The sequence below is a fragment of the Alteribacillus bidgolensis genome (genome assembly GCF_002886255.1).
Taxonomy (GTDB): Bacteria; Bacillota; Bacilli; order Bacillales; family Marinococcaceae; genus Alteribacillus; species Alteribacillus bidgolensis.
In genome coordinates, this window is the sequence record NZ_KZ614149.1 from 3,460,615 (window position 1) to 3,518,285 (window position 57,671).

A 57,671-nucleotide genomic window follows, 5' to 3' on the forward strand; every position below is an offset into this window, starting at 1 on the left:
AGTAAACAATAAATGAACATGCCAAACTAGAGGCAATATTCATTATTACATTGTAATTATAATAAATTATGACTCAAATAAAAAGAAAAATGCTGCAAATTATTAAAATTTAAAATATTAATGAAGAAAGAAATATAAAAGTGCGCTAAGGCAATGAACAGTCTCCCTACAGATAAAATCGTCTGATCTGGAATATGGAATAAAAGCTGAGAGGAATCAGAACCTCCCGCACTGTCTTACAAACGTTTTTTAAAGAGCTGTATGGCGCCATGATCTAAAGAAATCTGAAACATTATCCCACTATGCGTGAAGATATCGTAAAACGTTATACAAACTAATTGACACTACCGAGAAAATTTTAAACGACTTTATTAATTGTAAGCATTTTAGTGTGAGTAAGTATACTCTAATCAACAAACAATGAAAATGAATAGTTAATAAAAAAGAGTTTTAATAACAGCTGCTCAATTTTTTTTGTACTTGGCACATTCAATTGGTAAAATTTCACTAAGGGATTTGTTGTTAGTACTTTTTGCAAACGATAAAGGTTATTGTCTTTCTTAAATAGCTCAAAGAAGGTAAGTTCACTAATTCTTAGATGAAGAATGTAATTTAAATAATGGAAGAATATAAAGTAATAAAATATGACAAAACAAACAAAGGAGATATGATGACACATAAAGAAATAGGATGGAACTTCGATAACAGTTATGCCCGTCTGCCGGAATCGTTTTTTAAAAGGATTGAACCAGCACCTGTACATTCGCCGGAGTTGGTCATTCTTAATAAGTCTTTTGCAAAATCATTGGGATTAAACGTTAAGAACCTGGAAAGCAAAGCAGGTATAGAAGTTTTGGCTGGCAACCAGGTTCCAGAAGGTGCTTTGCCTATTGCCCAGGCTTATGCAGGCCATCAGTTCGGACACTTTACCATGTTAGGGGACGGACGAGCTGTGCTGCTTGGCGAACAGATCACACCTACAGAAGAACGGATTGATATTCAACTCAAGGGTTCAGGCCGAACGCCATTCTCCCGCGGCGGCGATGGCCGAGCGACACTTGGACCGATGCTGCGTGAATATATCATCAGTGAGGCAATGCATGCACTTGGTATTCCTACCAACCGAAGCCTCTCTGTTGTGACAACTGGAGAGTCTGTGATTCGCGAAACCATGCTGCCCGGAGCCATTTTAACCCGTGCAGCTGCCAGTCATCTTCGCATCGGCACTTTCGAATACGCAGCGAAATGGGGCAGTGCAGAGGAAATTCGAATTCTTGCTGATTATGCAATTAAGCGTCACTTTCCAGACATGGAGGACAATGAAGATCGTTACCTTTCCCTGTTTCATGAAGTGGTCGATCGTCAGTCTGCACTGATTGCCAAATGGCAGCTCGTCGGTTTTATCCATGGCGTGATGAACACGGATAACATGACCATTAGCGGAGAAACCATAGATTATGGGCCATGTGCCTTTATGGATGAATACGACCCGGCAACAGTATTTAGTTCTATTGATATGCAAGGCCGCTATGCCTATCAAAATCAGCCGGCGATTGGCCAGTGGAATCTTGCGCGCTTTGCTGAAACCCTATTGCCGCTTCTTCATGAAAAGCAGGAGCATGCGGTCGAACTGGCCCAAGAAGCTCTTTCCACGTATGAGCATTTGTATCATAGCCATTGGCTTGCGGGAATGAGGGGAAAACTAGGAATACAGAACGAAGAGGAAGAGGACAAAACTTTAATTGAAGACCTCCTTCGTATAATGGAGAAGCATCATGCTGACTTCACCAATACGTTCCGCGCTTTAACATTAGACAAGCTGGAGGATACACCCATGAATGGAACGGTAGAATTCACTCATTGGTATGAGCAGTGGCAAAAAAGACTGTCCAGACAGGAGAAATCGAAAACTTCTGCCTGTCAATTGATGAAAAAATCAAACCCTGCAATTATTCCGCGTAACCACCGAGTAGAAGAGGCGCTTGAAGCTGCAGTGAAAAAAGGAGATTACAGCGTAATGGAGCAGCTTATCGACGTCCTTTCAAATCCTTATGCATATTCCCCTGAACAAGAGGAATATACCAAGCTGCCTGAGCCATCCAGCCGCCCCTACGTAACTTTTTGCGGTACCTGACTATAGACCGTAATGGGCTCCTAATACACTAAATACTATTAAATAAATGTTAGAAAAAGGACGCGCTTATTTGATTAAGGCGTCCTTTGGCTTCTAGCTAAAGTGATTGTTGTTCAAATTGCTGTAATTTAAGATAAAAAATAACGGATTTTATTTCTATTAATAGAAATGAGGAATTTCTTCAAAAGCAGTTGTTTATTTGATAGACAGTTCAGTTAATTAAAACATTAGGGGTACATCGGTATCGGTTTTTGCAGGGGGTTCTATAGTGATTTTCAATACGATTATGGATGAAGAATTTCCGTGTCTTCTGTCCTAGGAGAAAAACTAATTTTTCCCCTCATCAGTTGGACTAAATAATTTTTTAATACTTTAGGGATGTTTAATTTTGTAAAAGGATCAAAGTATAACGCTACGCCTTCCGTCATAAGGACTCGGCGGTAATCCGAGTTTTTCTAATCATTTATGTGCGGTATTTTTTCTAGAATGAATATCAGTTGTTTAAGGTTAACGACTTCTGTCAACTTTGAAAAATACCGCTATATACTGTTTTAATTTTATTAAAGAAAATGAGAAGGTTTTGCAGGAATTTATAACGCCTCCTTGAAATGGTCCTTTAGTTCCTGAGTGAATTTTCTCAAAAAAGGAGAGTGTGTTTCATGCCTGATGCGAAAGAAGAGATCATACGCCGCTTTTATGATGAAATACATAATGATGGCGATTTGAGCAAAAAAGATGAAATTCTGTCATCTAATTATTTAGTACACGAATACGATCAGGACTGAAATGAGCTGGTAGTAGAGACTGTCAACGCTTTCGTTGCAGTCTCTAGTTCTTTGGGTTTAAACGATTTTTTTGCACACTGCTATTCCTTGTGGATAACGTACTCCAGAACGTTTGATATTTTCCACAGAAACGCCTTGTTGATAGAAAAATTGAACGTCTTCAAAGCATTCCTCATTGTCTGTAAAAAGCGTAATAAATTCATGTTCAGTTAGCTGATGGTAATGATAAAGAGAATTACAAGGTTTTCCTCTTCCTTGTCCAAATGGGGTAGAGACGACAAGTGTTCCCCCTGGCTTAAGCAGCGAATAAAGTCTTTTAAGAAATTCTTTATCATTAGGTACATGTTCTAACGTTTCGAATGAAATCACTGTATCAAACGTACCGATTTTTTCTTTTAGGTTCGAATCAAGCACATCACCAATTCGAAACGTGAGCAATGGATGATAATAATTTTGATTTGCATAATGAATGGCATTCGGCTCAATATCTACTCCTATTATTTTTTTGATTTCCTTCTTTTTTGCTTTCGCTATCATTTGGGCTCCATACCCCGAGCCGCAGGCAATGTCCAATACTTCCCCTTTTGCGTAAGGTAAAGCGAAGTAATATCGTGCAAGGTGTTCTAGCAGCATTCCATTAGAAGGCTTCATCTCTTTAGGAAATATTCTTTCTTCGATATCTTTTAACACGTTAGGTCCCCGCTTTATTATTAGTAGTAAACTATAATAATCATAAACGAAACTATTGCTTCCTACAATTTATAGTATCTTCCTCTTTATGGAGTATTTATTAATCAAACGTTTGATTAATAATAAACTTCGTGCCCTCCTTCTGTAAATTACATTAAATTCGCCATAATTACTGGTTAATGGGAAATGATAAACAGATATAAGGAGGCAGATGAGGATGAATTCGCGAATACTTAAGATTATCTGTTCTGTTATGATTATGACTTTCCAGTTTATAATTAGTTTCTCTTTGACGTATGCAGAAAAACCTAAAGATTTTACAAAAAGAGTTGCTATAGTTATAGATGATTTTGGCAATAACATGGCGGGGCTGGATATAGACCGGCTTGTTTTGTATCAAATAATATAAAGTGATGGAATGTGTTAGTCATTGAATTGATGCTTTTCAAGTCCCCTTTATTTTCCAACTACAATTCTTCTATCACTTTGAAAAATGTATGCCAAGCTATGATGCCACTAATTAAAATATTTAATCCACTTGAACGTGTAGAGTACGTTCTTTCTCTATTATTTAACCTTCTCATTCTTTTATCGATATAAGCAGCTGTAAATGTATGATATTCTTCTTTACCCACGTCTGTTTCTTGATGAAGTCATCCATCACCAACACTTTAGTATAAAAACTTGCAAATTGATCAACTGGTGAAAAAATACAACCTATCAAAAAATACTATGCAAAAATGCATAGATTATTCGTAATTGCATATTTAGAACGCTATTTCTAAAAGTGTTGTTGAACTTCTTTTTTTATTAGATGACACAATGGAATGGAAGGGAATATTTCGAATAGAGCGAACCCTCCTTAATTGGCACGTAAGTTGCAACATTAAGAATTATTGAAAAATTAAAATTAAGGGAGGGAATCAATTTGAAAGAAAACACAAAACTTGCAAGGTCTCTATCATTACCTTCTGTTGTTGTATTTGGCTTAGCTTTTATGGCTATAACGACTGTTTTTAGTACATATGGTATAGCTTCGCAACTATCACATGGTATGGTTGCAGGGTCGTATATTCTTGCACTTATCGTCATGCTCTTTACAGCATATAGTTATGGACAAATGGCGAAAGAATATCCTGTTGCCGGATCAGCATATTCATACGCACAGAAAGCGATCAATCCTTTTGTTGGATTTTTAGTCGGATGGTCCATTTTAATGGACTATCTTTTCATACCAATGGTTAACTATTTATTATTTGGTATTTTCTTCTCTGCAGCAATACCAGAGGTTCCATCTCAGGTTTGGATCATTGGGTTATTAATCCTCGTAACCTTTGTAAACATAAAAGGAGTTAAACTCGCAGCAAGAGCGAATATAATTGTTATTGCAATCTCGATATTGTTTATACTAATCTTCTGTATTTTATCTATTAAATCAATTTTAGAGGGGACAGGAACAGGGATCATATTCAATTTCGAACCGTTTTTCAATTCTGATGAATCTTTTTCTTTGATAGTTGCTGGAGCTGCGTTACTTTGTTTTTCATTTTTAGGATTTGATTCAGTAACGGCTTTCTCCGAGGAAACAATAAACCCTAAAAAAAATATTCCACGTGGTCTTATTTTGGTAACACTGATAGGTGGATTTATTTTTGTTGTAGTTTCATATCTATCCCACAATGTATGGCCAGATTACCTGAGTTTCAGTAACCCTGACTCAGCCGCGTATGAAATAATTGGGCTGGTCGGAGGAAATGTACTAAGCACTACCTTTTTAGTAGTAACTGCTTTTGTGGCATTTGGTTCCGCAACAGCATCTTTAGCAAGCGCTTCCCGTGTATTGTTTGCAATGGGAAGAGATGGACAGCTCCCTGAGAAATTTTTTGGGAAACTTCATACGAAATATAAAACACCTGTCAATAACATTATTTTAATTTCTTGTTTATCCTTGTCGGCGTTATTTTTAAGTCTCACATTGGTGGCATCTTTTATTAACTTTGGGGCATTTTTCGCGTTTACTTTTGTAAATATTTCAGTAATTGTTTTGTTTTTCCGAAACAAAACAGATAGGTCACTTAAAGGGATTGCTTTATATGTAGTCATTCCTTTAATTGGTGCATTACTTGATTTGTGGCTGCTTGTTAATCTTGATAAATATTCTTTAATGCTAGGAATCATTTGGTTTGTATTAGGTTTTATATATCTGTTGTTTTTAACGAAAGGATTTAGAAACAGACTTCCAGTAATTCAATATAAAGAAAGTGGATAACCAGCCTTAAACAGCTACAATTTAAAACGTTTAGATTGATATTTATGAGGAGAGATAAGATGAATACTGCTGATATTATTCTTCGGGGTAATACGATATTCACAGGGTGGGAAGATGAGCCGATGTCTGGCTTTCTTGCGATAAAAGATGAAAAAATTATAGCGGTAGAAAAAGACGGTAATGGAGACCAATATATAGGGACATCGACAAAAGTTTATGATTTTGAAGATCAATTGATCATGCCTGGTTTTCACGATGCACATTTACATTTGATGCTTGGAAGTTTATTTACTGATTTTTCGATTGATTTATCGACTGCTGCTTCTTCAGAGGAAGTTGGACAAAAGGTAAAAGAATTTGCACGTAAGATAGAGAATGGCGAATGGATCATTGGAAATGGATGGGATGAAGGAAGTTGGGATAACGTGAGTGACCCTCCACATAGGAATATACTCGATAAGTATATTCCTGATACTCCCGTGCTGTTAATTCACGCTGAGGGACACTATGCCTGGGTAAACAGTAAGGCACTGGAAATGGCAAATCTTACCCCAGAAACTCCGAACCCTCCCTATGGAGATATTCAAAAAGATGAAAATGGAGAGCTAACAGGAGTACTGCTTGAAACAGCTGTATCATTAGTATCTGATAAAGCATTGGTGTTTCCAAGAGAACGGCAATATGAATTGATGGAAAGTTTTCTACAACACGCAGCAAAAAGTGGTGTAACATCTGTCAATGATTTATACGCAAGCAGAGCGCTTTCCAGTTTAGAAGATTATGAGTTTTATAAGGAATTTGAGAATAAAAAGAATTTGACTGTTCGAGTTCACCTATATCCGGCACTGGACGGGAATTTTGACCGTGTGAAAAATCTTAGAGAGAGTTACAATTCACCAAAATTGAAGTTTACAGGATTAAAGCAGTTTATAGATGGAGTGGTAACGGGCTATACTGCATTCATGTTGGATCCATATAAAGATCGTCCAGAAACAAAAGGGGAGACAGCTTTTCCACCAGCACAAATAAAAGAATGGGTCATTGAGGCTGATAAAGAAGAGTTTCAGATTCGTTTTCACTCAATCGGAGATGGGGCTGTTCGATTAGGTTTAGATGCTTTTGAAAAAGCTCAGAGTATTAATGGGCAAAGGGATTCTAGGCATGCGTTGGAACATATTGAAGTCATACATCCGGATGATATAAAACGATTTAAAACTTTGGGAGTAATTCCGTCCATCCAGCCGTCCCACTTAGCTCTTATGCCAAGTGAAAATCACACGCTAAGGGTTGGAGACGAAAAAGACAGATACGCTTATACCTGTAAATCATTATACGAAGGGGCAGGAAATCTTGCATTTGGAACTGATTTTCCAATATCTCCATTGGATCCAATGAAAGAAATATATTATGCAGTAAACAGGAAAGATTATACAGATACAAGAATTTGGAATGAGCAAGAACGAATTCCGATTGCTGCTGCTTTAAAAGCGTATACTTCAGGTTCAGCCCATAGTGTTTTTAGAGATCATGAGCTTGGGACATTAGAGCCTGGGAAGCTAGCCGATATTATTGTTTTAGATAAAGATTTATTTTCAATTCCTCCGGAAAAGATTAGGGAAACGAAGGTCTTGATGACAATTATGGATGGAGATATTGTCTTCGAAGAGAAATAAAGTATGTTGTCAAAAATTTTTGGAAATAACATTTGTAAAAGTGAACTTTTACAAACAGTTAGCTAAAAGAACAAAATCTTATATTTTAAAGGAGCATTATCTACAGTATAAAAAGAAGTAATATTTAGCGTTGTTAAAGTTAAATATTACTTCTTTTACTTCTACAGCACATTCAATATACCGAACGTACTAATGCCGCGGTTGCAACAGGAAGTACACATTTTCACTAGTACTTTAGGAATGTTTAACTTTGTTAAAGGATTAAAGTATAAGCAAAACTACGACTTCCGCTATTTGGACTCGGCAGCAAGCAGTATTCTAATAGTGTTCACGGGTATAAAGTCATAAAACTTCGAGTCATTTGGAGGGGATTTCTTGAAAAACCAAGAACAGGAGATTATTAAATATTTTCGAAAAATGGACCGAAGCTTTTATATGGATAAAGACAAAGATATGGCACATATGGATCAAGCAGTAGCTATTGGTCATGGTCAAACGATTTCCCAGCCTTCCCTCGTATTAGAAATGACGTTAACCTTAAATATTCAACCTGATTCAAAAGTGTTAGAAATTGGAACAGGATCTGGTTTTCAAACGGATTTACTAGCTTCCTTTTCAAAGTCTGTATTTACAGTAGAGCGTATTACACCTTTACACTTTCGGGCAAAAGAGAAATTAAGAGAAGCGGGTTTATCTAATATTTCTTTTAAACTCGGAGATGGTAGTCAAGGGTGGGAAGAGAATGCGCCATATGACAGGATTATGGTTACTGCGGCCGCAGCCGACGTCCCTTCCGAATTAGTATCTCAAATGGCAGCAGGCGGCAAAATGGTAATACCAGTTGGAACCGAATGGGAACAAAAGCTATTGCTAATAGAAAAAGATGAACAGGGAGAAACCTGCCCCACTTTTATAAAAAACGTAATGTTTGTGAGCTTGAAAAGGGATAGTAATTAGGTTGAAAGGTGAGTTTGGCCTGAAAATTTTTATGGAAGTCCCCCTTTTAAAGACATTGAACACAGAATGATAAAATGTATTGATCAAGCAAGTTAATTATAGAAAACTCGTATGACTTCGGCATAGTGCCGGAGTCATATTAGTTTTCTAATACATAAGGAAAGTTTGCTAACTTTATACATGTCTTCCTAAGCCATGGAAAATGTGAGAAGATGAAAGAATTCACGTGAAATATTTAAATAGTATTTGTTTGAAGAAAGGAAACAAAATGAAAGATTTTAGTACATATATTAAAGAGTCTCACTTGAATTGCAGGAATCTCTTTAACATGAACCCAGAAGAAACTCCATCTTTAAAGACTTTTTTAACGAAGGAAGAGCTCTTATCGAGGCAGCAACTGTATTCTAAAGTTCTTAAGGAAGCTAAGCATTTTATGAGAAAGCTTATCCAAAATGTAAATGGGGTTCCTATATTAGTGGTTACCACGGATGATGAAGGGTATTTATTGGATATTTATGGTGATCAAACGATAAAAGGAATGGTAGATAAATTAGGTATTACTGTCGGTGCAAGTTTTAATGAGAAAGATGCAGGTACAAATGCAGTATCACTGGCCTTAAAACATGGTGAACCGGTAGAAGTGATAGGAGATGATCATTTTCATTACTGCTTATCAGAAACAGCTTGCTATTCCGCTCCATTTTCTTATGCTGAGGATGGGATGCTTGCAGGTACCATTTCTATTATGTCGACAATCGAGCATGCAAGTCCATTTCACCTTGGAATGCTTATATCTGTCGTAGATACCATTGAAAGAGAAATTCAATTACAGCAAAAAAATCACAAGCTTGATTTATTAAATCAGTTTATCATTAGTTCTACTCCTTTAGGGGTAGTCATGACGGAGAAAGATGGCAGCTTTTTAGAATTTAATGCAGGAGCAGAAGAAATCACAGGAGTTCATAAAGATCAAATATTAGCAGGAGAGACAGAGCGGATTAAAGAAGTTTTTGAATATATCACCTACGTGCTTGAATCAGGCAGCAAAGTGGAAAATGTAGAGATCACTTTTCCTGTAAACCAATCAAACCGACAAAAGTTATGTCTTCTAGATGTTTTCCCACTTTATGACGAAGACCAAATGATAGGTACGTTTGCTCAGTTTCGAGATTTAACATCGTATCACGAATTGCAGCAGCAAGTGATTCAATCAGAAAAATTATCAGCTATAGGGAAATTAGGTACGGGATTAGCTCATGAAATAAGAAATCCGCTCACTTCTATTATCGGTCTTACACAGCTTCTTAAAGAAAATAACAATCAAAATAAATATCTCGAAGTTATCACAGCCGAATTAGAAAGAATGAAAAGCTTAGTGAACCAATTTGTTTCATTAGGAAAACCTGTCAAAGTAAATCGGGAAAATTGTGATGTGTGTGAACTGGTTCATAACACCGTTGAATTGATGACAAGCGATGCACGTCTTCATAACTGTAAAATTTATTTTGAATCTTGTGTTTCTTATTGCAACCTAAAAATAGATGAATCCCAAATGAAGCAAGTACTTATTAATTTTATTAAAAATGCCTTTGAAGCAATGCCGGATGGCGGGAGAATAGACATTAAACTGTATTCTAACCCTGAACAAAATAAATTTCATATCGATATCTCGGATGAAGGAGAAGGGATGACGCAAGAGGAAATTGAACACATAGGAACACCATTTTTTACTACAAAACAAAGTGGACTTGGTATGGGGCTGCCAGTCTGTTTTGATATTATCAAATCCCACCAAGGTAAAATTGAAATAGATTCTAAAAAAGGTTACGGAACCACTATTCAAGTGATTCTTCCCATTAACCATTTAAAAGAGATAGATGTATTGGAGAAAAGTTTCTAGTGTTTCAGGCAAGGAAAATATTTCAATATACTGGTAAGCACAATTAGGAAGAGTGGATTCGTTGCAGCAAGTAATTCGTTTTGCTTTGTTTGCGTATACTGCAACGATATCCTTCACTCCTCCTCTCTTAGTCAATATAAAACTAACTAACGTTGCGTTTTAGTGTTGTTATGAAGGAGGTTATGACGGATACGGGTTGTACATGTCCGGTAACACGACGCGGTTCATATACTTGTGAAAGCCCCATTCCCCGGATGCTATTATGACAGCAGAAATGAACGCTAATCCAAAAGGCACGCCGGCTCCAAATACAGGAATGGCTGCCAGCCAAACCATTAACAGAACAACTCCAAAATCGCTCAGTGTAGCAATGGTATTGTTGGTCATTTTTAAAATGAAAAGATCACCTGCTATATAAGACACTGCAATGACTAATAAAGATAGAATGATAGTGTTCCAAATAGAGTAAGTGCTGATTCCGCTGAATATGATTAGAAGAACAACGGCAACCATAGGAATTTTTATGCCTAGTGCTTACACGTGTATCATCTCATTCCACCTCCTAATGAAAAAATTTACCTTTTCTTATTCTTTTCAAACCTTTGATTTCTTCCGATAAAACAAGAGCGGCGTGAAAGGGGAAGATGAATGAGCGGCGTTTATTACAGTATTATATCTTTGTTGTTAGGCCTGTCACTAACCGTTATAGCAGGTGTATTCCTTTACGCCGTTCGTGTAGAAGTTCCAGAGGGAGAATGGAGGAAACTATACAACGCCATTAGCATATTTATTGTGTTATTAATATTATTCATAACCATGTTTTATCTTTTTTCTAGTTCCTAAATATCCCACAATGTGCTCTTTTCATTTAATCAAACGTTTGATTAACGACCGGATGTTAATGGCCTTGCCAGATATGGACACAGGCTGCAACTCTCTGCGCCGCCAAAAAAATGTTAGAATATATATAACGAACATTCTGATAATTAATCTAGGTCTCTTGTATAATAATAATTACAATGAGAAAAGTTAACATACCTGTTATATGACTGATTGTTTCTTTTTATACTTGTACTTGCGGCAAACCAAGTTTTTCTACAAGAACGGCAGCTTTTATCTTTGCTAGGCGAAGATCGAAAGAACCGGAGAAGTGACAGTAGTCTGTCTATGGCTATGCATTTCTTCGGTTTTTTTTTAATATCAAAAAATGTTGAGAAAGGGAGAGGGAAAAAGATGGACCGAATTCTTATCCAAAATGCCGAAATAATAACGATGAATGAAGAATGTGACATCGTATATGGAGATTTACTTATAGAAGGAAATAAAATTTCAAAAATAGGAAAGAACTTATCGGATCACTTTACTGCCGAAACAGAAATTATTCATGCAGATGGGAAAACCGTTTTGCCTGGATTTGTGCAAACCCACATTCATTTGTGTCAAACCTTATTTCGAGGTCAGGCCGATGACATGGAACTGCTGGATTGGTTAAAAAAGAAACTGTGGCCGCTAGAAGCTGCTCATGATAAAGAATCTCTCTATTATTCAGCTATGCTGGGACTTGGAGAATTAATTCAAGGTGGAACGACAACGATTATGGATATGGAAACGGTAAATCATACAGATTCTGCCTTTGAAGCGATGGCTCAATCGGGAATAAGGGCTTTATCAGGAAAAGTAATGATGGACCTCGGAGATGATCTTCCGCCTGCCCTATTAGAAAAAACAGAGGATTCGATCTCTCAAAGTGTCGACCTTTTGAAAAAATGGCATGGGCATGATAATGGCCGTATTCAATATGTGTTCTGTCCCCGTTTTGTCGTTTCATGTACAGAAGAATTGTTAAAGCAAGTCCGTGACTTATCACAGAAATATAATGTGTTCGTTCACACACATGCTTCAGAAAACCGTGAAGAGGTTAGGATTGTGGAAGAACGGCATGGAATGAGAAACGTCGAGTATTTGGACCATATCGGATTGGCTAATGAACGTTTGGTACTTGCACATTGTATTTGGCTGAATGAAAGAGAAAAACAAATAATAAATGACCGTAAAGTGAAGATGACCCATTGTCCTGGCTCTAACTTAAAGCTGGCCTCTGGAATTGCAGACGTCTATGAATTATCGCAAAACGGTTCATCTATTAGTCTGGGGGCAGACGGTGCGCCTTGCAACAATAACTTAAACATGTTTAATGAAATGCGCCTTGCTGCATTACTCCCTAAACCGTATCACGGCTCCACTTCTATGCCAGCTGGGGAAGTCTTAAAAATGGCTACAATCGGAGGGGCAAAAGCAGTAGGTTTAGAAGAAGAAATCGGCAGTATTGAAGAAGGGAAGAAAGCTGATCTATTTCTACTTAATTTAAGAGATTTTCATAGTTTTCCATCAGAAACGGTAGACCCGATTTCAAGAGTTGTATACTCTGCTTCTTCTCACGATGTGGAAACCACAATCATTGATGGCCGCGTGGTGATGAAAGATAGACAATTAAAAACGATTAATAAAGAAAACACGCTGCTGCAATCAAATGTATCCATTAAACGATTGGTTTCACAGCTTTCTAGAACTGTTTAAAAAAGGTCATCCTTGAGTTATTGGCGAGTAAAGTGTATTGTTGGCGAGTAAAAAGATGTTTTTGGATAGTATTTGGCTAAGAACGGCGAGTAAATCATCAAATTTGGATAGTATTGTAATTAATTGGAAATTACCCTGCGCCAGATGCACACGATAGTGAAGATCTTTTGCTGAAATCGCGATCGCTCTTTTCCGAGCGAAAAAGTCAGCTCTCTCCTGTACAAGCCGCGTTGTCACAGGACGTACTTCCACAGACGTAGTAACTTCTGCGTTGCGAACTCGTCGACAAAAACGGCACGCCCTGAGCGTCAACGTGTGCATATTTAGATTATATCAGGTCGCTTGCGCTTTTCTTTATGATAAAAAAATAACTCCATAAACGAGAGCAAGCAATATGACAATAGCTGGGTGTATTTTACTTTTCTCGAATAATAGAAAGCTTCCTCCGCCTAATATGACAGTGTGGAAGACTCCCGCTTCTGCCAATCCATTGTTGAAAAATTGGTAGGCGAGTACACCGAGCAGAACGGCTATTGCCGGGCGAATGAAAATTGTCATTTGTTTTACTCGAGGGGAATCTTTAAATTTAATTAATATCCCTAAAAGCAGGATCATTGCAATCAAGGAAGGGGCTACGGTGGCAAATATTGCAATCGCAGCTCCCGGCAGACCTGCTGTTTCATATCCGATATAACCAGCCATTTTTGTGGCAATAGGTCCTGGTAATGTGTTGCCTAAAGCAAGAATTTCTCCAAATTGCTCGACACTCACCATCTCATATCTATTTACTACCTCATGTTCAATTAACGGTATAGAAGCTGGCCCGCCGCCGTATCCGACGATACCAGGAATAAAAAATGCCATGAAAATTTCCCAATAAATCATCTTGAAGGTACCTCCAATTTCTTTATCCTTTAAGAAAGTTAAACTTTGTTAAAGGGTCAAACTACGGTGCTTCCACCATTTGGACTCGGCGGTAATCCAAGCCTCTAAGAAGTAGTGTTAGGTTTCTTCCGGTAAGAAAACCCAATAATCAAAAGAATAACAATGAAAAATGCAGGGTGAATATTTAACAATTCTAAAATGATAATACTGATTAAAGTGAGAATAATTACGAATAGCCAACTCGATCTCTGCTTTGTGCTTTTTAGGGTGTTATAGGTTAAAGTTAGTAACATAACACCTACCACAGGTGCTATAGCTTGAGTCATTCCTTCAATAAAGGGAGAGGAACGAAAGGTCATAAGAATGCCGACAAGGGTAATCATTAGTATGACTGTCGGAATTACTGAGGCAACGATCGCATTAAAGACACCCATCATACCTCCGATCCGATATCCAATATATCCGGCCATTTTAGTGAAAATAGGCCCTGGAAGTGTGTTGCCGATTGCTAAAATGTCATAAAACTCTTCGTCTGTAATCCATTCAAAATTTTCTACAACTTCTTTGTGAACAAGAGGAATGGAAGCAGGGCCCCCGCCATAACCGAGCATGCCTGCTCGAAAAAATGCTATGAAAATATGTTTGTGTAAGGACCAATTCATCATATATCTCCTCCCATAAAATTTAAACTGCGTATGAAGCTCCTAAGAGAGAGTATCTTCATTTTGTGAGCTTTTGTAAATGATTGTAAACAAACTTTTCCTTCATGAATCGTGTTTATAATGCGGCAAGGGAAGGTATGATTTTCATATAAGCTCTGTTTATGTTTAGCGAACATGATTCTTTTCCGTTTAAGACACTGCCTTTTTTATAAGTGACAAGCCAAGTTTTTCTAACGTTTAGATGAAACTGTTTTGACGCGGTTGTACATTTTGCTGCATTGGTAAGTGGTATTCCATTGGATAATGCTAACTCCATTATAGCTATTAATGTAAATTGTCCTCCATTTATGCCTACTCAGACACGAAACATATTACTAGTATACTTCAAATCGGGGGAGTATGGAGAAAGGTCAGACGAGATACTATAAAGGTGGCAAGCCGAATATAAGCAGGGGCGACAATGATCAACACCGCTGCTGTTCAGGGATTAGATGTACGGCTGCCATTTGGAGGAGTAAAACAGTCAGGCATAGGCCGTGAATATGGTACAGCAGGGATGCTTGCCTATGTTTGGACCCATGTTATTAATGTCCCTAAAAATAGCGATTTACCATATATTCCAGAATAACAAGATCAGCCTTTAACGTTAGATGAAGGAGGGATTCCATTGTTAATAATTCATCCTAGCCCAGATGCTTCAACAGTTGCTAGTCGAATTTGAGGGAAAAACCACGCAAGAAGACGCCAGGGCACTAGATAATCATGTGGAAACTCATTTTAAAGATAACGAACCATTCAATGTTATTGCTGTCATGCATGATATAGATGGTACAACCCTTAAGGGAGTCATAGAAGGTGTGAAATTTGATACAAAACGCTGGAATCAGCTTAATAAATTTGCTGTAGTGAGTGAAAAAAAGACAGTGGAAACATCAGCGGAATTAGGTGATTTATTGCCAGGCATTAAATCAAAGCACTTTAATAAAGATGAATTAGAAGAAGCTTGGAATTGGCTAAAAAAGTAATTATGCAACAAAAAGTGCTGGGCAGTCCAAAAGGTTATTTCTTCCCTTATGGACTGCCGTTCTTTATTGTTGGCTATTATCAGCATATACTGCCATTGCATCCCGCATAAATAAGGCCAGACCTTCCCCGAATTGATCAATATTTTTTGTGAATCGTTTGTCATCCACGTACAACTGGCCTAAGCCTTTGAAAGCTTCAAGCGAGTAATCTCCAATAGTATTCAACCATTCAAACCACTTATGAATAGCAGATTGAGCTTCTTGTGAAGAGGGAGACTGATGGCGCAGGTCTGCTAAATTTCTATAAATGAAACTCATTTCTTCTTCCAGATTTTTTTGTTCCTCTTTAGACATGTTTCTTATTTTGTTATTAGAATGATCAACTGCTCTATCTCCCCAGCGTTCCCGAGCTTCTTGCTCATACGGATTGTGACTGAAATTAAATCCTTCGAACTTTTCTTTATTAGACATTCTAATTTCTCCTTTTGAATGTTGGATCATTTTCTCTATCAATTCAAGCATTTTACTTATTCTGCAGCTTTTTTCTAATAGTGTTTTTCGGTGCAGTTCCAGCGCTTCTTGACGATCAAAATCAGGACTGTGTATAATTTCTTTTATTTTTTTCAAAGGAAAACCAAGTTCTTTATAAAACAAGATTTGCTGCAGTACTTCCAGATCATCCTCAAAATACAGGCGGTGGCCCGAAGCATTTGTTTTTTCTGGTTTAAACAATCCGATTTCATCGTAATGATGAAGGGTTCTTACGCTGATACCTACTAGGTCTGCAAGTTCTTTTATCTTCATGGCGGTTGTTTATCCCTCCTTCCCCTTTAACTATAAAGTGTCACGTAACGAGAGAGTCAATAATTAAGAAAATAAAATTTTGAGTATGAAGGGGGGCACAAATGGAGTATTCAAGTTTTAAAGCAACATTGATATTAAATATTTTCTAAATCTTGGTTCAATTTTTTGGCTATATTTTTAAAATAAAAATAAAAGCTCAACCAAATAATTGCATAGGTGGTTAGAAACATTCCAGAGAAGAAGAGTATGCTCTTAAGGTGTAATGGAATCCATCCTATCCAAAAAGATAAACTGAAATAAAGAATGGTAACCGTCATGAAATGCAGCGCTGTCTGCTGCGAAAGGCGAAGGTTTTTCAATTCAAAATAAAGTGGGGAGACGGTAAAAAACCAGCCGCAGAAAATAGAACCAAGGGAATTTTTAAGAAATGTCTCTCCATCTAATAATTCTTGTCCTCCAAAGTATACGGCGCAATTAGTTATCGCCACTGCAAGGAATGCGCCGAAAAAAATACCAATCATGCTTCTAAACAAAAAGGTTTTCATTTATTTATCCTCCTGTTCATTTTTAAAGCTGCTTTAATGGATTGTACATAATGTCTGGAAACATATTCTTTTACCCCCGACTTGAAATACACACAAAGTGTGCCGTTAAACGATGACTCGAAACGTTTTAATTCATGTAAATTAGCAATAACCGATTTTGAAAGACGAATAAATTGGCTTGCAGGAAGAATCTGTTCGAGTTCAAAGAGTTTTTCTTTCACTTTAAAATCACCTTCTGAAGTAATAGCAAGAACAGCTTCCCCTTTAGTATGAAAGTAGTGGATATCTGCCGGTTTTAAAATGTGCTGCATGCTTCCGTTTCTGCCAATGATGAATTCCGTCTTTTTTCCTTTCAAAAAATCAAGAATTTCTTTAATGGAGTCATCCATTTCTTTACAGTGAATGGTCACTGTTGTTTCTTCATGAGCACTATCGATATCTAAAGACACTCTCATTTCCCACGCCTCCCATCTTATATTTATCTATGAACTCATTGTATTCGTTATCCATTTGAATGTCGTTAAAATATCGATAATAAGCTGAATTTCCAGAGTTACTTGCACGTTTTTGCTGCTCAGATACAGGTCATAGCTAAGTGAGCTTTTATTATTTTATAAATATTACATTGACACAAACAGTAATGTGGCATAACATGTATTTAAAGAGGTGAGGATTAATGAGCAGTAAAATTTCGACTGATCTTATTAGAGGTCATACGGTGACAATTATTCTAAACATACTTAGCCAAGGAGATAGCTATGGTTATGAAATATATAAGCGCATCATTGAATTAAGCGGCAGCCAATATGAATTAAAAGAAGCAACTTTATATACCGCATTTCGGCGTCTTCAGAAAGAGGGCTATATCCTTTCTTATTGGGGGGATGAAACGCAAGGAGGAAGACGGAAATATTATCGAATTACCGATGAAGGCAGGGAACGCTTAAAGCAAAGTATTAAGGAATGGAACTTTGCAAAAGAGATACTCGATAAGTTGATTAAAGGAGTGATAGATTATGACACAGAACAAAAATAAAATAGATCGAAAAATTCTAAAATATATAGATGATCTTTTTTCTGGGGTCGGTGACAGTCAGGAACTTCGAACTGAAAGAAGAACTGTTTACAAACATAAAAGAAAAAATATCGGATTATAAATTACAAGGGATGGAAGAAGAAGAGGCATATAAGGAAGCGGTTATTTCGATGGGAGATTTAAGCGGACTGGTCGATGATATGAGGAGGATAGGGCAGGATAAAGCGAAATCTTCTGTCTATACAACAATGACAGCACGTATTGCAACTGCTGGAATCATTGCTGGTGTACTGCTGATTCTGTTTGGATTATTAACGTCTGCTATGCTTTACTTCATGAATCTGCCTGGAGTAAGTGTAACTGGGCCTGCAGTGTTCATCGTTGCAGGAGGGGCATTATTAACCTATAGTGTTCTGACAAAAGAAACCGCTAAAAGATATGTAATGAATAAAATTCGTGCTTCGCTCTATTCGTTAGCGATTGGGTTGATTTTATTTGGAATATATACAGCAATGGCAGCAGGAACAGCAACCGGCGAGCTATTTATAGCAATTGGCGCGTTTATGTTTTTCTTTTTAAGCGGGACTGGACTATATTTAGGTCTCCTTTTTACCGGTAGAAACAGGAGAAAAGAATTATATTAAATATTGTTTGTAACAGCAAGGACGGAAAATATTCCGTTCTTTTTTTTGTACCTTAGAAAGTTTAACTTTGCTAAAGGAATAAAGGATAAGAACCATTAAACTTGACGGCAAGCCAAGTTTTTCTCATAGATTACCAGATAACACAATGCGGTCAATAGCAAATTATGCAAAATACTCTGACAATAATGAGCTATTTTGAAAAAATCTCAAAAATAATGAGCCGACATCATCTTGACACAATTCTAATTTTAAATTGGTGATAGCTTCAAAATTAAAAAAAGGCGTAAATATAGGGATTACGCTTTGTTGTTATCTGATAAACAAGCTTTTTTTCGTTTTTAATTGAACAGAATAGGGCATGTTTTCGATCAAATGAAAAGGGAAATAAACAAGTAAGGAATATTTTCGAATATAAGGAGGTTTCCACAATGAAAGGAATTATTCTTGCTGGTGGGAGCGGCTCGAGATTATATCCAATGACAAAAAGCATATCGAAACAAATGCTTCCAGTCTACGATAAACCTATGATTTACTATCCATTATCTGTGTTAATGTTATCTGGAATTAAAGATATTTTAATTATCTCCACTCCAAAAGATACGCCGAGATTTCAGGAATTGCTTGGAGATGGCAGTCAATTTGGCATTTCACTTTCATATAAAGTGCAGTCTTCTCCGGATGGGCTGGCACAAGCATTTACGATTGGAGAATCTTTTGTTGGGAATGATGATGTTGCCCTTATTCTTGGTGACAACATCTTTTACGGCCAAGGTTTTACACCGCTTCTCCAAAAAGCAGCGAAAAGACAGTCAGGTGCAACTGTTTTCGGCTACCGGGTCAGTAATCCGCAAAGATACGGTGTTGTAGCATTTGATAATCATCAGCGTGCTAAGTCTATTGAAGAGAAACCAAAAAATCCAAAATCGGAATTTGCAGTGACTGGTCTTTATTTTTATGACAATAAAGTGCTTGATATTGCGAAAGAAACACGTCCTTCTTCTCGTGGAGAACTAGAAATCACCGATATTAATAAAGCTTATTTAGAAGCAGATGAGCTGAATGTTGAGCTCTTAGGCCGCGGGTTCGCATGGCTTGATACTGGTACGCCGGAAGCTTTATTTGATGCTTCACAGTTTATCGAAACCGTAGAAAAACGACAAGGATTTAAAGTAGCATGCCTTGAAGAAATTGCATTTTACATGAACTATGTCACACGTGATGAATTACTTCAAAGAATAGCCTCTATGAAAAACAATGATTACAAAAAATACTTGCTCCGCGTGGTAGACAGGGCACAAGGCTCTGAAAACTGGTACGAAACAAATCAAGACCACCGATTGGAATTGATGAAATAATGAAAAACGTGCAAACTATTCTCGTAACAGGTGGAGCAGGATTTATAGGACTAAATTTTATTTCCTATTTTGCTTATAAATATCCTAATATTACAATTATTAATCTTGATAAATTAACGTATGCTGCTGATACGGCAGAACTGAAAAACGTAAGGGAACTGCCGAATCATATATTCATCGAAGGAGATATATGTGATCGGCAGCTAGTGGAACGATTATTCAAAGAGCATGACATTCAAGGCGTTATCCATTTTGCTGCCGAATCCCACGTGGACCGGTCCATTGACGGTCCAGAGGCCTTTATTCAAACAAATATTAACGGGACTTTTACCTTGCTTGATGTTGCAAAAAATCATTGGATGACAAGAGCGGGAGAGGTTCGTTCTGGTTATGAATCGGCTCGTTTTCATCATATTTCTACCGATGAAGTGTACGGATCGCTAGGTAAAACCGGGTTGTTTAGTGAACACTCTCCTTATGCTCCAAACAGTCCGTACAGTGCCAGCAAAGCAAGCTCTGATATGCTTGTCCGCAGCTATTTTCACACTTACGGTATGAATGTTGTAACTACTCAATGTTCAAACAATTACGGGCCAAAGCAGCATAGTGAAAAGCTGATACCAACTATTATCAGGAAAGCCTTGCAGCTAGAACCTATTCCAATTTATGGGGATGGTCAAAACATTAGAGACTGGTTGTATGTCTTGGACCACTGTAAAGGCATTGATCTTGTGTTTCAAGAAGGACGAAAAGGAGAAACATATAACATTGGCGGAAACAATGAACGAACCAACCTGTATATCGCCAAGAAAATCTGTAAGCATCTCGATAGTCTCGCACCGAAGGCAAAGAGAAATGCAAAAATGGAAAGTTATGAAGACCTGATTACTTTTGTAGAGGATCGGCCCGGCCATGACCGCAGATATGCAGTTGATGCAAGCAAAATTGAAAACGAGCTCGGCTGGCAGGCTGAGGAAAATTTCGAGTCGGGAATATTAAAAACAGTGGAGTGGTATGTCAATCATGCAAAATACTAATCCGCACATTTCAGTCGTAACCCCCGTATACGGATGCGGTGATTGTTTAATTCAACTATACAATCGTTTAAAAGACACTCTTGAACAAATATCACCTCATTTTGAAATCATAATGGTAGAAGACAACAGTCCAGACCAATCATGGGATGTTATTCAGCAATTGACAAACAAAGATAACCGCGTCAAGGGAGTCCGTTTAGCTAGAAATTTTGGACAGCATGTTGCAATAACGGCTGGGCTTGATCAGGCTGTTGGAGATTGGGTAGTCGTCATGGACTGTGATCTCCAGGACCAGCCAGAAGAAATCATCACATTATATGAAAAAGTTCAAGAAGGCTTTGAAGTGGTATTTGCTAGAAGACATATTCGTCATGATAATCTATTTAAAAAGGGAAGCTCTAAGCTGTTTTACAAGGTCTATGATTATTTTACAGAGAATAAAACAGATCCTGCTATTGCAAACTTCAGTATTTCTTCTCGTAAAGTAATAAAAAACTTTCAGCAATTACGAGAGCAGAATCGTAATTTTCCGTTGTTTATTCAATGGATGGGTTTCGATACTGCAGCAGTAAATGTGGAGCATAAAGAGAGAGCATACGGATCCTCCTCTTATAGTTTATCGAAACTTATTAATCTAGCTATTGAAGGCATTGTAGCACAGTCCAACAAACCGCTGCGTTTATCTATAAAATTTGGGTTTTTACTATCATTTGGGGCCGTTTTGTACGGTCTATATTTAATGTATCAATACTTTTTTATGTTTCAGCCTGTTCCAGGGTGGACCAGTATGATGGTTTCCATTTATTTTATTGGAGGATTGATTTTTGCCAACTTAGGAGTGCTTGGTCTTTACATGGGGAAGGTATTTAATGAAGTAAAGAACAGGCCGCTGTATATTGTGCAAGAATCGATTGGTTTTGAAGAAAACAATGTAAATAAGACAATGAACCATAGAGTGAAAAGAAGTAAATGACCGAAAGGATGCTATATAGATGAGACAAGAAATTATTCGCGAAACACCATGGGATAAACCCGCTTTAAAGCTCGACACTTATGAATTGCTAGAGTATTCGGAAGAAGCGTTGCAAAAAAGTGACCATTTAAAAGGGCATTTTACCATTAAAGTAGACCCATTAGAGTCAAAACAACTTCTTCATACGTATGGTTTTTATTATACCGATACACTGCTGACTCCGGTGTGCAAAAAAGAACGTTTCACTCCGTTTGTGGATAAGAAATTAACTTTATTATCAGATGTGAAAAGAGAGGAAATTATAGCGATCTCAAAAGGTGCCTACGACCACGGACGCTTTCATCGTGATTTTAAATTAGAAAAAAGCGGAGCTGATCAACGCTATGATAATTGGTTAAATCAGTTATACGATGAAGGGAATGTGTGGGGCCTGCTTTATGAAGACGAGCTCGCAGGCTTCTTCGCTTTTTCGGAAAATCAAGTACTGCTGCAAGCCTTTAAACCTGAATATCAAGGCAGGGGTTTAGCAAAATATTTTTGGAGCCGGGCCGTTCGTTCTTTATTTGAAGAAGGACATGTCGAAATTAAAACGTCCATTTCTGCTGCAAACCTTGCAATGGTAAATCTGACTGCCTCTTTAGGGTTTAAATTTGCAGACGCGGTCGATGTTTATCATAAATTAAATCAGTAAGGTGCAGAGAGGGTTTTTAGATTGGGTTATTTATATATATTTGGCACGATATTTTTCACTGTCTATGGACAAATCATGCTAAAATGGCGGATTTCTAAGTACAGCGGTCTGCCTGATGGGCTTCAGGAAAAGGTTTTTTTTCTCCTGAAGCTCTTATTTGACCCGCTCATTCTTTCGGGGTTTCTTTCCGCATTTGTAGCATCTCTCTTTTGGATGGCCGCCATGACTAAGTTTGATCTTAGTTATGCTTATCCGTTTATGAGTTTATCGTTTATGCTTGTCTTTTTATTATCTATTTTTCTATTCCATGAAGCGGTTACTGCCCACAAAATGATAGGTCTTTTCCTCATCATTGCGGGGATTATTGTAACCAGCCAGTCTGCCTGAGTGAATCGCATTCGGTTCATTCATTATTTTTTGTTTTAACAGGATCTTGGCTGTAAGTGGGCAATTTCGTTTTATAAGGAGGGTAACAAACATTGATTCCTTTTAACAAACCACCAATAACCGGGTATGAACAGCAATATATAGACCAGGCAATCAACAACGGCAAACTCGCTGGCGATGGCAGCTTTACAAAGTCTTGCAATCAATGGATCGAGCAGCGATTTAATTGTCCAAAAGCCTTTTTAACTCCATCCTGTACGCATGCCCTTGAAATGGCAGCTCTGCTTGCTGGCATAGGTCCCGGAGATGAAGTAATTATGCCTTCCTATACCTTTGTGTCGACTGCAAATGCGTTTGTACTTCGGGGAGCTGTTATCGTTTTTGTAGACATACGTCCGGACACGATGAATATAGATGAACGTCTAATTGAAGAAGCTGTAACCTCTAAAACCAAAGCGATTGTCCCAGTTCATTATGCTGGTGTCGCTTGTGAGATGGATGAGATTTTAGCGATAGCGAAAAAGCATAATCTAACGGTCATTGAAGATGCAGCTCAAGGGGTAATGAGTACGTATAAGGGCCAGGCACTCGGAACGATCGGAGACCTTGGCTGCTACAGCTTTCATGAAACTAAAAATTACACGAGCGGGGAAGGCGGTGCTCTTCTCGTTAACAACAAACAATGGCAAGAGCGCGCAGAAATTATTAGAGAAAAGGGAACAAACCGTTCGCAGTTTTTCCGCGGCCAGGTGGATAAATACACTTGGGTGGACGCTGGTTCTTCTTATTTACCAAGTGAATTGAATGCGGCCTTTTTATATACGCAATTGGAACTAGCGGAAACCATTAATAACGAAAGACTAAAGGCATGGCATAAATATTATGAGGAATTGGCTCCTTTAGCTGAAAAGGGAAGAGCAGAACTGCCGCATATTCCCACTAATTGTGTACACAATGCCCACATGTTTTATTTAAAAACGAAAGATCTAGAAGATAGAACAGCACTTATTGATTGGTTAAAACAACATGACATTATGAGTGCTTTTCACTATGTACCACTGCATTCCTCTAAAGCCGGGAAGCGTTTTGGACGCTTTTATGGAAACGACCGGTTTACGACACGTGAGAGTGACCGGCTGGTACGACTGCCGATGTATTATGGCCTTTCGGAAGAAAAAGTGAAGTATATAGCGGAAACAGTTAGGAGCTTCTATGCATGTTAAAGGAACGCATACTTCTTATTATCGGATGTATAGGTTTATTGGTGTATTTATCACCACTTGTTATTCTTGGGGAAGGCTCTCACGTACGAATTCATGATAACCTTGACTCTAATCTCATATGGTACAAAACGCTGGTGGAAAGCGGAAAAATATTTGCAGAAAATGACGCACAGATACCGAATATGATGAATGGTCTGCCGCGTGTTTCCTTGGACTCGGAATGGAATGTATATGTATTATTGTTTTATTTGTTTGAGCCATTTACCGTTATTACTATAAATGCATTTCTTATGCGTTTTATTGCTTTCATTGGTATGTTCCTATTATTGAAAACACATATTTTCCGCAAGCAGGAAGTCAGCCCTGTTATCACTGTTGGCTCTGCTCTTGCGTTTTCTATTCTTCCGTTTTGGCCATTTGGAGCGTTAAGCATTGCCGGTATTCCGCTCGCCTTATACGCCTTTTTGAATATAAGAAACAGGGAACCTTCGTTTAAAGACTGGCTTATTATAGTGCTTATACCATTTTACTCCCTCTTAGTATTATCGTTTAGCTTCTTTCTTGGTTTAATGGGAGTACTGTGGCTTACTGATTGGATTAGAAAAAGAAACGTAAATTGGAAGATGTTTACGGCTTTATTATTGATGGGTTCCATCTATCTTTTGAAGCAATACAGACTGGTAACAGGTATGTTATTTGGACAAGGATTTACCCCGCATCGGGAAGAATTTTCCCGAGGTCATAAAAATTTCCCTGATACACTTGGACTGTTTTGGAAAAATTTTACCACGGCTCATACGCATTCTGAATCTTTACATCAACACGTAATTTTGTATGTTGCTGTGTTTGCCCTAGTACTCTTAATAGGCAGCTGGATTAGACAGCGGTGGAAAAAAGATCAGTACAGCTTAACATTTTCGCAAATGGAAAAATCACTTCCATTTCTCCTGTTTCTTATAGTTATCTTTTCCTTTTGGTACTCTCTTTGGTACTGGGAGGGAATGCGTGTATTAAAAGATGCCCATCAACTGTTTAATACGTTCAATTTTGGAAGAGTTCACTTACTCAATGCAGTTCTTTGGTATATTATTTTTGCAATTGCTTTAGCTATTATCAGTAGAAGAATAAAGTACAGCCAATGGCTGGTCCCTGTTCTGATTATCTGCCAATTAGCTGTGCTTGCCAATGAACACCATGAGTTAAAATATAGAAGTATCGATTACCCATCATTTGAAGAATTTTATTCAGAGGGTTTGTTTGATGACATCAAGGCTTATATTGGAGAAGAGCCAAGCGATTATCGTGTGGTTAGCGTTGGAATGCATCCAGCCATGGCTCAGTATAACGGGATGTATACGCTTGATATATATGCAACCATGTACCCGCTTTCGTATAAACATGAGTTTCGAAACTTGATATCAGGTGAACTAGAAAAAAATGAGGCGTTAAAAGATTACTACGATACGTGGGGCGGCCGAGTGTATGTTTATTTAGATGAAATTGGAGAAAATTATCTTCTTACTAAAGATAAAAATAAAAAAGTAGAGAATTTAGATTTTGGTACAGAAGCATTTAAAGAATTGGGCGGAGATTATATTCTTTCTGCGGCTGAATTAGAAAATGCAGAGGAAAATGATTTAGAGCTGCTCGAAATATTCGAAAAAAAGGATTCTCCTTGGCGCATTTTTTTATACGCACCAGCTTCATAACAAAGAAAACCTCCCGTTATCCAATGTTGGAACGGGAGGTTTTGTAGATGTTAACGGTCCCAGAGAAACGCAGCTATTTTTTTATCAACACCAGTATGTTCATGCAGCCCGGAGTGGGTTGCGTTGGTATCGTAAAAGGTTTCTTCTTGATAGTTAGCCCGAGGAACAATATCTTTTATTCCATAAGCACTGTTCCTTCTTACAAGTCCATCTGTGTCTTCATTATTAATGACACCGGCAATAGCAAGTACCGAAACATGCTCATCAAAATTGTCCTTTTTATAAACCATATTTTCTAATGCTGCAGAGCTTGGCTGTAAATCTACTGTAGCTGCTCCGGTATTAACGTCGAAATAACTTTTTTGATGTATGCCTTTAAATGGACTGCCTATAACGACAAGGCGCTTTACGGCTGGGTATTTGTTTTCTTCATTGTGCAAAATGTAATTAGCAGAAGTTAAACCTCCCATGGAATGGCCGATAAGGTTCACTTGTTTTATTTCATACGTTTCATGAAGAGAAGCCATAATACGCTGAAGCCATACTGTTTGATCGGCTAAACTGGCTCTGTTATGTTCAAACAGTATTTGGATAAAGGGATTATTGTCATTAGTAAGCTGTCCTTCTGCTTCCACCTCTCCATCAGCACTCACATGAAAAATCAATCCTCTTGAACCCCAGCCATTACGTTCAAATCGATGAAGCATGGTATTAAAAGAACCGGGGCCTCCCTTAAAACCATGAATAAACAAGGTTGGTGTGATATTAGTGGTGTCTTGAGACTTCGTTTGAGGCTCATCGAAAAACAGCAGTGTGCTGCAGAGAATAATAAGTACAGAGGTAATAAAGATAATTACTCTTTTATTCATTAATAGAATGTTGAACATGCTTGTTCCTCCTGCGATGATCTTACACAATTCTATCATATTTTTACACAATTTAAGTGAGACTTTTGCATGGATTAGTAGGTAAAGCTTTCATTTCTAATATTCAAGGAGATTCGTGATATGATAATGGTGGATCTAATAGAAGAAAAAGGAGTACAGGTACATGTCAGCAAGCAAGGTTTTAATTGTTACGGCTGTGGAAGCAGAGCATGAAGCAGTGCAGCGGGGCTTAGACCATCATTGTGGCTTTGATGTCATTGCAGGTGGTGTCGGTCTAGCTGAAGCAGCAGCAAGTACAGCAATTGCTCTTACAAAAGATTCATATACTGCAGTAGTAAGTGCAGGAATTGCAGGTGGTTTTCGAGCTCAAACAGAACTGGGATCCATTGTGGTGGCAAGTGAGATATGGGGAGCAGACTTGGGAGCAGAAACAAACGAAGGGTTTTATGATTTAGAAAAATTAAACTTAGGCTGCTCTCGTTATCAATGTGATCCGCTTCTTACAGACAAATTGTGTACGAGCATCGCCGAAAGAGGCCTGAAAGCTCAAACAGGGGCCATTTTAACCACTGCCGCTGTTACCGGTACAGCTAAAACAGCTGAAAATTTGGCTGTTCGTGTACCTGAGGCAAAGGCAGAAGCAATGGAAGGCTTTGGTGTTGCTGTTTCAGCCCAAAAGTTTGACGTGCCGGTCTTTGAAATTAGATCTATTTCAAACTTTGTTGGTCCAAGAGATAGAGATAATTGGAAAATAAAAGAGGCGCTTGCTGTGTTAGAGCAGGCAAGCAATGGTTTACAGGAGGTATTTTAAATGAATATAGCTTTTTCACCATGTCCAAACGATACTTTTGTGTTCCACGCATTGGTACATGGACTGATCGATAATGCTCCATCTTTTGATGTAACCTATGCAGATATTGATAAAACAAATTATTGGGCTTCTAAACAAGAAGGACCAGAAGTGATGAAAATATCTTTTGCAGCGCTGCCGTGGGTGCTCGATGATTATCGTCTTATCCCTTGCGGCGGAGCGTTAGGAAGAGGATGCGGCCCGCTTGTTTTAACAGCTGATAAAACAAACTCAGCTGCTGCTATTGGGGGGAAAGCGGTGGCAGTGCCGAGTGATCGTTCAACTGCTTACATACTTTTCCGCCTTTGGGTTGCTCAACATGTTCCTGAGGACGTTGGAGAAGTACGGGTTATGCCTTTTGATAAAATTATGCCTGCTGTTCAAAGCGGTGAAGTGGATGCTGGTTTAGTTATTCACGAGGCAAGGTTTACGTTTCAAAATTATGGACTTCATTTGCTGCAAGATCTCGGAGAATGGTGGGAGGAGGACACAGGTTTACCAATCCCTCTCGGCGCAATTATTGCAAAACGATCAGATTCTATAAATTATGCCAAACTTGCGGATTGGATCCGTGCTTCTGTTGAGTATGCGTGGGAGAATCCAGAAGCTTCACGTGAATATGTACTAGAACACGCACAAGAGATGTCTCCGGATGTTGCTCAATCTCATATCGATTTGTATGTTAATGAATTTACGAGAGATCTTGGCCAAGACGGTTATGCAGCTATTGAGTCCCTGCTTGGAAGGGCAGCAGAGAAAGGTTTAGTGCCGTCCTTTGATTTAGATGCATTAAAGTAAATAATATTTTAATGGCTCCTTTTTGCTGAGAAAGCAAGGGAGTCATTTTTCTTACACTAATTTTAAGGTTAATGTACCTATTTTTGGGTATACATACACTATCAGGGGAATGAAAGAGTGAAAGATTTAAGACGGGGTAATAAAACGAGGTTGGAGGTATGAAATCTATGAATATATTATTAACATCAGGTGCCAGACGTATAGATTTTATCGGTTTTTTTCAAGCAGCGTTAAAAGATGAGAATCTTCTAGGTAATGTCATAGTAGCGGATCCAGACAAAAATGCCCCCTCTCTTCAAGCGGCTGACCGGAGTTACGTTATCCCGCACCAAACAGATGAACGGTATATCGAAGCTATATTTTCTATTTGTAAAGAAAACAACGTTAACTGCCTGGTGCCTTTAAACGATTGGGAAGTACCAAAATTAGCGGATCATAAAAAAGAATTAGAAGCACTGGGGGTAGCGGTGTTTACTCCAAATCCAGATATCGTTCATAAAGTCCGAGATAAAGGCATGTATCATAAGCTGCTTGGCTCCTATGGAGTAAAAGCCCCGCATTCGTATTTCACAATAGAAGAAGCGAAAGAAGGCTTAGTAAATAAAGAGGTTATTTTTCCATTGATCGTCAAACCGCGCAATGGTTCTGCGTCGATGGGTATTGAGATTGTTCATAATGTAGAAGATATGGAATTTGCGTATAAGCTTGCTGTTCAAACGATTAAGGAAACGCCTTTAGACGATGCTACCTCTAAAATTCCGGAGGAGAATGTAATTATTCAGGATGTAATAGAAGGAGAAAAATTCAGTTTAGATATTTTTAATGATTTAAATGGACGGTTTCTCACCTCTTTAGCATTGAAACAATTAGAAATGCGCGGAGGAGATGTAGATAAGGCTGTATCGGTAAGAAGCAATGAATTGTTTCAAATAGGCAAGAAGATTGGTGAGAACTTGAAGCATGTTGGATATATTAATACTGATATTTTTTACGATGGCAAGGATTACTACGTTATTGATATTAATCCGCGCTTTGGAGGAAGCTATGCGCTCTCCCATGCTGCTGAAGCCAACATTCCTGCAGCTTATATTGCTCTAGCCCGCGGAAAAGAGTTAAAACAAGAGTGGTTAGAAGATGATGCTGACGTGGAACTTGCACGTAATGACACCGTGGTTAGAATTAATGAAGGAAAAGTGGAAGACGCTCTTAAAGAAAAGACTGAAGCCAAATAAAAAGTATTATGTTTATTTCTATAAACAGACGGTAAAAGTCTTATAGAATACGAGAGCAAGTATGTAAAGAGATCGCTCGTAATAGCAGTTGTTCTGTAAGGAGGATTACTCATGAGCGATACGGAAAAGCTTTTAAAAGATTTAATAAAAATTGACAGCTCTACAATGGAAGGGGCAAATCGGGCGGTCGCGTTCTGTGAGAACTGGTTAACAGAACGCGGCCTTCCTGTAAGAAAGCTAGAAAACAACGGATTTCACATGTTAGTGTCCGAAATAGGAAGCGGCGACAAAACGATTGTTTTAAATGGTCACGTCGACGTCGTCAAAGGAAAGGAAGAACAATTTTCTCCGTACATTAAAGAAAGAAAAATGTATGGACGCGGTTCTGCTGACATGAAAGCAGGTGTGGCAGCTATGATGGAAGCAGCAGCTCAAGCACAAAAGCACGAACTTCATTCTCGAATTCAACTGCAAATTGTTTCGGATGAAGAAACAGGCGGTCTAAACGGTACTAAGTTTTTAACAGAGCAAGGTTATTTAGGAGATTTTGTGATTTGCGGGGAACCGACAGAATTGGGGATTGGTGTACAATCTAAAGGAGTTCTGCAGCTTGACATTGAAACCAAAGGAAAACCAGCTCATGGAAGCAGGCCGTGGGAAGGTCAAAACGCAATTAAAAAGGCATATCAGCTGTATGAAGAAATTCTTAAACTTCCATTTGCTGCAGAAACCGAACCTCCTATGTACAATAATCCGTCGATCAACCTTGCAAAAATAGAGGGAGGGACGGTTTATAATAAAGTCCCGGAACACTGCAAAATGTCTATTGATATAAGGTATTTACCGAAACAATCGGTAGATGACATTATAAAACAGATTAAAGAAGCGGCAGATGCAAAAGTGGATGTCCATATCATTAACGATCCTGTAAAAACACAAGCAGACGACCCTTATGTTGAAGCGTTAGCTGCTTCTGTAAAAGAAAGGACGCAGTTAGAACGAGCAAATATTTTTGGCCAGCACGGCTCATCTGACGGTCAGTTTTTTACCAAATATAATAAGCCAGCGGTAGAGTTTGGGCCGTTTGGTCACAATTGGCATGGGGACAATGAATTAGTATATTTAGATACGGTCCATGCCTACCAAGATATTCTGCTGGATTTTGTTTTACAATTTTCCAAGGTAGAAGAGCGGGCAGTGCAAAATAAATAAGAGACGATAAAAAAAGGCTGATAGTACTTTGTGTAGTGCATATCAGCCTTTTTGTGATTTATTTCATGTACTTTAAATCCCCTCTTGGGCTTCCAAGAGGGGAGCGAGTGAAAGATGGGGGCACATATTAAGGGAATGATCTATGCCTTTACCCAATAAGCTGCTTCATTTTCAGACGGGGAAGGAGGGAACTGATCTCCTTCATTCACTTCAATGGTGGTGTTGTCCTGGTTGGCATTGTTTCCATTTACAAGCTTATCTACTTTGTAAGTGCCGCTTTCTGGAGCCTTTTCTCCTGTTTTAAATTGATTGTTTGCCATAATAAAGCACCTCCGTATATTATTAATTATTTAACGATCATCTTAGGGGTTGGTGTTATGCAAGGTGGAGCCGGTTTAATGTCCAGCTTATATCTTCTCTGTTCAGCTTCCATTTTGCAGTGATTTCACCTTCTGAAAAGGGTATAAGCTAATGGGAAAATTCCCCTGCTTAATAGAAAGCTTTGTGAAAAAACTTTTGTAGGAAGAAACAGTACTTTTGTGATAAGATGTGAAGCATAAGGGTCTTTTTAGCGGGAGTCCCTTTTTATTCGCAGCGCCAACGGTAATCTCTTCTACTTTAGCGATTACTGTTGGCGTTTTTAGATTGAGCCCCAGAGTTTCGCCCGTCCTTCTGGCCAATTTCTTCAAAATGCTCTTGGCCATACTTTTTACTCGTTATTTCTCCGCCTTTTTGGCCTATTTCCTCAAAGTGTTCTTGACTGTACTCTTTGCTGGTTGTTTGTCCTCCGCGTTTGCCCGCTTCTTCTCTGCTCATTTTGCTTTGACTTCCAGCCATCGATTAACCCTCCTTTCTATCGTTTCTATGACGCTTTACCACCTTCCTCACTCCCTCAAACCTGCAAATCTCTTCCTGCCTTCCAAATTAACTAAATTGTAATGAAAGAGAATTATATTTAACTGTTTCTAAGAAGAAAAAAAGGGAAACAGGCCAATAGAAATGAAAAGGGAGGAAAATCATGGTTTATAGTTCTCGATCGGAGGTCCCTAAATATGCCCGGTTATTTTGGCTGCAAAAGGTAACCTTCCATCTTTTCCGCCTTTAAATAAGGATGCTGCTGTAGATGTAACCATTGTTGGAGGTGGAGCAGCAGGTATAACAACGGCATATTTACTGGCAATACAAGGGGTGAAAACAGCCCTTATTGAGGCCGATATCTTACTAGGAGGCACCACAGGACACACAACCGCTAAAATATCATCGCAATATGCAATGATTTATGATGAGATCCTTCAAAATTTCGGTGAAATAAACAGCTCAACTGTATTATGAAGCAAATGAACAAGCTATTTCTTTAATAGAAATACGGCAGAAAGTCATCAAATAAAAGGTGATTTTATCAAGCAAGATGCATATCTTTACACGAGTACAGAAGAGGGAAAAAAGAAAATACAAAATGAAGGGGCTGCCTATGAAAAATTGGGATAAACGGTGGATATGCTTTAAATGAAGTGGAACTTACCTATCAAGTCAAGGACGCTCTCGTTATTCGAAATCAGGCCCAGTTTCATCCTGTAAAATATTTTCAGGAGCTAGTACGGGTTATTCAAGATAAAGGCGGGTTGATTTTTGAGCAAGCAAGGGCAATAGATATAACTCATCAGTCTCAGCAGGAGAAGGGCACACTGCAGGAAAACCCCCGGCCAATACTTTTCAATGCAAACAAAAATTTTGGAATTGAAGAAAATCTTTTTAGGTGATCTGCACAAGATTTAGTTACATTGGATAAAGTTCCATATATAGGTCCTATGGTTTCTGGAAAAGAAAATGTACTAGTCGCTTCTGGCTTTGCAAAATGGGGAATGTCAGGGGCAGCATTAGCTGGATTATTACTCAAAGATTACGTGTTGCAGTAACAAAATCGGTACCATGAAGTATTCACCCCCTCATCGAAAAAAACGAAAAAAATCAGATATTACTGCCTTTGTAAAAGAAAATGCTGATGTAGGAAAAGAGTTTGCAGAAGGGAAATTAAATAAAGGACGGCAAAAGGCAGAAGATCTCACCCCTGATGAAAGAGGTCTGGTGAATTGGAAAGGGAAAAAAGCAGGAGACTATAAAGATGAACAAGGAAGAACATTTTTAGTTGAAACGAAATGCACTCACATGGGATGCGGTGTAAAGTGGAATGACACAGAACGGTCGTGGGACTGTCCGTGCCACGGTTCGCCCTTCGAATATAATGGCAAAGTTATCGAAGGACCGGCGACTACTCCATTAAAACTAATAAATAAATCTAACAGAGAGGAGTTTTAAAATGATAGAAGAAAAAATATGATGGCAGGACGAAATGAAGATTCTCCAGAACAGAAAATAAAACAGCAAAAGAAAGAAAAAGATCCAGACCCGCAAAGGCAAGTAGATGAAAGAAACACGGGTAAAGAAAGTGAAAAAAATCCGGACGATTTTTTAAATAAATAAGAATTATTTTTTCATAAGGGGGAGTGCTTAGTATTGTTTACATGACCTATTTGCATGGGATATACTTTTTGGGGCAGCCCCATCCCTTCTAAGGCAGAAAGCTGATATAATTTATTATAGACATCTGCAGAAAGGGAAGAAAGAGATGATATGTGTGGTGGACTATGCAAAATAATATAAAACATGATAAATACGATGTTAATCTTTTTTTTGTGCTTTTTTTATTCGCTGTAGCCAGCTGTTTATACATATATAACGCACAGGAAATGGCTCAATATGATACAAATTTTGTCATAAGGCAAGCTGTATTTTTTATTTTAGCCTTTACCGTTGCCTTCGTCGTACTTCATTTTGATTTTGAATATTATACGCATTTATCTTGGATTTTATATGGCTTTGGCCTAGCTTTATTATTATTTTTAGCAGTGGCTCCAGCTTCTATTGCCCCTCCAAATAAGGGAGCTGTAAGGTGGTTTGAATTTCCTGTTATCGGTTCGTTTCAACCTTCTGAGTTAATGAAGATATTTGTTATTCTCGTTTTAAGTAACATCATTAACAAACATAATTTACAACATACCCATTCATTGCCCAACGATTTGAAACTTCTTGCAAAAATGGCAGCAGTCGTCATTGCTCCCATTCTGTTTCTTGTTAGACAGCCTGATATGGGAATGGTAATGATGACCCTTTCCATCTTTATTGCACTGGTTATTGTATCGGGTGTTTCCTATAAGATTATAACCGTTTTGATCGGCGGTCCTATATTAGGGTTGGCAGGATTCATTTATGCTTTTTTTCGTTACCCCGGTATTGTTGAACAGTATATCTTTTCTAATTTATCTGCTTATCAAGTGAGACGCTTCTACGGCTGGTTAAATCCTTTTGAGTTCGTAGATGAAGGATATCAAACAGCTCAGGCTCTTACCCTCATTGGTACAGGAAGAATGTTTGGTTCTGACGCAGATGTATATTTACCTGAGGCTCATACTGACTTTATTTTTGCTATTATTGGTCATACTCACGGTTTTGCGGGGGCCGCTTTTGTAATTACTCTTTATTTTATCCTTTTGTATATGATTATCATGACAGCTTTAAGGTCCCATAATCCGTTTGGAACCTATATTTGTTCTGGTATTGCTGGTATGCTGGCTTTTCAAGTTTTCCAAAATATTGGTATGAATATTGGATTGCTTCCGGTTACAGGCTTTACGCTGCCGTTATTGAGTTACGGAGGAAGCTCTCTTCTAACGACGATGCTGGCTATTGGCTTAGTAATGAGTGTTCGGTATCATCGTGAAACCTTTATGTTCTCTGCTTCTGAACATTCAGGTAAACAAAAGAAAGCAAGGTTTTAAGAAGACCTCATGGGCCGAAAAAGCTCATGAGGTTTCATAATGTATAAGAATACCTGTATATTTACCTCTATACCGTATTTACAATATCGGCATGATAGTGTTTTTTACGTTCCAAAAAAACAGGAAAAGCACAAGAAATAAAGAAAACAACACTCAGGACTCAAAGAAAGGTGGATAGAAAATGAATGATTTTGACGAACATAACATCCAGGAGACCCTAAAAAAACGTGTGGTGACATTAGCAGATGGCACTCAGCTTCCTTGTTTAGGGCAAGGGACATGGCATATGGGTGAAAAGCCTGGGGAAAAAACCAAAGAAGTAAAAGCATTGCAGCTAGGTATAGATTTAGGTATGACTTTAATAGACACAGCGGAAATGTATGGAGAAGGGGAATCCGAGCGTGTTGTAGGTGAAGCAGTACACGGCCGTCGAGGTACCGTTTTTTTAGTTTCTAAAGTCTATCCTCACAATGCCGGTGCTGAAACAATTAAAATAGCTTGTGAAAATAGTTTAAAACGTATGAACACGGAGTATTTGGATATGTATCTCTTGCATTGGCGGGGAGGCATCCCTCTAGAAGAAACAATAGAGGGAATGGAGGATCTGAGAGCAGAAGGCAAGATTAAAAGGTGGGGTGTTTCCAATTTTGACACTAATGATATGGAAGAGTTGTGGAATAACGAAAATGGATCGAACTGTGCCACAAACCAAGTTTTATATCATTTAGGTTCAAGAGGGATTGAATTTGACTTGCTTCCCTGGCAAAGAAAGCACCGAATGCCGGTGATGGCATATTGTCCATTAGCTCAAGGCGGTACATTGAGGAAACAATTAACCACCCATCCTGTTATAAAAGAGATTGCTGAGAAGTATCAAGTAAAACCATTACAAATTGCCCTTGCCTGGACGATAAGAAATAATCATATTATTTCTATTCCAAAAGCTGTTCAAGAGCAGCACGTGATAGAAAATGCAGCCGCCGCTGGAATCGCATTAACAAAAGAGGAAGAGAAAAAGCTGGATAAAGCGTTTTCTCTGCCATCAAGAAAAACACCGCTTGATATCATATAATGAATGGTTCAACGAGCTGTCTAAAATCAATAGGCAGCTCTCTGATTCAGCACTTATACCCTTTACTTTAGATCTTCTACCTTGATTTTCAGTTCTTCTTTCTCTCAATTCAGTTCTTCTTCTCTTTGATTCATCTCTTCTATCTTGCTCTTCGGCTCTTCTTATTGAAGGATAATTCTTATGAACAAAATCCCTGTCATAGTGTTAAGCGGGTACCTGGGTGCTGGGAAGACCACTGTATTAAATCATATTTTGACAAATCGTGAAGGGCTCAAGGTTGCTGTCATATTTAATGATATGAGTGAAATTAATGTAGATGCAGGATTAATTGAAAGTGGGGGGGTTTAAGCGTCAAAAGAGAAAATGGTGGAGATGTCGAATGCATGTATATGCTGTACTTTAAGAGAAGATCTGTTGATAGAAGTGGAGAAGTTGGAAAAACAAGGAAATATTTATTACATCGTTATCGAATCTTCCGGAATAAGCGAACCGATACCGGTAGCTCATACATTTAGTTATGTAGATGAAGAAATGGGTACTAAATCTTACTCGATATTGTGAGCTGGACACTATGGTTACAGTTGTAGATGCTAATCGTTTTTGGGAAGATTTTTTAGGTGAAACATTGTTAGATCGAAAACAGTAAATAAGTGAAGAAGACGAACGTGAAGTTGTTGATTTACTAATTGATCAGGTGGAATTTTGTGATGTTCTCGTCTTAAACAAAATAGATGTGGTTCCTGAACAAGAAAAAGAAAAATTAAAAGCATTTCTTCAATAGCTGCAGCCAGAAGCTAAAATAATGGAAACGACTTATTTGTCAGAGAATAAGTCTTGTTACTGTTACTCAAGGTAGGGTAACCCCTCTCTAGTAGATTTGGTCGTTTACTCTGAGGGGTACCCTACCTCTTTTTTGTCTCAAATTGTTTACACAAACTGTCTTACATCATCTTAAGAGAACAGGCATAAAACTTTTGATTTGAATTAAGCATTATCATCTAAACGTACATGCATATACTGACCGGCTATTTGTGCTGCCTCATCAAGTTGAACCTGTACATGTCGCACACTACTGATAAATGTCTTAGTGGGTTCAAAGTTCGCAATGACCGAGCCCGGTATAGTTCGATTTACTTCACTTCCATTAAATAGAATATATCTAATATTTATATCTGCACTTGAGTTATTTATAATAGATACTGCATAATTTCCTGGAACTCCATTTTCAATTAGGGTATAGAACGGGGCACCCGGAGTAGCATTAAATCCAAATGTCCCTTTCCCAATAACTTTACCAGCACCTTCTGTGTTCTCTGGAAAAGGCAAAATAATCAACTCCTTTTAATTATTTTCACTCTATTGAATACATATACTTCTTTTTTAATGATAGAGTTAGAACTATATTAGTTCCACAATATATAAGTATGTCTCTTAATACAGTTCGTATGGACTATGGTAATAGTACTTTGCACATTTTTATAGTTATGGATTCGGCTGCACTTGGTTGAAGATTCGATAAGGTCATATAGACTTAGTTCAAATCAACGCTAAGGGGGATAGATATGACCAGAAGAAATAGAAGAAATTATTCTAAAGAATTTAAAGAACAGATCGTCCAACTGTACTCTTCAGTAAAACCCAGTTTGGATAGATGCTTTGTCTAATCGGAACTTAACAACACACACTTATGATGAAACAATGGCAGAGAAAATAATATCTTTAATCATTAATAAATATTTCTCGGCGATAAAAGCGCTACAGCAAGTTTTAAAAAAGGAAGTGTAGGTATGTTCGGTTTATTAGAAAGAGACATTATGTATATACGGAAAGCTATATCTACATTTCCCTCTGTAGAAGAAGCAATCATTTTTGGCAGCCGGGCGAAGGGTAATTATAAAAAAGGGTCAGATATAGATCTTGCTGTAAAAGGTACAAACCTAACAGAACAGGAAGTTCGAGATATTTACGAAAAATTAAATGAAGAGTATCCCATTCCTTATTTTTTTGATGTCCTCCATTATGATACTTTGCAAAATAAGAAGTTAAAACAACATATTGATCAAGAAGGAGAGCCATTGCCTCTAAAAACGGACGCTTTTACAAAGTAAATAAATTGACATTACCTCACTTCTGTAATATCTTTTCCTTATTACTGAAGAAAGGATTTGGGAGTTGCGAACGAATGCTGGCTGGGATATGACGTTGCTTTTTCTTTTTGGGGCAGCAATTTTTTTCTTATGGCCCAAAGAAGAAACACCGGAAGTCACCCCAGAAGAACTGACAGAATTAACAGAACTGCATCCTATCGTAGAAGAAAAGAAAAATGAGCTTTTGCGCCGCTCTGAAGAAAAAGGAATAAATATAGAAATCATCGAAGGATACCGCACACCGGAAGAACAAAACAATTTATATGAAAAAGGCCGGTCGCAGCAAGGGAGTGTTGTGACGAATGCTCAAGGGGGCGAATCGTACCATAATTACGGCTTGGCGATTGATTTCGCCTTAGAAACAGAAGATGGAGAAATAATATGGAATACCGAATATGATGGAAATGAAAATGGGAAATCCGACTGGAAAGAAGCTGCAGAAATTGCGAAGGAACTTGGATTTGAATGGGGAGGCGATTGGCCGGGGCTAAGAGATTACAGTCATCTTCAGTTAGAAACAGATTTAAGTATGCATGAGCTTCAACGATAGACCAAAGAAATAAAATAAAGCCTCTTAAAGGGAGTATATTCTCTAAGAGGCATTACCTGTTACTCTATTCAAACCCCTATTTATAGCCCCCATACCACCACCAGGCGGCACCGATGATGATGACTAAAATAAAGAGCACTATAATCAACCCTGCTCCGTATCCGCCGTAACCTGGAAAGTATCCAGGACCATATCCAGGGCCGTAACCTCCAACAAAACCCATTTTAATCTCTCCTTTGGAAAAAATTTGGTTTCTATATATTTGTATGAAACGAGGAGAAAATACGGTTAGGTTAGTATCTTGTTTCATAGTTTTCTACTGGCTGTTCTAATAATCATCAAACATAAAAAAGGGTAAGTGGACAGGATTTTCAATATTTGCTGCGACACTATCAAGCCAATTAATCAAACGTTTGATTAATTGAAAAACTGAGTCAAAATAAATTTTCAGCAGAAAAAGGTATATTTCTTCTTTATATTGAAAGAATAATAGATACAAGCATAAGGAGGGAAAAGAATGAATAAAACAGATCTTATTAATCAAGTTGCTGAACAATCCGGGTTAAGTAAAAAAGATACAGAGGCTGCAGTAAATGCGACTCTTGAAAACATTGAAAAGTCACTAAAATCTGGTGAAAAAGTGCAATTAATCGGATTTGGGAATTTCGAAATTCGAGAAAGAGCTGCACGAGAAGGTCGTAACCCGCAAACCGGTGAAACGATTAAAATACCTGCTTCCAAAGTTCCTGCTTTCAAACCAGGGAAACAATTAAAAGAAGCAGTTAACTAAAAAATAAGTGAATGTCTGCACCTGTTTATTATGAGAATAAACAGGTGTTTTTTTCGTGAAATAAGCTTTGAGCAGGAAAAACAAGAATTACTAGCTTCTGTGTTATACTTTTTTTGTACTTTAGGAAAGTTTAACTTTGCTAAAGGATCAAAGTATAAGTAAAACTACGGCTTCCGCCATAGGACTTGGCGGTAAGCCAAGTTTTTCTAATTAGTTAGAAAAAGGAGCGATTCCATGGAATTTGTTACGCTGAATAATGGATTGAAAATGCCTCAGCTTGGCTTTGGAGTATGGCAGGTAGAAGATGAAGCAGCAACACCAGCTGTGAAAAAAGCTCTTGATACAGGTTATCGTTCTATTGATACAGCAGCTATCTATAAAAATGAACACGGTGTTGGGAAAGCTATCAGTCTTTCAGACATTCCAAGAGAAGAATTGTTTATCACAACAAAAGTTTGGAATGCGGATCAAGGCTATGACCGCACCCTTCAAGCATTTGATAAAAGTCTTGAGAAAATCGGATTGGATTATGTTGATTTGTATCTGATTCATTGGCCTGCTCCAGAACATGATGACTACATAGAGACTTACAAAGCCATGGAAAAGCTTTATCAAGATGGACGGGTTAAAGCAATTGGAGTATGCAATTTCGATACAGAACATCTTCAGCGGTTGTTAGATGAATGTGAAGTGAAACCGGTCCTCAACCAAGTAGAATGTCATCCGTATCTCGCTCAAAAGGAGTTAAAGGAATTTTGCCAGCAGCATGATATTTTTATAGAAGCCTGGAGTCCTTTGATGCAAGGCGGAGACGTGCTTAATAATGAAGTTATAACAAAATTGGCTGAAGCGTACGGCAAAACACCAGCCCAAGTTATCATCCGCTGGCAATTGCAAAACCATTCTATTGTTATTCCAAAATCAGTAACACCTGCCCGTATTGAGGAAAATTTTAGCGTGTTTGATTTTGATCTAACCGAAGAAGATATGGACAAAATCAATAACTTGGACCGTGGGGAACGTAAAGGGCCAAAGCCGAGTGAAATGAATATGAGATAAAGGAAGAGGGCGTCTTTTTGACGTCCTTTTTCCTGTTTCAAAAGTAAACCCTCCAAAGCGTTTGGTAACATTAGAATTGCCTTATCATTTTCACATTTTGTCTTTTCATGTAAGCAGATATTTTTTCAATTATGTTGGTTTTTGTTACATTTTTAACAGGAGAAAAAATCATAATACATATTAAAAAAGCATCTAATAATAAAGATTATTTTTATTTAGGACTGTCATAAAAGGGATGGAAGGAAAAATCTACATTTTATAACATATATTAAATTAAAATAATTATAATTTAGTATTGATTTTTTATTGATAATTGTTATCATATATTTATAGAAAAGATAAGAGGTGATCTTACATGAGTAATAAAAACAATAAACATCTCACAACTAGCTCAGGTGCTCCAGTAGGTGATAATCAACATTCCTTAACAGCTGGTTCGAGAGGTCCGACCTTAATACAAGATGTTAATTTATTAGAAAAACTTGCTCATTTTAATCGTGAACGTATTCCAGAACGAGTGGTTCATGCTAAAGGAGCAGGTGCGCACGGCTATTTCGAAGTAACAAATGATGTATCAAAATATACAAAAGCAAACTTTCTTAACGAAGTTGGCAAAAAGACACCGATGTTCATTCGGTTTTCTACGGTAGCAGGAGAACTAGGTTCTGCCGATACTGTACGAGACCCACGCGGTTTTGCTGTGAAGTTTTACACGGAAGTAGGGAATTATGATTTAGTAGGAAATAATACCCCTATCTTTTTCATACGCGATGCAATTAAATTTCCGGACTTTATCCACACTCAAAAACGTGACCCGCGTACACACTTGAAAGATCCAAATATGGTGTGGGACTTCTGGTCGCTCTCACCGGAATCTCTTCACCAGGTCACATACTTACATGGGGACCGCGGGCTGCCGGCAACACTTCGTCATATGAATGGGTATGGAAGCCATACATTTAAATGGGTTAATGAAAAAGGGGAAGTCTTCTGGGTAAAATATCACTTTATCAGTGAGCAAGGCGTTAAAGCATTGGATGACCCCGTTGCCAATAAGCTGGCAGGGGAAAATCCTGATTATCATACAGAAGATCTTTTCAACGCTATTGAAGAAGGAAATTATCCAGCATGGAGATTGTACGTGCAAATTATGCCGTATGAAGATGCTAAAACGTATAAATGGGATCCATTTGATGTAACAAAAGTGTGGTCCAAAGACGACTATCCACGGATCGAAGTAGGTCGTATGGTTCTTAACCGCAACCCTGAAAACTACTTTGCCGAAGTAGAGCAGGCTGCGTTTTCACCTGGTCACTTTGTACCTGGTATTGAAGCTTCTCCGGATAAGATGCTGCAAGGCCGTTTGTTTGCCTATTCGGATGCCCACCGTTATCGTGTTGGGGCCAACCATGAACAGCTTCCTATTAATCGTCCGATCAGCGGAACCAACAATTATCAGCGTGATGGATATATGAGAGCAGACGATAATGGCGGCGGTTCGGTAAACTATGAGCCAAACAGCTACGATGGCCCGAAAGAATCAGAAGAAGCCAGAATCAATCCTTTTGAGGTAACTGGTCAAGCAGACAGTGTGAACTATGATAGTGAAGATCATTATACGCAAGCCGGAGATCTTTACCGTTTAATGAGTGATGATGAAAAAGATCGTCTCATCAATGCTGTCGTAGGCCATATGAAACCAGTCAAAAAAGATGAAATCAAGCTTCGCCAAATTAAACATTTCTATAAAGCTGACCCGGAATACGGCCGCCGTGTTGCAGAAGGACTTGGATTGGAAGTTCCCGAAGAGCAGGAAGTTTAAAAATTAATAAATTGATTCTCTCTTTATTCTCTAAAAAACGGGTATCCGTTCCTAAATAGCTGGATGCCCGTTTTTGTGATGTTTTTGTTCTAAAATAAGGCCGCTCCCTTGCGGCCTTACTGAAAGCATTTAATCATCAGAAGTGAAAAGTTTCTCTTTTAATGAGTTGATATCATTGGTTTGCTGTTTAATCTCTAATTCTAATTGATGGATTAATTCTTCACTTCCTTTTAGGTTGTCTCCATAATCATTTATTTTTACAATGAGCTGTTCAATCTGCTGTTCTAATTCTTCAAGTCCTTCTGGATGATCTAAGCCATTTTCAGAAGGTTCTTCCGTTTTTTCCATCGTAAAATGATTAATTTCATCCTTTAATTCATGAATTTTTCCCATCATTCCTTCATGCAGCGTTTTAAAGTGAGAAAGTTCATCTTTATAGATCTTGTTTTCTTCGGTTTGCTGGACAAATTTATTTTGAAGGGCTTGCTTATTTTCTTCCATGTGTTTGAGTTGAACAGCTAAGTCATTGTTTTGGTGTTTCAACTCATTCTTCTGGGCTTTCTCCTGTTCAAGAAATTCATTTAATTGCTTAATCTTATCTTCATTATTTAAAAGGGCATTTCTATATTCCTCTAGTTTTTTTTGTAAATTATTAATAGAAGACAGATGAATTTCTGATTCTTTATTTATATTGTCGATTTTGGATACAAGCTGGTGGTTTTCTTTTGAAGAAATATTCCATTTTTGCTCGAGCTCTTGTTTCTCCGTTTCGGCTTGTTCTAACTGATAAGAAAGTTGATTAGCATGATGCTGCAAGCTTTCCTTTCCGGATTTTTCTTGTTCAAGCAGTCCGTTTAACCGTTGTACTTCCTTTTCTTTGTCTGTCAGTTTCTTTTTATATACCTTTACATCTTGTTGCAAACCGGAAATAGAAGAAAGATAAATATTCACTTTTCTCGAGATGTCTGCGATTTTGCCAGCAAGCTGTTGTTTTTCTTCAGAGGCCTTATACAATTTATTTTGAAGTTCTTGTCTCTTTTTTTCCTTTTGTTCTAATCGATAGGAAAGTTGGTTAGCATGATGCTGCAAGTTATCCTTTTCGAACTTTTCTCGTTCAAGCAGTTCACTTAGCTGTTGTACTTCTTTTTCATTGTTTGCCAGTTTGCTTTTATGCGTCGTCACCTCTTCTTGTAAACTGCTTATAGAGGAGAGGTGGACGTCTATGTCTTTCGTCATGCCCTTCATCTTTGTTTCAAGCTCTTGATTTTCTTGGTGTAAATCACTGTTCAAATCGTTTAGTCGAGTGATTTCTCGCTTGAATGATTTATTTTCTTCGGCGACTGAAAGAAATTCATGATGAAGTTGGTTTTTATCATTTTCTAAATCTTTCTGTTGATGTTCCGATTGCTCTAACCGATAAGAAAGCTGGTCAACTTTATTTTTTAACTCATTGTTCAGGGAGGCTCCTCTGACCAATTTATCTTCCGTTTCTTCAAGTTTCGACCTACTTTCTACTTGTTTGTTTTTATATTCATCTATTTCTTCTTGTAAACGTTGAATGAGAGTATTTTTTTCATTAACTTCTAGATTGGTATTGTCAAGCTCTATAGAAAGACGGTTGTTTTTCTGCTCTATGCCATCCATATTTTTCAATAATTTAAGATGTTGTTTTTCTATGTGGTTCAATTTGTCTTGTAATGCTTTATTTTCATGTTTGCTCTTTTCTAAGGATTCGGCATACTGAAAATTCACGGTTTTTAAGTCTCTTATATCATCTGCTAATTTTTTGTTTATATTTTGCATGTTTAATATGACATTCTTCTTTTCATCCACTTTTCTTTGTTTGCTTTCTTCTAATTGCTTTTTTTGGTACTCCATTTCTTCTTTCAATTGCTCATTTTCAAATAATAATTTTTTGATTTGATTATACTTCTGATTCGTTTCATATTCTCTGACTCTAGCTTTGTATTTCTCAAGTTCCGATTTATAGTGAATGAGCTTTTGCTGCAGCTGAAATTCATCACTATGATAAACCTCAGCCTGTGAAGTTGGTTCATTATACATTTTCAAGTGCCTCCCTTAAATTGTTTCTGATCGCTTGACGGGCCTTAGTTATATGTATGGGAAAGATCCACGTAATATTTAGAAATTTTGAGCTTTTATTGTAGGTGAACCTTAAATTTATAATTTTTCGTTCACTCTATTCCTTTAGTAAAGTTAAAAAACCTGTGAATCTTCTTGATTCACAGGCATTCGTTCCTCAGTCTAGACCTGAAGAGCTATATTCCGTTCTATACTCATGTTGGACGCGGATAAAAGGATATAAAATATACTATAAAAACAGACCAATTAAGGGTAAAAATATAATAATTTAATATAAATACAGATCAAATGAAAGGGTATAAATATATAAAAGCAAACGAACCAGATTCAATAAAACATTTATTATTTAATTTTATCTGTTACTGTAACCCATCACCCCCTCTTCTTACTTCATCTTATGGATAAGAAGAAGAAATGATATGCCTTTTACCCAATATTAAAAAGAAAATTTAATATCATTATTTGCCGTGAAGGAAATGTTTTTGTCTTGAAAATAAACAACACTTCGGACGATTGCCATACTTTTCTCTTCGGGTGTTTCAATGGTTAATTGAAAGTGCGGTAAAGAGGCAGTTTCTCCAGGTGAAATAAGAAGCTCTTCAATCGGACCAATCCAGTATTCTCCTCTCTCTTGGGCTTTTTCAAACCAGTCGTCCCCCATAAACTTCCACCCTCTCATTCCTCCCGAGCTTTGGACGCCAAGTGTGTCTGCCATTTCCGGCGGTATAATCTGTCCGCCTAAATTAATGGATTCAATCGGCTGAACCTTTATACAAATGAGAGGGTTAAGTAAATCCGTATTGCCTGTATTTGTTATATTTAAATCTCCAGTAGCCATAAATTGGTCTTTAGACTTGGCAGCGTGGACCGTGTAATTAAAGTATACTTCAGCATTTGATCCCTTTGCTGCAGACAGGGTTTGATTGGCCGGAGAAGTAGAGGCCTGTTGTTGACTAAAGGTATGCTGTGGCTTATTCGATTGGACTTCGTTTGTCTCTTGATGGTCGTTTTCGTCAAAAAAGGCACGGAGAAATACATTTGAAATAGAGGTTGCTTTTTTATCAAGGTTGTTACAAAGATATTGGCTTAAGCCAAGCGCTAAGCTGAGGCTGATCTTGTTACGAAATAACTCCCAATCTTCCTTATTATAATGTTTTGGCATTTCACATTCTAACGTTAGATACGGGCCGCGGGCACGGGTGTCTGATTTATCCTTGTTAAACTCATGCTCTATATGAAAAGCCTCAAATTGATGCTGAATAAAAGTTCTTAGACCTTTTTGTTTAGGGTTGAGACTAAAACCAACCTTTACGAAAGGGGAATCGATGCTGTCGATGAAAGAGATGGAAGTCAGTTTGAAAAATATATTGTTACCAAGTAATGATTCATCATCGGTTTTCTCTTTTATTTTGACACCTGTTTCCATTAAAAAGGATTTAATTTCTTTTCTTAACTCTGTTTGATACGTATCCTCTTCTTTCTTATTAATAATTGTGATTTCTTGATTGTTTAATCCAGATTGAAGATTTAGCCTCCTATTTTCCAATTCCCATGACAAAATATACCCTTGTGCTTCACAGTATTGAATAAAAGGCACAAGCGAGGCAGACTCTACCTTGCCAATATGTTTATCATGAAAGCTCACATCTATTTTCATCTTTTTCCTCCTCGAAAAATACATGACACTCATGGCTTATTTTATGAACCACAGCTTAAAAAAATGAAAGAGAAAAAATACAATACGATAGCTGAATTAAGAAAAATCACTCTTAATGCCCATACCAATTTGTTCCACCTTCCATATTCTATAGTGTGATATGAATATACTCATGTGAAAGGAAGGATTGTAGTGAATAAACGCAGACCAATTAAGGGCTCGCAAACACCAACACCGACCCCTACTCCGCTGGATCCAAACGATTTGGCTCCAGAATGTATTAAGGTCGACAAAGTATATGACTGGGTCTTCTTTTCTAATCAGGATGAAAATAAAAACTTCATACCCGACGAACAATGCCGTAAAGAAGTCAGTGAAGCTTTAGCAGCAGGCATAGAAGTAAATGTTAAATGTTTTCCCGCTGATCCAGAAGATGTGGAATGCCGTGCGAAAATACTAGAACACGGAAATCCAGGAAGAGTTTCCATCGTTTGGACTGTTCCGGTTAGAATAAAAATATTTATTAAAAAGAAGAAAATTTGTTCCTTTACTGTACGTACTCAATTTCAAGATGAGGTTATGCTATGTGTTCCAGAAGGAATTAAAGATAAACACATTCATTGTAAGGCAACAGATGTACAATGCAGCAGTTCAACCCTTCCATTGATGGGGCCAGATCCGTTTGGGCCTATGATTCCTGTAAGAGTGTTGTTATGTAAAGACGTACAAGTAGAATTTCCAGTAAAACTTGAAGTCTTAGGGAAGTTCTGTTTCCCACGTCCGAACGATATTCCAGTGCCAAACGGGCTAGAGTGTCCATTAGATGCATTTGAATTCCCGCCGCAGTGCGATTTCTTCCCTGTAGACAACTGTGAATGTCAAGCAACTGCACTAGCTAGAAATGAAGAAACATTTGCTACATTTGGTACGGATGGAACGATTGTGACAGGAACGTCAACATTAGAAGCTGAAATTTGCCAAGAATGTGCACTTGCTAATAGTCGTTTCACTTACTCATTCACTGATACAGACGAAGATGGACCAACGCCAACGCCAACACCAACGCCAACACCGTCTCCTGACTTCAGCTTTACGTTTGAACCTACAACAATTGATGAAGTTTTATGTAACACAGAGGCAGGTTCCTTAAGTGTGTTTGGTGAAGGGGAACGTTCTTTCAATGGCACACCAGAGCATGTATTTTATGAGCTGCGAATCTTTAGTGACCTTGCTGGTTTCCAACTAATTCTTCGCAATACTGCTGGTGCTATAGTATTTGATAGCGGTATTGTAGACGCCTTGGTTAGATTCGATGAATGTGACACTTTTGCTGACCTTTTAAATAATAATGTCAATGGTAACGGCTAAATATGAACAGGGGAGGAGACCCTCCCCGTTTTTTACACTGATAGGAAAGTATAAAATTTTAGAATGTATGAATCATCGACGTCGTTAAAATTTTGAGGAAATCAGTATAAGTGCAACTATGCAATCGCCTGTACCTAAAGGCTTGGCGCTAGCCAAGTTTTCTTTAACATAAACATTGGTTTATACATATATTTAAATATATGCATATTAAGGTGGGGGCAATATGTCAAACGAAGAAATTGTTCAGCGAAACAATGAACAAAGGGTTGTTCTCCACGCCATTCTTCATTTTGAAAAACGTATAAAAGGCAAAAACAAAGAGCTAGATAATTTGAGCAGAAAATTAAAAAAATTCGATCAGGAAGGATCCCAGATTAGGAGGGAATTAAAAGAAAAAAAGCAATACCTAGAATCAATTCAAAACACAAAATTATATGATGCTGGGGAAAAAGAAAAATCTGAGCTGCATGCTATGAATCGTTTATTGAACAATATAATGGAATCCGTACATTCTCTGCAGCAGGACAGTGAAGATAAAGAGGAAGAATTAAAGCAAAAAGATAAAACAATAAATCAATATAAAGATAAACAATTGGTCTTACAGCAAAGAATAAGAAATTTACAACAACAGATTTCAAACAAAGAATATATAGCAAGAACTCTAACAAATCAAGTAAACCAGAAAAATCATATGATAAATCTTCAAAATGATACGAAGAAAAGAATGATGAAAGTTATTCAAGAAAAAAACAAATCGTTAAAATACTTTAAAACAACAAAAGCAGAATGGAAAAAAAGAAATCATCAAAAAGAAGAAGACCTTAAAAAATATAAAAGCAAAACCATCCATTTAACTAATTTGATTTTGGAATATGAAAATAGAAGAAAAAATACGATAAATGACACCATAAATTTTTCTAAGATAGAAAACAAATTAATTTGTACGTTGAACAATTTAGAAGAAAAAGTGCAAGATAAGCAATTAGAATTTGAAACGTTAAAAAAGAATAACAAAGGATGGTGGATGGAAGTGTGGAATATTTGGGGCAGCGATAAAGAGCAGGAACGGGAGTCCCAAGAAAAAATAGAGAATATAAGAGAAGAGATAGCAGAATTAAAAAGTGAATTTAATAATTATAGTAATATATTTAAAGAATTAAATGAAAATATTCAAACAAACCAAGAAAATGATACTCATTTATCAACTCTGCTGAAGGAATTAAAAGAAACCGTTAACAGTTATAAAGAAAAAGAGGAAGATTACTACAATAAGGAGAGTGATATGAAAGAAAAATATCAAATCCAAATGAATGAAATGCATGAGAAGTACCATACTTTAGAGCAGCGTTATACTTCTCTTGAGAAGAAATTAGAACAATATAAAGATAAAGAAAAACAATATGAAGCAGAGGTTATTCAATTAAAAGAGAAGCTCCAGAAAGAGGAACAACAAGAGGCTGATAGAGAAAATGAACAGCTGCAGATAAAAGAAAATTATGAACAAAAATTGAAAAATCTTCATGACAAAATGAGAAAATATGAAAAGAACATGCAGGCGTTAAAGAAAAGGTTAAACGAAAAAGATAAGCAAATTAAATCTTTGCAACAGAGAAACTCGTCTCCCCAAAGCCAGGGAAGCAATCATTCAACAAATATGCAGCCTAATATGGAGGATTACTATAATATTCCTCGTCCATCACAGTCTAAAACGACTGTTTTTAATCCTTACAAATATATAAATGATAATAAAGGAGGAGAAAAAAAGAATGAAACCTAATCGTGTTCGTGAAATTTACAGACGCCATAAAGCTGCTTCGATAGGAACACCTATCGGTAATAAAAAAAGTGCTAAACCGAAAAAGCGCAAAGGCTGTGGCTGCGGAGGGAAATAATAATAGAAACAACTGTGTGTTTATAAAAAGAGCTGTTTGGGAAGAAATGATTCATCACTGTAAAGAAGAGTTGCCAATGGAAGCATGCGGTCTACTCTCAGGAAATAATAGGAAATGTGAAACTCTCTGGAAAATGAAAAATGTAAAACAAAACACACACTCATTTGAAATAAGTCAAAAAGAAATAGACAAAGCATTTCATTCGATCGAAAAAAAAGGGCAAACATTAACAGGCATTTACCATTCTCATCCGACTGGAGCACCGTATCCTTCCCATCAAGATATAGTAAACGCTCACTATCCTAAGGCAGCATATTTTATTATTTCCTTGGTTCCTAACATTCCTCAAGTAAAATGTTTTCGAATTATAAAAAATAGAGTGATTTCTATTGAAATTAAAGTAGTTAATTAAAGGATAGTTTGATTTTCAAAAGCATATGAAAAGCGAAAGAATGATTAATTAGGGTTTAAATAGATAAATAAATCCTCGAAAAGGTGTCTGTCCGACAATCTTTTCGAGGATTTTTTATGGGAAGAAATTAATATTTGTTATTGGTAATGTGTCCATTGTATTTACAATCATATAGCATATTCTGATGAATATAGAGGGTTCTATATTTTAATTTTAAGGAAAAACTATTATGTCCAATAAATTTAATACAATAAAGAAAACAAATAATAAAGATAAACTTCTTATTTTTATGCACATTCCTAAAACATCTGGAGGGACATTTTGTTCAATCATACAAGCTAACTATACTAACACTGTAAGTTGGCATAACAATGAATATCTAAGGAAAATAAAAGATACTATTGAAAACTCTGATGCATTCAGGCCATGTTTTTTATGGTATGCACCCAATGTTTTCAAAACTGGTATGTCAACACTAAATTGGACAAATATTTAAAGGTGCATAGATTTGTATTTAGTCGGCGTTAAGTAATCCAATGATCCATGAATGCGAATGTTGTTGAACCAATGAACGTAACAAATAGTTCAAGGTCAAGTTCGTACTGGTTGGGGAAGCTACGGGCGTGGGTGAACTCTGTTTTGATGGTCTTAAAGGTAGCTTCAGCGACGGCGTTGTCATATGGCGTTCCTTTCTCACTCAAGGATCGCTTAATACCAAAGGTTTGAAGTGTCTGGTCGATAAGTTGATTTTTAAACTCACTGCCTCGATCGGTATGGAACAATTCGAGCTGATGAAGATTATATTTCACTGATGCAAAGGCACGTTGAACCAAAGCTGCGTCTTTATGAGGACCAGCACTGTAGCCGATGATTTCTCTGTTATATAAATCGACAAGAACACAGATGTAATGCCATTTCTGTTGGACACGAACATACGTTAAATCGCTCACAATGACCTTCCGTTCTTTGTCCTGATCAAACTCTCGATTTAACGTGTTTCCTACCTCTGATTCGTTACAAGCAGCTTTAGAAGGTTTATACTGAGCGACTGTATACTTCGAGACTAGTCCTTGTTCTTTCATCATCCGTCCGATACGGCGACGGGAAACCGTCCAGCCAAGTTTTTCAAGTTCTTTTTTTATCTTTCTCTGTCCATAAATATTTCGACTATCTTTAAAAATGTTAACGATCAATCTCGTCAATTCTTCCGCCTGATCATCACAAACTTTGGCTTCATAATAATACGTACTTCTTGGAATTTGCAGGACGTCGCACATTGCTGATACCGAGTATTTGTGACGGTTGTTTCGGATCACATCTACTTTCGTCCCATGATCAGCGCGGCCTGCTTTAAAATATCATTCTCCATGGCAAGTTTTTGGTTCTCTTTCCGTAGTCGAATCAGTTCTTCTTGTTCAGGAGTGCGGTTGTCTTTCTCTTCAAAGGACCCACTAGTCCGGGATTGATGAACCTACTTATCAAAGGCAGAAGGCGTTAGCTCGTATTCTTTGATAATTTCGGCTCTTGGCTTCCCGGAAGCGTGCAGCTGGACAATTTGTTCTTTGAATTCTTTTGTAAAGCTTCTTCTTGCTCGTCTGGTCATATTCATTCTCCTCAGCGTTTATTTGATCTAAGTCTATATGACCTTAATGAATCTGTCCAACTAAGTGTAGCCTATCCAAACCTTCCTATTATATTATTATGATGCGCGACCCTATTGACCGTATGATCTCAACGTACCTTTATATTAAAAGGTTTAGCGGGGCGGCTCAACATTCCCAAGTGAAAAATATGAGTTTTAACAATTGTTTTAAGCAAAGAATTTGAAAAACAAAAATTTTCAGACTCGTTTTTTGTGGAGGCGTCAAGTTATCGAAAATAATCAGTTAGATATTCAATTATATCAATTTGCAAAACATCTTTTTGCAGAGAGATTTCATTCCATTCGAAAAAAGCATGACTGAACGACTTAGAGAGTGAATAAATGAACTGGTCAGATTCCTTTTTGAAATAGGTATATTCACTGTTTCAAAGGAAGTTAAGCTATAAATATTTGGCAGCAACCCAAAAGCTTTGTAAGAATTCTCCATTAAAGCGTTCCATCATGGAGTTAAAATTAGGTTTCGTTTTAAATTGATTATTAGCCCCCTAACACATTGAACACGAAATATTGCTTTACATGGAGAAGTTAAGCACGGTAGGCTGTGGCACCCCTATTTATCAAAACACTTGAAGACACATGATGAGCGATTAATGGAGTTATTAAGGATGTGGATCTTTCAAAGGAAAAACACAAAAAATATGGTATAGCTAAAATTCCGAGTATTGATGTTTTTGCGTTGAATATTGGAAAAAAATAAAATGATGAATTTAATGAAAAATAATATAAATCTACAACGTTCAGATACATTTAGAAAAGGCAGTATTGAAGATTGGAAAAAGGGGGTTTTGTATATTACTACCTTTTATTAAAAAAATTTTTAATTATTGGACTATATTTTGTTCTAATCCTATTAGCTTCTTGTACTAGAGCGGTATTGTTTTTCACTGATCCCATTCCCTCGTGATAGCGATATCGTGTTAGAGGTTGATTTATATAACCAAATGTATAATACTGGACAGCCCGAAGCCAAAAGTCATAGTCATGGGCATAAATTAACTTCTCATCAAAAAAACCTATTTTTTTGAAAATATCTGCCCTCATCATTACAGTACAACCATTAATAAAACAGGTCTTTAGAAGATTTTTACTAAATATTTTTCTATGAGCATAGGAGGTTCCAGCTCTTGGGTTTGTTATGGATCCAGCTTTATTTATTATGGAATAATTAGTATGACTAATGGAGAGATTTCGCTGCTGCATAAACAATACCTGCTTTTCTATTTTACTCCTTTCAAATAAATCATCTGAACTAAGCCAAGCAATATATTTTCCAGTGGCATTTTTTATCCCCATATTAAGAGCACTTGCGGCTCCGCCATTTCTTTTCTCAAAATACCTAAAAGGTTTCATTTTCCTTATTTTATGAATGTTTGATTGATGGATAGTTGAACCATCGTTTACCACTATAACTTCAATATTGGAATACGTTTGATTCAAGGCGCTGTAGATCGCCTGACCTATAAATGGACAGTTATAAAATGGAATAATAATAGACACTTTTATGTTCATTTTTTTAACTCCTTAAAAAACATCTGATGTAATTTCATAAGTGCATCTTCCTTTATTAAAACACGAATGTAGATACACGTTATCGCTTTGAGTTATGAAATTCATTCATCTAGTAATCAATAAATATCTTATGAATAAACATGGTGAAGGGTGCATTAATTAAAATTAACGGCCTAGGAGGAAGCTCAAACAAAAAGGTATTCAATTCCATTTTCTTTATTATAAAAAAGGTTCAGGGATACAAAATATTAAGGAAAAGATATATATCACCAAAAAAGATCATGAAATTCAATCCATTAATTTATAAGGGAAAGTATGAAGCAATCATAGTTAATACAGATAGCGAAATGGTAAAAAAAATTAGGAATATGGGATACCAAGGAAAAATTATTTATGAAATTCAAGGGCTTGGATCTTTTGAAACGGCTGAAACATTTTTAAGACATGTAAAACCTACAAAGCACGTACGGATAGCATTCTATACCTACAAACACCACATTTAAAATATGAATACTCTATACAAATCTAGTTAACATAATGAGAGGAGAATAGTATTATGTACGGTAAATGTTAGTTGCCATAAGTCATTCAGTTCAAGTTATATGTAATTAAATAAAACACGTTATAGATCTTAGTGGTATATGGTAGACATTCTCAGTTAACATAATGCTCGTTTTCAGAAGTTTTTTTTCCTCTTAGTCCAAATCAAATTATAGATTAAGCATACTTTAAAACTAGGGAAGATAAGGAGGGGACAATATGATTTCAGAAATAAAAATACCGGCATTTTTCGTTAATTCCATTCCAAAGAGTGGTACAAATTTATTAAAACAGCTATTACTAGGGATTCCTGGGCTTTCCCATATTCCAAGTAAACATGAATTTTATGGAGGTCGACTTAACCAAGATGCACGGTTAAGACTTCAAAATATGAAGCCAAAAGAATTTGGAGCAGGTCATGTTATGTACTCAATGGAGTGGGCTAACCTGTTCAAAGAGCTAAATATGAAGCAAATTATTATTAGTAGGGACCCACGTGATATCGTTGTTTCCTATGTTCAATTTATAAAAAGGTTCCCGACACTAAGCCCCTTTTTTTCTTTCGTCGTTAATAACTTAAAAACAGATAAAGAACGATATTTAACGATAATTCGCGGTTTAGCAAACATGCAACGAGATATTAATGGTTTGATTCGTGGTTTCATAGGTTGGTTTAATAATCCAAATACATTGCATATTACTTTTGAAAGCTTAGTTTCTAGTGTTGAATCCCAAAATCGAACGTTAAATCAAATTGTGAGTTTTCTAATCAAGTCAGATTTAAATAGAAAACAAATTATTAATAAAATGAAACAAAATATAATTCCCGCCCAATCGTTGACGTTTCGAAAGGGGATAATTGGGGATTGGAAGAATGAATTTGACTCAGAAACAATCGATACATTTAAAAAGGTTGCCGGTCAGCTTCTTATCGAATTAGGTTATGAACAAGATCTACACTGGTAAATATATAGACTTATAAAAGACAGATGGCGTCAGCTCGTTTTCTTTGATCATTTCGGCTCTTGGTTTCCAGACAGCTGGACGATTTGTTCTTTAAATTCATTCGAAAAGCTTCTTATTGCTAGTCTGGTCATATTCATTCTCCTCAGTGTTTATTTGAACTAAGTCTATATGACCTTCTCGAATCTGTCCAGCTAAGTGTAACCGGTCCAGAAGTTGCCATAAAAATGTTCGTAAAAGTACACTTTTTTTGTATAACATAAGAAAAAATGGCGTTCCTTTTAAATAAATCCTACACAAGATATACTAAAGAACTTTTTTAAAAGAGTATATGTTGTTCCTATGTTAGGAAGGGGAATAAAAACAATGATAATTTCACATAAATATAAGTTTATTTTTTTGAAAACTAAAAAAACAGCGGGAACTAGTATTGAAATTTCACTGTCAAGGTATTGTGGTGAAAGTGATATTATTACTCCTATATATCTACCCGATGAAAAGATTAGAGAGGCTCTTGGTAATTCTCCTCAAAACTATCAGATGGGTCATAAAAATTTTTATAATCACATTTCTGCAAATGAAATAAAGGCGCTAATAGGCGAAGAGATATGGAACTCTTATTATAAGTTTTGTTTCGATCGAAATCCTTGGGATAAAGTTATTTCTCTTTATTATTTTAATGTAAAAGACCTTAAAAAAGAAAGTTTTGATGAATTTTTAGAACGAGGAAAGTATAAAGGTGCGTATAATTTCCCTATTTACACAACAAATAATTATCCAGTAGTGAACTATATTGGTAAATATGAAAGATTACAAAATGATTTAAGATCAATTTGTAATAAAATTGATCTTCCTTTTGATGGATGGTTGCCAAAGGCAAAAGGCAACTTTAGGAAAAATCGACAACATTATAGTACCCAATATAATAAATCTCAAAAAGAAATTATTCAAAATTATTTTAAAAAAGAAATTGATTTACTTAATTACAAATACTTTTAAACTACAAAGCTGCTTCCTATATTTTTTATAGTGGGCTTGTAAATTTTCACCAAAAGAAGGTCACTGAACCCGTTTGTAATTATCACCAAAAGAACTGGATAAGAAATAGTTAGAATTAATAGGGAAGTTATCCAATCATCGTCTTGAATAACACATATGATGTAAAAAACCTTTTAAAATTTGAAAAGGAAGAGAGGCGAAAAGATTGGAAACACAAAAAACACAAGGGTTACCCCCATTTTTACTAAATACGATTCCAAAAAGTGGAACCCATTTGGTGAAGCAGATGTTACGAGGCATTCCAGGGATGAAGCATCACCCAGACAAAGGAATGTTCGGACATATGCAATATCAGACACCTCTAAAACTTGAGAGGATGAAAGATCTTACAAAGAATGAATTTGTAAATGGTCACCTGTTTTATAGTACAGAGTGGGAGACGTTTTTCAAGGAATTGAACATGAAACAAATATTCGTTTACAGAGATCCACGAGATGTCGTCGTGTCATATGCCTATTTCATACCTACACTTAAAATTCATCCTTTGTACGATACGTTTAATCAGGAAGGTTTCACTCATCGTGATCGTATCAAGTTCCTCATAAAAGGTGGCCAACCGACTGACCCGAAAAGAGATTATCAGCCAGATGTATTGGAGTGGTACAAGAGCTTTTCAGCATGGATTGGAAAAGACAATGTACATCCGGTTCGATTTGAAGACTTGATTTCTTCTGATAAAGGTAGGTTGCAAGCTACACATAGGATGGTTAAATTCCTTTGGAGTGATCTTCCTATGCCATCCACCAGACAAAAGATGGTCGGGAAAATGATTCGGAATATCGACCCAGACACTTCACCGACATTCCGTAAAGGAAAAACCGGCGGATGGAAAGATGAGTTAGATGGGGAACTCCGATCGTTATTTAAAAAAATCGCAGGTCCACTACTGATCGAACTTGGCTATGAAAAGAATGGAGACTGGTAATGCATGAAAGGACGCCCATTTATATTTATTTGAGCGATTATAGGGGCTTGTCTATGCTTTTCTGATACCAGTGTCATAGGTTAATAGAAGAAAGTTGAGGTAATGAAAGAGGTTCGGTATGAAATTTTATAACAGATTGAAACGAGGAAAAACACGATGGAAAATTTGCCGAAAATAAGTATCGTCATACCTTTTTACAATTGTCCTTATATCGATCAAGCGATTAAAAGTGCACTAAGGCAGACCTATCTAAATAGGGAAGTGATCGTAGTCGATGATGGCTCGACGCAACATACAACATTAATCAAACCTTTTTTAAACCAAATCCGATATATAAGGAAAGAAAATGGCGGAACTGCTAGTGCTTTGAATACCGGAATCCAATCTTCCACAGGAGAATTGATAGCATGGTTGAGCTCAGATGATGTATTTCTCAGGGAGAAACTGGCTAAGCAAGTTAAATTCATGCACGAGACAAATGCGGACATGGTATATACCAATTTCAACCTGATCAATGAAAACAGTGTAGTATTCAAAAAAGATGTAGGATTGATTCTCACTAGTAAGCTTGATTTTTTCAAGCAGCTTCAAAAAAGCTGCCCGGTTAATGGAAGTACGGTATTGATAAAGAAAGATATCTTCTCATCGGTCGGTTGGTTCGATGAAACGTTGAAGTATACTCAGGATTACGATATGTGGATAAGGATGGGCGTTAAGTACGACTTGAAAGGCCTGAACGAATCTTTACTGAATTATCGGAAACATGACAATATGGGATCGAAAAGGTTCGTAGAAGAACAGTGGAAAGAGATTAAGGCTGTACAAGAAAAATATAAAGGAATACTGGCCAGACTTGTTCAGCAAAGAGGCCGGAATCGATGAGGACTGTTCCCGAGACGATGATTTAGGAGTGAAATTTTGAAATGAAAATCAGGAAAGAAAGACCGCTTGGACGTGATATTGAAATCAGTATCATCATACCGACGTATAATAAATACCCCAAAAATTTGCTGACCCTGTATTCTATTGAAAACCAGCAGTTCGATCTTTCCAAAGTGGAAGTCATCATGATTGACGATGGATCTACAGATAAAACTAGAACCTTGATAGGGCATACATTTCCTTTTCACTTCAAGCTTCTGAGAAATATTCAGAACATTGGCAGACCAACATCAAGAAATCTAGGAATAAAGAATGCAAATGGAAAAATACTAATTTTCCTGGACGCGGAGATCATTGTTCAACCTGATTTTCTATCCATCCACCATCACTATCATAGCAAACATCCAAATATGGTCGTTACTGGGGTCATGTCAATCCGGAGATTATATTCTGCTTTGTATCCTGATTTTTCCGAAGGTCAA

General features: G+C 37.2%; 59 protein-coding genes and 3 pseudogenes (1 of these 62 running past the window's edge). 46 read left to right on the forward strand and 16 right to left on the reverse strand.

Features of this window, described 5'->3' with window-relative positions; translation table 11 throughout:
• Nucleotides 1-667 precede the first annotated feature (667 nt).
• A complete protein-coding gene (locus CEF16_RS17175; RefSeq protein WP_211295884.1) occupies nt 668-2,134 on the forward strand; it encodes a protein adenylyltransferase SelO in 1,467 nt (488 codons plus the stop codon).
• 659 nt (nt 2,135-2,793) lie between these two features.
• Entirely contained in the window at nt 2,794-2,919 is a 126-nt protein-coding gene (locus tag CEF16_RS24945) for a hypothetical protein (RefSeq protein ID WP_281259184.1), read from the forward strand.
• Between the two features lie 57 nt (nt 2,920-2,976).
• Here the strand turns inward: CEF16_RS24945 and CEF16_RS17180 are convergent, their stop codons facing one another.
• Nucleotides 2,977-3,609: a class I SAM-dependent methyltransferase gene (locus CEF16_RS17180; RefSeq protein WP_245917907.1), complete on the reverse strand. Its 633-nt coding sequence runs from the start codon at nt 3,607-3,609 to the stop codon at nt 2,977-2,979.
• 217 nt (nt 3,610-3,826) lie between these two features.
• Between CEF16_RS17180 and CEF16_RS17185 the strand changes: the two genes are divergently transcribed.
• The 5 genes from CEF16_RS17185 (at nt 3,827) to CEF16_RS17205 (ending at nt 10,408) form a co-directional block, all read left to right on the forward strand.
• The gene (locus CEF16_RS17185) at nt 3,827-4,018 is read left to right on the forward strand and encodes a hypothetical protein (protein WP_091587794.1); all 192 of its coding nucleotides are present in this window, start codon (nt 3,827-3,829) and stop codon (nt 4,016-4,018) included.
• 519 nt (nt 4,019-4,537) lie between these two features.
• Entirely contained in the window at nt 4,538-5,878 is a 1,341-nt protein-coding gene (locus CEF16_RS17190; protein ID WP_245917908.1) for an APC family permease, read from the forward strand.
• Nucleotides 5,879-5,937: 59 nt separating this feature from the next.
• Entirely contained in the window at nt 5,938-7,551 is a 1,614-nt protein-coding gene (locus CEF16_RS17195) for an amidohydrolase (RefSeq protein ID WP_091587792.1), read from the forward strand.
• A gap of 375 nt (nt 7,552-7,926) precedes the next feature.
• On the forward strand, nt 7,927-8,508 hold the full coding sequence (locus tag CEF16_RS17200; protein WP_091587790.1) for a protein-L-isoaspartate(D-aspartate) O-methyltransferase: 582 nt from the start codon (nt 7,927-7,929) through the stop codon (nt 8,506-8,508).
• A gap of 433 nt (nt 8,509-8,941) precedes the next feature.
• Nucleotides 8,942-10,408, forward strand: a complete 1,467-nt coding sequence (locus CEF16_RS17205) for an ATP-binding protein (RefSeq protein WP_170032034.1) — start codon at nt 8,942-8,944, stop codon at nt 10,406-10,408.
• A gap of 180 nt (nt 10,409-10,588) precedes the next feature.
• On the opposite strand, the gene CEF16_RS17210 is transcribed toward CEF16_RS17205, so the two are convergent.
• Nucleotides 10,589-10,933: a DUF2512 family protein gene (locus tag CEF16_RS17210; RefSeq protein ID WP_302847086.1), complete on the reverse strand. Its 345-nt coding sequence runs from the start codon at nt 10,931-10,933 to the stop codon at nt 10,589-10,591.
• Nucleotides 10,934-11,641: 708 nt separating this feature from the next.
• On the opposite strand from CEF16_RS17210, the gene CEF16_RS17215 reads away from it, so the two are divergent.
• Nucleotides 11,642-12,985, forward strand: coding sequence for a 5'-deoxyadenosine deaminase (locus CEF16_RS17215; protein ID WP_091587785.1), 1,344 nt, complete (start codon nt 11,642-11,644; stop codon nt 12,983-12,985).
• 354 nt (nt 12,986-13,339) lie between these two features.
• On the opposite strand, the gene CEF16_RS17225 is transcribed toward CEF16_RS17215, so the two are convergent.
• Both CEF16_RS17225 and CEF16_RS17230 read right to left on the reverse strand, forming a co-directional pair.
• Nucleotides 13,340-13,870, reverse strand: a complete 531-nt coding sequence (locus tag CEF16_RS17225; protein ID WP_091587781.1) for a chromate transporter — start codon at nt 13,868-13,870, stop codon at nt 13,340-13,342.
• 104 nt (nt 13,871-13,974) lie between these two features.
• Complete coding sequence (locus CEF16_RS17230) at nt 13,975-14,535, reverse strand: chromate transporter (protein WP_342750487.1); 561 nt, start codon at nt 14,533-14,535, stop codon at nt 13,975-13,977.
• Between the two features lie 445 nt (nt 14,536-14,980).
• Between CEF16_RS17230 and CEF16_RS17240 the strand changes: the two are divergent.
• Nucleotides 14,981-15,160 (forward strand): annotated as a pseudogene (locus tag CEF16_RS17240) (aldehyde dehydrogenase family protein); the annotation flags it as partial.
• 76 nt (nt 15,161-15,236) lie between these two features.
• Nucleotides 15,237-15,557, forward strand: a complete 321-nt coding sequence (locus CEF16_RS17245; RefSeq protein WP_245917909.1) for a SpoIIAA family protein — start codon at nt 15,237-15,239, stop codon at nt 15,555-15,557.
• Nucleotides 15,558-15,620: 63 nt separating this feature from the next.
• Here CEF16_RS17245 and CEF16_RS17250 read toward each other — a convergent pair whose 3' ends face one another.
• From CEF16_RS17250 to CEF16_RS17260, 3 genes are all read right to left on the reverse strand, one after another.
• On the reverse strand, nt 15,621-16,361 hold the full coding sequence (locus tag CEF16_RS17250) for a MerR family transcriptional regulator (protein ID WP_091587777.1): 741 nt from the start codon (nt 16,359-16,361) through the stop codon (nt 15,621-15,623).
• A gap of 134 nt (nt 16,362-16,495) precedes the next feature.
• A complete protein-coding gene (locus tag CEF16_RS17255; protein ID WP_091587775.1) occupies nt 16,496-16,906 on the reverse strand; it encodes a DUF3021 domain-containing protein in 411 nt (136 codons plus the stop codon).
• Nucleotides 16,903-17,361, reverse strand: a complete 459-nt coding sequence (locus CEF16_RS17260) for a LytTR family DNA-binding domain-containing protein (protein ID WP_091587774.1) — start codon at nt 17,359-17,361, stop codon at nt 16,903-16,905. Before CEF16_RS17260 ends, CEF16_RS17255 begins: the two co-directional genes overlap by 4 nt.
• Before the next feature lie 221 nt (nt 17,362-17,582).
• Here CEF16_RS17260 and CEF16_RS17265 point away from each other — a divergent pair, with 221 nt between their 5' ends.
• The 9 genes from CEF16_RS17265 to CEF16_RS17305 all read left to right on the forward strand — a co-directional run bounded on the left by CEF16_RS17265 (nt 17,583) and on the right by CEF16_RS17305 (nt 25,961).
• A complete protein-coding gene (locus tag CEF16_RS17265; RefSeq protein WP_091587772.1) occupies nt 17,583-17,942 on the forward strand; it encodes a PadR family transcriptional regulator in 360 nt (119 codons plus the stop codon).
• A 50-nt stretch (nt 17,943-17,992) separates the two neighbouring features.
• Nucleotides 17,993-18,586, forward strand: coding sequence for a permease prefix domain 1-containing protein (locus CEF16_RS17270; protein ID WP_245917910.1), 594 nt, complete (start codon nt 17,993-17,995; stop codon nt 18,584-18,586).
• A gap of 428 nt (nt 18,587-19,014) precedes the next feature.
• A complete protein-coding gene (rfbA, locus tag CEF16_RS17275) occupies nt 19,015-19,941 on the forward strand; it encodes a glucose-1-phosphate thymidylyltransferase RfbA (protein ID WP_091587770.1) in 927 nt (308 codons plus the stop codon).
• Nucleotides 19,941-20,978, forward strand: coding sequence for a dTDP-glucose 4,6-dehydratase (gene rfbB, locus CEF16_RS17280; RefSeq protein WP_175488388.1), 1,038 nt, complete (start codon nt 19,941-19,943; stop codon nt 20,976-20,978). Before rfbA ends, rfbB begins: the two co-directional genes overlap by 1 nt.
• A complete protein-coding gene (locus tag CEF16_RS17285; RefSeq protein WP_091587768.1) occupies nt 20,965-21,951 on the forward strand; it encodes a glycosyltransferase family 2 protein in 987 nt (328 codons plus the stop codon). Before rfbB ends, CEF16_RS17285 begins: the two co-directional genes overlap by 14 nt.
• Nucleotides 21,952-21,970: 19 nt before the next feature.
• Nucleotides 21,971-22,642 carry a GNAT family N-acetyltransferase gene (locus tag CEF16_RS17290; protein WP_091587767.1) on the forward strand — a complete coding sequence of 224 codons (672 nt, stop codon included), beginning with the start codon at nt 21,971-21,973 and terminating at the stop codon, nt 22,640-22,642.
• 21 nt (nt 22,643-22,663) lie between these two features.
• Nucleotides 22,664-23,029 carry an EamA family transporter gene (locus CEF16_RS17295; RefSeq protein ID WP_091587765.1) on the forward strand — a complete coding sequence of 122 codons (366 nt, stop codon included), beginning with the start codon at nt 22,664-22,666 and terminating at the stop codon, nt 23,027-23,029.
• 92 nt (nt 23,030-23,121) lie between these two features.
• Nucleotides 23,122-24,252, forward strand: coding sequence for a dTDP-4-amino-4,6-dideoxygalactose transaminase (gene rffA, locus CEF16_RS17300; RefSeq protein WP_091587763.1), 1,131 nt, complete (start codon nt 23,122-23,124; stop codon nt 24,250-24,252).
• Entirely contained in the window at nt 24,246-25,961 is a 1,716-nt protein-coding gene (locus tag CEF16_RS17305; RefSeq protein WP_091587762.1) for a DUF6044 family protein, read from the forward strand. The genes rffA and CEF16_RS17305 overlap by 7 nt, the downstream gene beginning before the upstream one ends.
• Before the next feature lie 50 nt (nt 25,962-26,011).
• Here the strand turns inward: CEF16_RS17305 and CEF16_RS17310 are convergent, their stop codons facing one another.
• Nucleotides 26,012-26,848 carry an alpha/beta fold hydrolase gene (locus tag CEF16_RS17310; RefSeq protein WP_170032039.1) on the reverse strand — a complete coding sequence of 279 codons (837 nt, stop codon included), beginning with the start codon at nt 26,846-26,848 and terminating at the stop codon, nt 26,012-26,014.
• Between the two features lie 163 nt (nt 26,849-27,011).
• Between CEF16_RS17310 and CEF16_RS17315 the strand changes: the two genes are divergently transcribed.
• From CEF16_RS17315 to CEF16_RS17330, 4 genes are all read left to right on the forward strand, one after another.
• Nucleotides 27,012-27,659, forward strand: a complete 648-nt coding sequence (locus CEF16_RS17315) for a futalosine hydrolase (RefSeq protein WP_091587759.1) — start codon at nt 27,012-27,014, stop codon at nt 27,657-27,659.
• A complete protein-coding gene (locus CEF16_RS17320) occupies nt 27,660-28,496 on the forward strand; it encodes a 1,4-dihydroxy-6-naphtoate synthase (RefSeq protein ID WP_091587757.1) in 837 nt (278 codons plus the stop codon). It abuts the gene before it with no gap.
• Between the two features lie 167 nt (nt 28,497-28,663).
• The gene (locus tag CEF16_RS17325; RefSeq protein ID WP_091587755.1) at nt 28,664-29,728 is read left to right on the forward strand and encodes an ATP-grasp domain-containing protein; all 1,065 of its coding nucleotides are present in this window, start codon (nt 28,664-28,666) and stop codon (nt 29,726-29,728) included.
• A gap of 111 nt (nt 29,729-29,839) precedes the next feature.
• Nucleotides 29,840-30,940 carry a M20 family metallopeptidase gene (locus CEF16_RS17330; protein WP_091587753.1) on the forward strand — a complete coding sequence of 367 codons (1,101 nt, stop codon included), beginning with the start codon at nt 29,840-29,842 and terminating at the stop codon, nt 30,938-30,940.
• 140 nt (nt 30,941-31,080) lie between these two features.
• Here CEF16_RS17330 and CEF16_RS17335 read toward each other — a convergent pair whose 3' ends face one another.
• Together CEF16_RS17335 and CEF16_RS17340 are read right to left on the reverse strand one after the other, a co-directional pair.
• Nucleotides 31,081-31,260 carry a YjzC family protein gene (locus CEF16_RS17335; RefSeq protein WP_091587751.1) on the reverse strand — a complete coding sequence of 60 codons (180 nt, stop codon included), beginning with the start codon at nt 31,258-31,260 and terminating at the stop codon, nt 31,081-31,083.
• Between the two features lie 298 nt (nt 31,261-31,558).
• Nucleotides 31,559-31,777: a stress-induced protein, KGG, repeat-containing protein gene (locus tag CEF16_RS17340; RefSeq protein WP_091587749.1), complete on the reverse strand. Its 219-nt coding sequence runs from the start codon at nt 31,775-31,777 to the stop codon at nt 31,559-31,561.
• 228 nt (nt 31,778-32,005) lie between these two features.
• Between CEF16_RS17340 and CEF16_RS17345 the strand changes: the two genes are divergently transcribed.
• The 7 genes and pseudogenes from CEF16_RS17345 to CEF16_RS17370 all read left to right on the forward strand — a co-directional run.
• Complete coding sequence (locus CEF16_RS17345; RefSeq protein ID WP_170032042.1) at nt 32,006-32,272, forward strand: FAD-dependent oxidoreductase; 267 nt, start codon at nt 32,006-32,008, stop codon at nt 32,270-32,272.
• A 449-nt stretch (nt 32,273-32,721) separates the two neighbouring features.
• The gene (locus CEF16_RS24950) at nt 32,722-32,856 is read left to right on the forward strand and encodes a hypothetical protein (protein ID WP_281259185.1); all 135 of its coding nucleotides are present in this window, start codon (nt 32,722-32,724) and stop codon (nt 32,854-32,856) included.
• Between the two features lie 13 nt (nt 32,857-32,869).
• Nucleotides 32,870-33,256 (forward strand): Rieske 2Fe-2S domain-containing protein, encoded by a 387-nt coding sequence (locus CEF16_RS17355; protein ID WP_091587744.1) that lies wholly within the window; start codon nt 32,870-32,872, stop codon nt 33,254-33,256.
• An 18-nt stretch (nt 33,257-33,274) separates the two neighbouring features.
• On the forward strand, nt 33,275-33,421 hold the full coding sequence (locus CEF16_RS23875; protein WP_170032045.1) for a hypothetical protein: 147 nt from the start codon (nt 33,275-33,277) through the stop codon (nt 33,419-33,421).
• A 152-nt stretch (nt 33,422-33,573) separates the two neighbouring features.
• Nucleotides 33,574-34,776: an FtsW/RodA/SpoVE family cell cycle protein gene (locus CEF16_RS17360; protein WP_091587742.1), complete on the forward strand. Its 1,203-nt coding sequence runs from the start codon at nt 33,574-33,576 to the stop codon at nt 34,774-34,776.
• A 181-nt stretch (nt 34,777-34,957) separates the two neighbouring features.
• On the forward strand, nt 34,958-35,848 hold the full coding sequence (locus CEF16_RS17365) for an aldo/keto reductase (protein WP_091587741.1): 891 nt from the start codon (nt 34,958-34,960) through the stop codon (nt 35,846-35,848).
• 180 nt (nt 35,849-36,028) lie between these two features.
• Nucleotides 36,029-36,626 (forward strand): annotated as a pseudogene (locus tag CEF16_RS17370) (CobW family GTP-binding protein); the annotation flags it as partial.
• A gap of 206 nt (nt 36,627-36,832) precedes the next feature.
• On the opposite strand, the gene CEF16_RS17375 reads toward CEF16_RS17370, so the two are convergent.
• The gene (locus tag CEF16_RS17375; RefSeq protein WP_091587739.1) at nt 36,833-37,174 is read right to left on the reverse strand and encodes a hypothetical protein; all 342 of its coding nucleotides are present in this window, start codon (nt 37,172-37,174) and stop codon (nt 36,833-36,835) included.
• Nucleotides 37,175-37,495: 321 nt separating this feature from the next.
• Here CEF16_RS17375 and CEF16_RS25390 point away from each other — a divergent pair, with 321 nt between their 5' ends.
• From CEF16_RS25390 to CEF16_RS17390, 3 genes are all read left to right on the forward strand, one after another.
• Nucleotides 37,496-37,633 (forward strand): nucleotidyltransferase substrate binding protein, encoded by a 138-nt coding sequence (locus CEF16_RS25390; protein WP_091587738.1) that lies wholly within the window; start codon nt 37,496-37,498, stop codon nt 37,631-37,633.
• 2 nt (nt 37,634-37,635) lie between these two features.
• The gene (locus CEF16_RS17385) at nt 37,636-37,956 is read left to right on the forward strand and encodes a nucleotidyltransferase family protein (RefSeq protein WP_091587736.1); all 321 of its coding nucleotides are present in this window, start codon (nt 37,636-37,638) and stop codon (nt 37,954-37,956) included.
• A gap of 64 nt (nt 37,957-38,020) precedes the next feature.
• On the forward strand, nt 38,021-38,545 hold the full coding sequence (locus CEF16_RS17390; protein WP_245917911.1) for a M15 family metallopeptidase: 525 nt from the start codon (nt 38,021-38,023) through the stop codon (nt 38,543-38,545).
• Between the two features lie 76 nt (nt 38,546-38,621).
• On the opposite strand, the gene CEF16_RS17395 is transcribed toward CEF16_RS17390, so the two are convergent.
• Nucleotides 38,622-38,774 (reverse strand): YjcZ family sporulation protein, encoded by a 153-nt coding sequence (locus CEF16_RS17395; protein ID WP_091587797.1) that lies wholly within the window; start codon nt 38,772-38,774, stop codon nt 38,622-38,624.
• A 288-nt stretch (nt 38,775-39,062) separates the two neighbouring features.
• Here CEF16_RS17395 and CEF16_RS17400 point away from each other — a divergent pair, with 288 nt between their 5' ends.
• The 3 genes from CEF16_RS17400 (at nt 39,063) to CEF16_RS17410 (ending at nt 42,216) form a co-directional block, all read left to right on the forward strand.
• A complete protein-coding gene (locus CEF16_RS17400) occupies nt 39,063-39,335 on the forward strand; it encodes an HU family DNA-binding protein (RefSeq protein WP_091587735.1) in 273 nt (90 codons plus the stop codon).
• A 234-nt stretch (nt 39,336-39,569) separates the two neighbouring features.
• Complete coding sequence (locus CEF16_RS17405) at nt 39,570-40,394, forward strand: aldo/keto reductase (RefSeq protein WP_091587733.1); 825 nt, start codon at nt 39,570-39,572, stop codon at nt 40,392-40,394.
• Nucleotides 40,395-40,749: 355 nt separating this feature from the next.
• Nucleotides 40,750-42,216 carry a catalase gene (locus tag CEF16_RS17410; RefSeq protein WP_091587731.1) on the forward strand — a complete coding sequence of 489 codons (1,467 nt, stop codon included), beginning with the start codon at nt 40,750-40,752 and terminating at the stop codon, nt 42,214-42,216.
• 129 nt (nt 42,217-42,345) lie between these two features.
• Here CEF16_RS17410 and CEF16_RS17415 read toward each other — a convergent pair whose 3' ends face one another.
• On the reverse strand, nt 42,346-44,280 hold the full coding sequence (locus CEF16_RS17415; RefSeq protein ID WP_091587729.1) for a coiled-coil domain-containing protein: 1,935 nt from the start codon (nt 44,278-44,280) through the stop codon (nt 42,346-42,348).
• 475 nt (nt 44,281-44,755) lie between these two features.
• Entirely contained in the window at nt 44,756-45,976 is a 1,221-nt protein-coding gene (locus CEF16_RS17420) for a hypothetical protein (RefSeq protein ID WP_091587727.1), read from the reverse strand.
• A 192-nt stretch (nt 45,977-46,168) separates the two neighbouring features.
• On the opposite strand from CEF16_RS17420, the gene CEF16_RS23370 reads away from it, so the two are divergent.
• The 4 genes from CEF16_RS23370 (at nt 46,169) to CEF16_RS17435 (ending at nt 49,648) form a co-directional block, all read left to right on the forward strand.
• Nucleotides 46,169-47,344, forward strand: coding sequence for a BMQ_0737 family morphogenetic spore coat protein (locus CEF16_RS23370; protein ID WP_091587725.1), 1,176 nt, complete (start codon nt 46,169-46,171; stop codon nt 47,342-47,344).
• A gap of 223 nt (nt 47,345-47,567) precedes the next feature.
• Nucleotides 47,568-49,121, forward strand: a complete 1,554-nt coding sequence (locus tag CEF16_RS17430) for a hypothetical protein (RefSeq protein ID WP_091587723.1) — start codon at nt 47,568-47,570, stop codon at nt 49,119-49,121.
• Nucleotides 49,111-49,236, forward strand: a complete 126-nt coding sequence (locus CEF16_RS24955) for a hypothetical protein (protein WP_255450569.1) — start codon at nt 49,111-49,113, stop codon at nt 49,234-49,236. The genes CEF16_RS17430 and CEF16_RS24955 overlap by 11 nt, the downstream gene beginning before the upstream one ends.
• 16 nt (nt 49,237-49,252) lie before the next feature.
• Complete coding sequence (locus CEF16_RS17435; RefSeq protein ID WP_245917912.1) at nt 49,253-49,648, forward strand: M67 family metallopeptidase; 396 nt, start codon at nt 49,253-49,255, stop codon at nt 49,646-49,648.
• A 492-nt stretch (nt 49,649-50,140) separates the two neighbouring features.
• On the opposite strand, the pseudogene CEF16_RS17445 reads toward CEF16_RS17435, so the two are convergent.
• Together CEF16_RS17445 and CEF16_RS17450 are read right to left on the reverse strand one after the other, a co-directional pair.
• Nucleotides 50,141-51,251 (reverse strand): annotated as a pseudogene (locus CEF16_RS17445) (IS3 family transposase).
• A gap of 855 nt (nt 51,252-52,106) precedes the next feature.
• Complete coding sequence (locus CEF16_RS17450; protein WP_091584115.1) at nt 52,107-52,820, reverse strand: glycosyltransferase; 714 nt, start codon at nt 52,818-52,820, stop codon at nt 52,107-52,109.
• Nucleotides 52,821-52,960: 140 nt separating this feature from the next.
• On the opposite strand from CEF16_RS17450, the gene CEF16_RS17455 reads away from it, so the two are divergent.
• The 6 genes from CEF16_RS17455 to CEF16_RS17480 form a co-directional block, all read left to right on the forward strand.
• Nucleotides 52,961-53,323 (forward strand): hypothetical protein, encoded by a 363-nt coding sequence (locus tag CEF16_RS17455; RefSeq protein WP_170032049.1) that lies wholly within the window; start codon nt 52,961-52,963, stop codon nt 53,321-53,323.
• A gap of 256 nt (nt 53,324-53,579) precedes the next feature.
• Entirely contained in the window at nt 53,580-54,326 is a 747-nt protein-coding gene (locus CEF16_RS17460; protein ID WP_091584120.1) for a sulfotransferase domain-containing protein, read from the forward strand.
• A 363-nt stretch (nt 54,327-54,689) separates the two neighbouring features.
• The gene (locus CEF16_RS17465) at nt 54,690-55,322 is read left to right on the forward strand and encodes a sulfotransferase family 2 domain-containing protein (RefSeq protein ID WP_091584122.1); all 633 of its coding nucleotides are present in this window, start codon (nt 54,690-54,692) and stop codon (nt 55,320-55,322) included.
• Between the two features lie 205 nt (nt 55,323-55,527).
• Nucleotides 55,528-56,307 carry a sulfotransferase domain-containing protein gene (locus CEF16_RS17470; RefSeq protein WP_091584125.1) on the forward strand — a complete coding sequence of 260 codons (780 nt, stop codon included), beginning with the start codon at nt 55,528-55,530 and terminating at the stop codon, nt 56,305-56,307.
• 156 nt (nt 56,308-56,463) lie between these two features.
• Entirely contained in the window at nt 56,464-57,189 is a 726-nt protein-coding gene (locus tag CEF16_RS17475) for a glycosyltransferase family 2 protein (protein WP_091584128.1), read from the forward strand.
• A 41-nt stretch (nt 57,190-57,230) separates the two neighbouring features.
• A protein-coding gene (locus tag CEF16_RS17480) for a glycosyltransferase family 2 protein (protein ID WP_091584130.1) crosses the window boundary here: on the forward strand, nt 57,231-57,671 show its 5' end (the start). It continues 768 nt past the right edge of the window; 441 of the gene's 1,209 nt are visible here — the first part of the coding sequence; its start codon is at nt 57,231-57,233; its stop codon lies beyond the right edge, outside the window.

Coding starts and splice junctions, on each gene's coding strand:
- CEF16_RS17230 (WP_342750487.1), bottom strand. CDS start 14,535: ATGATGAATTGGTCCTTACACAAACATATTTTCATAGCATTTTTTCGA.
- CEF16_RS17260 (WP_091587774.1), bottom strand. CDS start 17,361: ATGAGAGTGTCTTTAGATATCGATAGTGCTCATGAAGAAACAACAGTG.
- CEF16_RS17215 (WP_091587785.1), top strand. CDS start 11,642: ATGGACCGAATTCTTATCCAAAATGCCGAAATAATAACGATGAATGAA.
- CEF16_RS17465 (WP_091584122.1), top strand. CDS start 54,690: ATGATAATTTCACATAAATATAAGTTTATTTTTTTGAAAACTAAAAAA.
- rfbA (WP_091587770.1), top strand. CDS start 19,015: ATGAAAGGAATTATTCTTGCTGGTGGGAGCGGCTCGAGATTATATCCA.
- CEF16_RS17265 (WP_091587772.1), top strand. CDS start 17,583: ATGAGCAGTAAAATTTCGACTGATCTTATTAGAGGTCATACGGTGACA.
- CEF16_RS17175 (WP_211295884.1), top strand. CDS start 668: ATGATGACACATAAAGAAATAGGATGGAACTTCGATAACAGTTATGCC.
- CEF16_RS17340 (WP_091587749.1), bottom strand. CDS start 31,777: ATGGCTGGAAGTCAAAGCAAAATGAGCAGAGAAGAAGCGGGCAAACGC.
- CEF16_RS24945 (WP_281259184.1), top strand. CDS start 2,794: ATGCCTGATGCGAAAGAAGAGATCATACGCCGCTTTTATGATGAAATA.
- rfbB (WP_175488388.1), top strand. CDS start 19,941: ATGAAAAACGTGCAAACTATTCTCGTAACAGGTGGAGCAGGATTTATA.
- CEF16_RS17185 (WP_091587794.1), top strand. CDS start 3,827: ATGAATTCGCGAATACTTAAGATTATCTGTTCTGTTATGATTATGACT.
- CEF16_RS17290 (WP_091587767.1), top strand. CDS start 21,971: ATGAGACAAGAAATTATTCGCGAAACACCATGGGATAAACCCGCTTTA.
- CEF16_RS24955 (WP_255450569.1), top strand. CDS start 49,111: ATGAAACCTAATCGTGTTCGTGAAATTTACAGACGCCATAAAGCTGCT.
- CEF16_RS17460 (WP_091584120.1), top strand. CDS start 53,580: ATGATTTCAGAAATAAAAATACCGGCATTTTTCGTTAATTCCATTCCA.
- CEF16_RS17315 (WP_091587759.1), top strand. CDS start 27,012: ATGTCAGCAAGCAAGGTTTTAATTGTTACGGCTGTGGAAGCAGAGCAT.
- CEF16_RS17420 (WP_091587727.1), bottom strand. CDS start 45,976: ATGAAAATAGATGTGAGCTTTCATGATAAACATATTGGCAAGGTAGAG.
- CEF16_RS17250 (WP_091587777.1), bottom strand. CDS start 16,361: ATGAAGATAAAAGAACTTGCAGACCTAGTAGGTATCAGCGTAAGAACC.
- CEF16_RS17430 (WP_091587723.1), top strand. CDS start 47,568: ATGTCAAACGAAGAAATTGTTCAGCGAAACAATGAACAAAGGGTTGTT.
- CEF16_RS17285 (WP_091587768.1), top strand. CDS start 20,965: ATGCAAAATACTAATCCGCACATTTCAGTCGTAACCCCCGTATACGGA.
- CEF16_RS17455 (WP_170032049.1), top strand. CDS start 52,961: ATGGTGAAGGGTGCATTAATTAAAATTAACGGCCTAGGAGGAAGCTCA.
- CEF16_RS17385 (WP_091587736.1), top strand. CDS start 37,636: ATGTTCGGTTTATTAGAAAGAGACATTATGTATATACGGAAAGCTATA.
- CEF16_RS17410 (WP_091587731.1), top strand. CDS start 40,750: ATGAGTAATAAAAACAATAAACATCTCACAACTAGCTCAGGTGCTCCA.
- CEF16_RS17405 (WP_091587733.1), top strand. CDS start 39,570: ATGGAATTTGTTACGCTGAATAATGGATTGAAAATGCCTCAGCTTGGC.
- CEF16_RS17320 (WP_091587757.1), top strand. CDS start 27,660: ATGAATATAGCTTTTTCACCATGTCCAAACGATACTTTTGTGTTCCAC.
- CEF16_RS17330 (WP_091587753.1), top strand. CDS start 29,840: ATGAGCGATACGGAAAAGCTTTTAAAAGATTTAATAAAAATTGACAGC.
- CEF16_RS17450 (WP_091584115.1), bottom strand. CDS start 52,820: ATGAACATAAAAGTGTCTATTATTATTCCATTTTATAACTGTCCATTT.
- CEF16_RS17195 (WP_091587792.1), top strand. CDS start 5,938: ATGAATACTGCTGATATTATTCTTCGGGGTAATACGATATTCACAGGG.
- CEF16_RS17325 (WP_091587755.1), top strand. CDS start 28,664: ATGAATATATTATTAACATCAGGTGCCAGACGTATAGATTTTATCGGT.
- CEF16_RS17305 (WP_091587762.1), top strand. CDS start 24,246: ATGTTAAAGGAACGCATACTTCTTATTATCGGATGTATAGGTTTATTG.
- CEF16_RS17355 (WP_091587744.1), top strand. CDS start 32,870: ATGAAGTATTCACCCCCTCATCGAAAAAAACGAAAAAAATCAGATATT.
- CEF16_RS17400 (WP_091587735.1), top strand. CDS start 39,063: ATGAATAAAACAGATCTTATTAATCAAGTTGCTGAACAATCCGGGTTA.
- CEF16_RS17225 (WP_091587781.1), bottom strand. CDS start 13,870: ATGATTTATTGGGAAATTTTCATGGCATTTTTTATTCCTGGTATCGTC.
- CEF16_RS17475 (WP_091584128.1), top strand. CDS start 56,464: ATGGAAAATTTGCCGAAAATAAGTATCGTCATACCTTTTTACAATTGT.
- CEF16_RS17205 (WP_170032034.1), top strand. CDS start 8,942: ATGAGAAAGCTTATCCAAAATGTAAATGGGGTTCCTATATTAGTGGTT.
- CEF16_RS17310 (WP_170032039.1), bottom strand. CDS start 26,848: ATGTTCAACATTCTATTAATGAATAAAAGAGTAATTATCTTTATTACC.
- CEF16_RS23875 (WP_170032045.1), top strand. CDS start 33,275: ATGATGGCAGGACGAAATGAAGATTCTCCAGAACAGAAAATAAAACAG.
- CEF16_RS17335 (WP_091587751.1), bottom strand. CDS start 31,260: ATGGCAAACAATCAATTTAAAACAGGAGAAAAGGCTCCAGAAAGCGGC.
- CEF16_RS17365 (WP_091587741.1), top strand. CDS start 34,958: ATGAATGATTTTGACGAACATAACATCCAGGAGACCCTAAAAAAACGT.
- CEF16_RS17415 (WP_091587729.1), bottom strand. CDS start 44,280: ATGTATAATGAACCAACTTCACAGGCTGAGGTTTATCATAGTGATGAA.
- CEF16_RS17255 (WP_091587775.1), bottom strand. CDS start 16,906: ATGAAAACCTTTTTGTTTAGAAGCATGATTGGTATTTTTTTCGGCGCA.